Consider the following 56519-nt stretch of genomic DNA (forward strand, 5'->3'; position numbering starts at 1 on the left):
GAGCACCAATTTGATTGACTCCCCGGCCGCCGTTAGCTTTATATTAGAACATATCATGAACAAATGAGCCAGCCGCTGGTTCTTATTTTTGAGACCCTCGGCAATCACTCTGAAGGAGCGGCGAGCATGAGCGGCGCACGCATGAGCGCGCTTGCGACCTTGCGCAGCCAGATCGAACGGATCGAGACGGCGGAGGTCGTGCACCATCACGACCGCGTCGCGCTCGGTCACGGCGAGGTCGACCACGCCTTGAAAGGCGGGCTCGCACGCGCGGCGATCCACGAGGTGTTTTGCGAGGGGCGTCAGGGCGCGGCCGCGACGGGCTTTGTCACCGGGCTTGCGGGCCGCGTCACGGCGCGTCGGCCGCTGCTGTGGGTGCGGCAGGATTTTTCGGAACTTGAAACCGGCGCGCTGTCGATGAGCGGGCTCGCCGAGCTCGGCCTCGATCCGCGCCGCGTGGTGATGGTGCGCGCGGCTGACGTGGAGAGCGCATTGCGCACCTCGGCCGATGCGCTCGCCTGCGATGCGCTCGGCGCCGTCGTGCTCGAGCTCTGGGGCGAGACCAGGCAGTTCGATCTCGTGGCGAGCCGCAAGCTGACGCTGGCCGCACAGTCGTCCGGCGTCACCGGCCTCTTGTTGCGGATGGCGGCGCAGCCATTGCCCTCGACTGCGGAGACGCGATGGATGCTGCGCGCCGCGCATTCGCCGCCGGGTTCAGCATGGAATGCCTGGGGCGCGCCGCGCTTCGATGTCGAGCTGTTGCGTAACCGTCATGGCCCGTGTGGCCGGTGGATCATGGAATGGAAGTGTGATGAGTGCCAGTTCTCTGAACCGTCGGCGTATCCTCAGCCTGTGGCTGCCGCGCCTGCCCATCGACCGGATCCAGCGATTTTTCGGCGCGTTGGGTAAAGCCAATGATCCCAGCATTGTCGTCATCAAGGACAACAACGCGCTGGTGATCCATGCGCTGGACGAAGCCGCCGAGCGGCTCGGTCTGTACATCGGCCAGCCGCTGGCGAATGCGCGAGCGATGTGTCCGGACTTGAAAGTGTTCGACGCCGATGTCGTGGCCGACGCGAAGACGCTGAGCGACATCGCCGATTGGTGCGACCGCTTCACGCCGCTAGTGGCGCTCGATCCGCCGCACGGGCTGTTCCTCGACATCAGCGGCTGTGCGCATCTGTTCGGCGGCGAGGCTGCATTGTTGCAGACGCTGGTTCGGGCGCTGGCGCGCCAGGGCTTTGCTGTCAGTGCGGCCGTTGCCGGCACCTCGGTCTGCGCGCGCACGCTGACGCGGCAGACGCCTGGCGTTATTGTTGCCGATGGCGGGGAGGCGGCGGCGATCGACCGGTTTCCGGTGTCCGCGCTTGGTGCGGACGAGACGATCACCACCGGCCTGCGCCGCGCCGGCCTGAAGACGATCGGCGATGTCGCCTCGCGCAACCCGAGCGAAATCACGGCGCGGTTCGGCGCGCGGTTCTCCATGCTGCTCGCGCATGCGCTAGGGCGGGGCGATGCGCCGATCAGCCCGCGAAAACCGTTGCCCGACTACATCGTGGAAAAACGCTTTGCCGAGCCGATCGCGACCGACACCATGATCGCGATGACGCTGTCGCGGCTGGCGGACACGCTGATCGCCTCCATGGAGAAGCAGGGCAAGGGCGCGCGGCGGCTTGAGGCCGCGTTCTTCCGCACCGACGGCGTGGTGCGCGCGATCATGGTCGAGACCGGGCGTCCCGTGACGCGAAGTGCTGTCATCGACCGGCTGTTCCGCGAGCGTCTCGATGCGCTTGCCGATCCTCTCGATCCCGGCTTCGGCTTCGACATGGTGCGGTTGTCGGCGAGCCGCACCGAGATCGTGGTGCAGGAGCAGCGCGATCTCGACGCTCATGTCCATGACAATGACGAGCTCGCCGCGCTGATCGACCGCATCGCCGCGCGTATCGGGGGAAAACGCGTCGTCGTGCACCTGCCGCAGGACACCCATATCCCTGAAAGTGCGGTGCTGGCCGCGTCCGCGCAGCATCATCTAGCCGTCGCCATGCAGGCCGAATGGCCGGCGCGCGCCGAGCGCGAACCGCCGCTGCGGCCCCTGCGGCTGTTCGACAAGCCGGAGCCGGTCACAGTGCCGTTCGCGACCGTGCCCGACGGCCCGCCGCATCAATTCACCTGGCGGCGGGCAAAACATGCGGTGGTGCGGGTGGAAGGACCTGAGCGCATCGCCATGGAATGGTGGCGGCAGGACGGCAAGCAGCTGACGCGGGATTATTTCCGCATCGAGGATGCCGAGGGCCTGCGCTTCTGGATTTTTCGCGATGGTCTTTACGAGGGGGAGGTGTTCGACGCCGACGGCAAGCCCGCTTCTCCCGGCTGGTACGTGCACGGTCTCTTCGCATGACGACATCAGCTTATGCCGAGATCGGCATCACCACCAATTTCTCGTTCCTGCGCGGCGGCTCGGATCCGCGCGCCTATGTGCATCAGGCCAGCAAGCTTGGCATCCCCGTGATCGGCATTGCCGATCACAACACGCTGGCCGGCGTGGTGCGGGCCTGGAAGGAGCTCGACAATGATAAGGTGTTACGTAAGCCAAAGCTGCTGATCGGTGCGCGCATCGTCTTCGTCGACGGCACGCCCGACATTTTTGTCTACCCGCGCGATCGCGCCGCCTATGGCCGGCTGTGTCAGCTTTTGACCCGGGGCAAACGCGGCGACGACATCACGCGGATCGAAAAGGGCGAGTGCCATCTCATCTTCGATGATCTGCTAGAGTTTTCTGAAGGCCAGCTCCTGGTCCTGACGCTGCCGCATCGGTTTGATGATGCGCAAGCGATGGATGTCCTTTCAAAACTCAAAGCCAGCCGCACCGAAGGCGTGTGGCTGGCCGCGAGCCTGGTCTATCGCGGCGATGACCGCCGTCGCCTGGCGCGGCTCGACGATCTCGCCACCAAAGCAGGAGTGCCGCTGCTTGCGACTAACGAGGTGCTCTATCACGATCCCGGCCGCCGTCCGCTTCAGGACGTGCTGACCTGCATCCGGGAAAAGACCACGATCGAGGCGGTCGGACGCAAGCTGGAAGCCAATGCCGAGCGCTTTCTGAAGACGCCCCGCGAAATGGCGCGGTTGTTTCGCGATTTCCCCGAGGCTGTCGCGGAGACCATGCGTTTTGCCGACAGAATCGACTTCACGCTCGACCAGCTCAAATATCAGTATCCGGACGAGCCGGTGCCGCCGGGCAAGACCGCGCAGGGACATCTTGAGGATCTGACCTGGGCGGGCGTCGACACATATTTCGGCGGCAACATCGACGACAAGCTGCGCGCCACCCTGAAGAAGGAGCTCGCGCTGATCGCCGAGCTGAAATACGCGCATTACTTCCTCACCGTGCACGACATCGTCCACTACGCGCGCAGCCAGAACATTCTGTGCCAGGGGCGGGGATCGGCGGCGAATTCGGCCGTGTGCTACGTGCTCGGCATCACCTCGGTCGATCCGACCAAGGTCGATCTGCTGTTCGAGCGCTTCATCTCCAAGGAGCGGCTGGAGCCGCCCGACATCGACGTCGATTTCGAGCATTCGCGGCGCGAGGAGGTGATGCAATATGTCTATCGCCGCTACGGCCGCCACCGCGCCGCGATCATCGCCACCATCATCCATTATCGTCCGCGCAGCGCCATCCGCGACGTCGGCAAGGCGCTGGGCCTGACCGAGGACGTCACCGCCGCGCTCGCCGACACGGTCTGGGGCAGCTGGGGCAAGGGCCTCAACGATATGCAGGTCAGGCAGGCGGGTCTCGATCCCAGCAATCCCATGATCAACCTTGCGGTCGAGCTTGCGACCGAGTTGATCGATTTTCCGCGCCATCTCTCCCAGCATGTCGGCGGCTATGTGCTGACGCAGGACCGGCTCGACACCTATGTGCCGATCGGCAATGCCGCGATGGACGACCGCACCTTCATCGAATGGGACAAGGACGACGTCGACGCCCTCAACATGATGAAGGTCGACGTGCTCGCGTTGGGCATGCTGACTTGCATCCGCAAGTGTTTTGATCTGATAGCCGATCATAAGGGTGAGCGTTACGAGCTTGCGGATATCAAGGGAGAGGATGACGACGAAGTTTATCAAATGCTGCAGCGGGGAGAGTCGCTCGGCGTATTCCAGGTCGAGAGCCGTGCGCAGATGAACATGCTGCCGCGCCTGAAGCCGCGGACGTTCTACGATCTCGTCATCGAAGTCGCGATCGTGCGCCCGGGTCCGATCCAAGGCGACATGGTGCATCCGTATCTGCGCCGGCGAAACGGTCTGGAAAAGGTGAGTTACCCCTCTCCGTCGCCGGACCATGGCGACAAGGATGAGCTTTACAAGGTGCTGCACAAAACGTTGGGCGTACCTCTGTTCCAGGAACAGGCGATGCGCATCGCGATCGAGGCAGCCAAATTCACCTCCGAGGAAGCCAACGGCCTGCGCCGCTCGATGGCGACTTTCCGCAACGTCGGCACCATCGGCCAATACGAGGAGAAGCTGATCGGCAACATGGTCGCGCGCGGCTACGATCCCAACTTCGCCAGAAGCTGCTTTGACCAGATCAAGGGCTTTGGCTCTTACGGTTTTCCGGAGAGTCATGCTGCGAGCTTTGCCCAGCTCGTCTACATCTCCTCATGGCTGAAATATCATCATCCCGACGCCTTCTGCTGCGGCCTGCTGAATTCGCAGCCGATGGGTTTTTACGCCCCGGCGCAGATCGTCGGCGATGCCCGCAAGAACGGTGTCGAGGTGCGTGAGATCGACGTGTCCTACAGTTTCGCGCAGAACACGCTGGAGAATACTTACGACAGGTATTGCGCGGTGCGTCTCGGTTTCCGTCAGATCGACGGCTTTCACTGGCTAGATCCGAACGAAGAGCTCCTCAAAAAGCAGCAGGCAAAGCGGCGAGGTGAAGAATATGTCAGCCCGGAAGACTGGGCCGACCGCATCATCGCCGCCCGCAATCGCCGCTCTTTCACCTCGCTCGAAGACTTCGCCCGCGACACCGCTCTGCCCAAGCGCGCGCTCATCCTGCTGGCGGATGCGGACGCGTTCCGCTCGCTCGGGCTCGACCGCCGCGAGGCGTTGTGGCAGGTGCGACGGCTGCCCGACGATGTGGCGCTGCCGCTGTTCGAAGCGGCGACTGCACGCGAGCAGCCGGACGAGCAGGCCAAGCCGTTGCCGGTGATGCCGCGTTCCGAACAGGTCGTCGCCGACTACCAGACCATCCGGCTGTCACTGAAAGGCCATCCGATGGAGTTCTTGCGCGAGACGTTTTCGCGCGAGCGGATCGTCGCCTGCAAGGAGATCAATCATGAGAACGAGCGACGCCGCGTCCGCTGCGCCGGCGTGGTGCTGGTGCGGCAGCGGCCTGGCAGCGCCAGCGGCGTCGTGTTCATGACGCTGGAGGACGAAACCGGCATCGCCAATGTCGTGGTGTGGCCCAAGATCATGGAGCAGTACCGCAAAGAGGTGATGGGCGCGCGCCTCATCGAGGTCCAGGGCTATATCCAGAGCAGCCCCGAGAAGGTGACGCATCTGATTGCCCAGCGCATGATCGACCGCTCGCACGATCTGGTCGGCCTCGCCAATGACGCCCTGAGCCGCAAGCCTCGGATGCCGGCAGGCGCCACTGTGATCGAGCCGCTCAATGACGACCGCCGCGACCACGCGGACATGCCGGCGCAAAAAATCCGCCACCCCCGCAACGTCCGCATCCTGCCGCCGTCGCGGGATTTTCATTGAGGCTAGTTCAACGCGCGCAATCTCTCACCGTCACCCCCGCGCAACGGCGAAGCCGTTGTCGCTGGAGGTGGCCGCTTCTTCAGCGGCCCTCGAAGGGCGACGGCCCGGCTGCATCCGGGCCGTGCATCCTTCGAGGCTCTTCTTGCGATGCGTTGCATCGCAAGCTTTGCACCTCAGGATGACGGAACTGATCAAAAATTCACCCGGTTCGAAATCGCGCCATCCACGACGAGATTGGCGCCGGTCGTGAACGACGACGCCGGGCTCGCCAGAAACACCGCGGCGTTCGCAATCTCCTGCGGGGTGGCCATGCGCCCCGTCGGATTGCGGCTCATCGCATCCTCGTAGCGCTTGGGCATGTTCTGCTCGATCATGTTCCAGACGCCGCCCTTGAAATAGACGGTACCGGGCGAGACCACGTTGACGCGGATCTTCTTCTTTGCGTATTGCCGCGCCAGTCCCTTGGCCATGTGGATCAGCGCCGCCTTGATCGGGCCGTAGGAGCTGGCGACATCGGCCTGCGCCGCCGAGATCGAAGAGATGATGACGAAGGCGGCATCGCCGCTCGTCTCGCCGCTTGTCTCGAGGAACGGCCGCGCGGCGTCGAACGCATGCACGGCGCCGAGCACGTCGAGCCGGAAATTCTGCTCCCACGATGCCGGATCGTGACCTTGCGCCATGGCGCCGGCATTGGCGAACAGCAGGTCGATGCCGCCGAGCTCCTTTGCCGCGCCCTCGACCCACGCCTTCAGCGCCGCGCCGTCGGTGACGTCGACCGTGCCGCCGGTGGCGCGGATGCCGCTCGCCTTCAGTTCAGTCACGGTGGCCGCGACCTGCTCCGCATTGCGCGCGCAGACCGCGACATTGCTGCCTTCACCGGCCAGCGTCGCCGCAATCGCTCGCCCGATGCCGCGCGTGCCGCCGAGCACGATGGCGTTTTTTCCTTTGAGACCGAGATCCATTGTTTGGTTTTCCTTGTTGTTGGTCGCAGAGAGTGTAGCCACGTACGTGGCATGGTCGCAAATGCCATTCTCTGACCGTCACCCTGAGGTGCCGGAGCGTAGCGGAGGCCTCGAAGGGCGACAGCCCGGTTGCCACCGCGGCCGTTCATCCTTCGCGGCTCGACTTGCGATGCGTTGCATCGCAAGCCTCGCGCCTCAGGATGACGGGACCGGCAGCGAAGGATTCAAAAACAATTCCCCCCTCACTCCGGCGAAGCCCCCACCGGCGGGCCGCCGGGCGGGCGGTGCAGGAAGGTCAGCGAGGCGTAAGCGCCGACCCAGGAACCGATCGCGGCGAACGCGACATAGAAGGCGTTCTCGGTGTAGCTGATCACCGCATAGGAGGAGAGCAGATACCAGATCGCGCTCCAGCTCGCGGCCGGCACGCGCTTGCGTGCGACCACAGCGGAGGTGAACATCACATAGACTGCGTCAGTGGCCGCTGTCGCGACCAACACGGCGCCTGCGGTGAGGGGATCGATGGCGGCCATTGCGTTCCCTTGTGTGCTAATGGAAGGTCGTAAAAAATTACGGGAGAGAAGCGGACATGCAAAGCCCCTCCGACATTCTCAAAGACATCTGGACTTCCGCCGGCGGCGATGCGGCCGCGCTCGACCGCGTGCGGCTGACCGGCGAGGAGCCGCAGATCCCCTCCTCGTTCCGTGTCGCCGTCGCCGGGCAGACGACGATCGCCGCCGCGGGGCTTGCCGCCGCTGAAATCTGGCGGCAACGCAGCGGCGAGGCGCAGGACGTGACCGTCGACATGCGCCACGCCGTCGTCGAATGCCGTTCCGAGCGTTATCTGCGCCTCGACGACACGCCGCCGCCTCCGGCCTGGGACGCCATCGCTGGCGTCTACAAGACCGGCGACAGCCGCTTCGTCCGCTGCCACACCAACTTTCCGCATCACCGCGACGCCGTCTGCAAGGTGCTTGGCTGCGTGCCCGAGCGTGACAAGGTGCAGGCTGCCCTGATGCAATGGAAGGGCGAGGATTTCGAAACCGCGACTTATGCCGCAGGCGGGGTCGTCGCTCTGATGCGCTCTTCCGACGAATGGTCGGTGCTGCCGCAAGCGCGCGCACTCGCCGAGCTGCCGCTGATCTCGATCGAGAAGATCGGCGACGCCGCGCCAAAGCCGTGGTCTAAAAAGCTGCCGCCTGAAGGCGATCGCCCCCTCTCTGGTCTTCGCGTGCTCGATCTCTCCCGCGTCATCGCCGGTCCCGTCGCCGGCCGCACGCTCGCTGCGCATGGCGCCGATGTGCTGCTGGTCTCGGGGCCGGAGCTGCCCGCCATTCCCTGGCTCACCATCGACACCGGCCGTGGCAAGCTCACCACCTTCATCGACCTGAAGAGCGAGGCGGGCAGGGCGCAGATGCGCACGCTGTTGAAGGACGCCGATATTGTCTCGCAAGGCTATCGCCCGCGCGCGCTCGCCACCCTTGGTTTCTCGCCGGAGCAGGCCGCAGAGATCAATCCCGGCATCGTCTACGTCACCCTTTCGGCTTACGGCCATGCCGGCCCATGGGCCGAGCGGCGCGGCTTCGATTCGCTGGTGCAGACCACGACCGGCTTCAACGACGCGGAAGGCAAGGCCGCCGGCGTCAACGGTCCCAAGGAACTGCCGGCACAGATGCTCGACCATGCCACCGGCTATCTGATGGCGTTCGGCGCGATGATGGCGAGGGCGCGTCAGGCCCGTGAAGGCGGCAGCTGGCATGTGCGCGTGTCGCTGGCGCAGACCGGACGCTGGCTGTGGAATCTCGGCCGGCTCGAAGGCGGTCTCAACACGCCGGATCTTACGGGCGAGGCCGCACATGCAGCGTTCATGGAAACCGTGTCATCTGGCTTCGGCACGTTGACGGCGGTGCGCCATTCGGCGGTGTTGTCGCGGACACCGGCGCGATGGAGCCGACCAGCCATGCCGCTCGGCAGCCATCCGCCGCAATGGCCGGCGAAGCTGGCGTGAAGCTGATATGTCGCAGAATTTTAACGCAAACCGAAGGACGGCCAACGTTTTTTAGGTTGTTTGAAATCCCAATTCGGCACTATTAGCGCGACCGATGAGGCAGTCGTCTGCCGAGATCGTCGCAGACATGACTGGGCCTCATGGTAGCTGAAAATACCAAGCGATTTCATGTGCTTACAAAACAACGGGTGATCACATCCGTAGTTTTACTGGCGCTTGCAGGGGCCGGCGCCTATGGCTTTCTCCACACGGGCGGCAAGGAGAAGAACCACTCCGAAGTCTCCAGCCAGTCACGCAGGAACGCCCAGAATTTCACGCCGACGCCGTCGGAATGGGCGACGCTGACGATCGAGCCGGTCAATGCCAAGGCCTTCCGCGCCGAGTACGTCACCGAAGGCAAGGTCGCGGTCGATGAAGACCGTTCGACGCCGGTGTTCTCGCCCTATGCGGGCCGGGTGACCAAGCTGCTCGCCAAGCCCGGCGAGAGCGTGACCCAAGGGCAACCGCTGTTCACAATCGAGGCCGCCGACACCGTCCAGGCCCAGAACGATTTCATCGCGGCGATGACGTCGCAGAACAAGGCAAAGTCGGCACTCGAGCTTGCCGACATCCAGTACCGGCGCGCCAAGGATCTCTACGAAGGCCGCGCCATTCCGCTCAAGGATTATCAGCAGGCGGAAGCGACCCAGGTCCAGGCGCAGAACGACATGCGCTCGTCGGTGACGGCCCTGGAGGCCGCAAACAACAAGCTGCGCATCCTCGGTTTCACCGACGAGACGATCAAGGCGTTCCAGACCAAGAGCACCATCAATCCAGAGATCACGATCTATGCGCCGATTTCGGGCACGGTCGTGCAGCGCAAGATCGGTCCCGGGCAATATGTCAGCGCCGGCGCCAGCGATCCGGTCTTCGTGATCGGCGATCTCTCAACGGTCTGGCTCACCGCTTTCGTGCGCGAAAGCGACGCCGCCTCCGTCAGTGTCGGGCAGGACGTCAGCGTCAACGTGATGGCGCTGCCGGGCCGCCCCTTGACCGCCAAGATCAACTATATCGCCGCCGCGATCGATCCGAATACCCGCCGCCTGCTGGTTCGCGCCACCATCGACAACAAGGACGGCCTGCTCAAGCCGGAAATGTTCGCCAACGTCACGATCTATTCGGCCGGCGACCGTGCGGCGCCTGCGGTGCCGAAGCAGGCGCTGATCTACGAAGGCGACCAGGTCCGCATCTGGGTCGCGCGTGAGGACAAGTCGATCGAGCTGCGCCAGATCAAGATCGGCCTCATCAACGGCAACCTCGTCGAGGTGACCAGCAACCTGAAGCCCGGCGAACAGATCGTCGTCAAAGGCAGCCTGTTCATCGACCGCGCGGCGTCCGGTAGCTGACGGCCCAAGAAACTGCGAAAAACCTGAATGGACCGTCTCGTCGCCCTTGCCGTCAACCGGCGCTTCCTGATGGTCGGCATGTTCGTCGCCGTGTTCATCGGCGGCCTGATCGCGTTCAACCAGCTCAACATCGAGGCCTATCCCGATCCGACCCCGCCGATGGTCGACATCGTCACGCAGAGCCCGGGCCTGTCGGCGGAAGAGATCGAGCGCTACATCACGATCCCGATCGAGACGCAGGTCGCGGGCCTGAAGAACCTCACGACCATCCGCACCATCTCGCTCTACGGCCTCTCCGACGTCAAACTGCAGTTCTCCTTCGCCTACACCTATGACGAGGCGTTGCAGCAGGTCCTGAACCGCCTGGCGCAGCTCGCTCCGCTGCCAGGCAACGTGCAGCCGCAGATCTCGCCGCTGAGCCCGATCGGCGAAATCTTCCGCTATCGGCTGGTCGGCCCGCCGAACTACAGCGTGCTCGACCTCAAGACCATCCAGGACTGGATCCTGCAGCGCCGCTTCCGTTCCGTGCCCGGCGTGATCGACGTCACCGGGTGGGGCGGCAAGAGCAAGACCTATGAGCTCCAGGTCGACAACAACAAGCTGGTCGCCAACGGCCTGACGCTGCCGCAACTGCTCCAGGCGGTCAGCAATTCCAACGTCAATGTCGGCGGCAACACCGTCAATATCGGCCAGCAATCGGCGGTGGTGCGCGGCGTCGGCCTGATCAAGTCGATTGACGACCTCGCCAACACCATGATCGCCCAGACCAACGGCAATCCGGTGCTGGTCAAGGACGTCGCCACCGTCACCGTCGGCCAGAAGCCACGTCTCGGCATCGCCGGCATCGACGATTCCGACGATATCGTGCAGGGCATCGTGCTGATGCGCCGCGGCGAGCAGAGCTCGCCAACCATCAAGCGCGTCCACCAGCTCGTTCAAACCATCAACGAGTCCAGTATCCTGCCGCCCGGCGTGCGCATCGAGCGCATCTATGATCGCGGCGACCTGATCGAGCTCACCACCCACACCGTGCTGCACAACATGGTGGTCGGCATCCTCCTAATCGTGCTGTTGCAGTGGATCTTCCTCGGCGATCTGCGCAGCGCGCTGATCGTCGGCGCCACGATTCCGTTCGCGCTGTTCTTCGCCGTGATCATTCTGGTGCTGCGCGGGGAGTCGGCCAACCTGCTGTCGGTCGGTGCCATCGATTTCGGCCTGATCGTGGATGCCACTGTCATCATGGTGGAGGCGATCTTCCGTCGCCTGACGCAGACCACGCCGCCGACGGAATCCGAGCAGATGTCGCCCGAGACGCTGTTCGGCATGAAGAGCCATGCCATCCTCAGCGCCGCGGCCGACGTCTCGCGCTCGATCTTCTTTGCCGCCGCGATCATCATCGCGGCCTTCCTGCCGCTGTTCACGCTGTCCGGCGTCGAAGGCAACATTTTCGGACCGATGGCGCGCACCTATGCCTATGCGCTCGCCGGCGGCCTGCTGGCGACCTTCACCGTCACGCCTGCGCTGTCCGCGATCATCCTGCCGGCGCATGTCGAGGAGACCGAGACCAGGGTGATGCAGCTCCTGCATCGGATCTATATGCCGGTTCTGAATTGGGCTGTTGCCAATCGCAGCATCATGCTCGGCGCCGCGGTTGGTCTCGTGCTGATGACGGTGGCGCTCGGCCGGCTGCTCGGCCTCGAATTCCTGCCCAAGCTCGAAGAGGGCAATCTCTGGATCCGTGCCACGCTGCCGCCGACCATCTCGCTCCAGGAGGGCAACTCCTATGTCAACGAGATGCGCAAGCTGATCCGCGCCCGGCCCGAGGTCGAATCCGTGGTGTCGCAGCACGGCCGTCCCGACGACGGCACCGACGCCGCAGGTTTCTTCAATGCCGAGTTCTTTGCGCCGCTCAAGCCCGCGAGCCAGTGGCCCGGCACGCATGACAAGGAGGAACTGACCGCGGAGCTGCTCAAGCAGCTCGACGATCGCTTCCCCGGCGTCGAGTTCAACTTCTCGCAATATCTCCAGGACAACGTCTCCGAAGCCGTCTCCGGCGTGAAGGGCGAGAACTCGATCAAGCTGTTCGGCAGCGATCTCCAGGCGCTGACCGACACCGCCAACAAGATCAAGTCGGTGCTCGCGACCGTGCAGGGCGTCACCGACCTTGCGGTCTTTACCTCGCTCGGGCAGCCGACCGTGCAGATCGACATCGACCGCGCCAAGGCCGCGCGCTACGGGCTCGCCCCCGGCGACATCAACGCCACCATCAAGGTCGCGATCGGCGGCGACACCGCGGGCGATATCTACGAGCCGGGCTCCGACCGCCACTTCCCGATCATCGTTCGCCTGGCGCCGGAATATCGCCGCAGCGCCGAGGCGATCCAGAACATCCGGATCGGTGCGCCCGGGCCGAACGGCTCCGTCACCCAGATCCCGCTCAGCGAAGTTGCCACGATCAGTCTCGTCTCCGGCGCCGCCTACATCTATCGCGAGCAGCAGGAGCGCTATCTGCCGATCAAGTTCTCGGTGCGCGAGCGCGATCTCGGCAGCGCCATCCGCGAGGCGCAGCAGAAGATCGCCGACCAGGTTCAGCTGCCGCCCGGCACGCACATGGAATGGGTCGGCGAGTTCGGCAATCTCCAGGACGCGATCCGGCGGCTGTCGATCGTGGTGCCGATCTCGCTGGCGCTGATCGGCATCCTGCTCTGGTTCAATTTCGGCTCGATGACCGACACGCTGCTCGCCATGAGCGTGATCCCGATGGCGATCTTCGGTGGCGTGCTCGGCCTGCTGATCACCGGCACCGCCTTCAGCGTCTCGGCAGCGATCGGGTTCATCGCGCTGTTCGGCATCGCGGTGATGGACGGCATCATCATCCTCTCGCAGTTCAACCAGCTGATTGATGAAGGCATGGACCGCCTCAGCGCGGTGATCCGCACCGGCGAATTGCAGCTCCGGCCCGTGTTGATGACCTGCGTTGTCGCCGGCGTCGGCCTGCTGCCGGCCGCGCTGTCGGCGGGCATCGGCTCGCAGGTGCAGAAGCCGCTCGCGGTCGTCGTCGTCACCGGCATGATGCTGGCGCCGATCGTGATCCTGGTGACGCTGCCGGTGTTGATCTCCTTCTTCTCCCGCCGCGCGCGCTGACGCGCGAGCTAGCCCAACGCGCGCTGCGCGATCCGCAGCAGCATCGCTGTGCCGAGCCCGAGCAGAATCAGGCTCGCGAACCTGCTGCTTAGTGACAGCATCCGCGGCGTCAGCCGTGACCGCGCGGTGGCGACGATCGTGCTGAGGATCATCCACCAGACCGCAGAGCCGACGAAGACGCCCGCGATCAACGGTGCGGCTGCGGCCTGCGTCGAGAACGCGTGCAGCGCTGCGAGAAACAGGATGACTGTCAAAGGATTGGTCAGCCCGAGTGCGATGGCGCTGAGATAGGCGCGCGCGAGATGCACTCGGTCGATCTCACCGGCGTCCTGGAGCACGATGGAGCACCGGTGCGCGCGAAGCGCGAACCAGAGCAGCGTGAGCGCCGAGACGATGCCGAAGACAACGGCATTCGCCTCGACCCAGGGCTGCGCAAGCGCGCCCAATCCCAGGATTGCGAAGGCGCTGTAGGTGAGATGCACGGTCGCCGCGCCGAAGCCGGTCGCGAGGCCCGTGGCCATGCCCGACGCCAATGTGCGCTGAATGCACAACATGCCCATTGGCCCAATTGGAGCAGCGACGGTGAAACCAATTCCAACGCCGGAGAAAAGCGCGGCAACATAGTGTGAGAAAGGCATGCATCCGCACGAACAAATGAAATCTGTGCGTGTGCGTACCTGCGAAATTGAATCGTCGCCTCAACCGGAAGGCTGAAAAACAGATGCGAGCGCAAACACGATCGTGTGAGTCAGTGTCGTTGTGCTCTCGCGACAACAGTTTCGTGACTCAACGTGGAACCATTTCGCATTTTGTTTGAACCTAATCGGATTTGCCGCGACTCAGAAGCCGTAGAGTCGCTCAGGATTGTCGACCAGGATCTTCTTGCGTACATCCGCATCCGGCGCCCACACCGGAAGCTGGTCGAGCAGGCGGCCATCGTCGATCTGGTGGAATGGTGCAAGGTCAGTAGTCTTGCGGCCCTCGACTCGCGCCGAATCCGGGTGCGGCCAGTCGGTGCCCCAGACGATGCGGTCCGGGTTCGCGGCGATCAGTGCGTGCGCATAGGGCGCCATGTCCTGAAAATCGGGCGCGAGGTGCGACGAGCGATAGGCGCCCGAGATCTTCACATAGGCTTTGCCGGATTTGACCAGCGCGACGAGGTCCGCAAATCCCGGCTGCTCCAGTCCGAGCGAGGCCTCGAGGCCGCCGAAATGGTCGAACACCGCGGGCACCGGTGAGGCCAGCACGAGATTCTTGATGGCCGAGATCATCGCCAGCGTGGTGTAGAGCTGCACATGCCAGCCGCGCGCCTTCATGCGCGCGATGGCGGCGGTGAAGCGGGCGCGGCCGACATCGGGATTGTTGACGCCGTCGGTTGCAAGATTGATGCGGATGCCGCGAAAGCCGTCCGCGTGCATCGTGTCGAGCTGAGCTTCCGTGGTCTTGTCGTCGATCACGGCGACCCCGCGCGCGGTCGCGCCGCGCGCCTTCATCCCGAACAGGCTGGAGGAATTGTCGGTCCCGTAGACGCTCGGCGTGACGATCACCACACGCTCGATATGCAGCGCCTTGTGCAGCGCCGCCATTTCCTCCGGGCTTGCAGGTCCCGGTGTATAGACGCGCCCCGCAAAGAACGGAAATGTCCCGATATCGCCATGAATATGCGTGTGACAGTCGCACGCATGGGCCGATACGTCGAAATTGATCGGCGTCGCGGGTTGCGCTGCGCGCGCGTAGATCTTGTCGGTCATGGCTGCTCCGGCGGCGGGGAAGACGCGCGCACGATATCACATCAGCCAGGCAGTCCCGCCACGTCGGTGCATAGCTGCTCGACCAGCTCCGCAACCGGCCGCGCGCCGTCGACTCGGACGATGGGGCAGGGCAGGCCGGCAACCCAGGCTTCATGCTTTGCGAGACTGCGGCCTTCGCGGTCGCCGGCCTCGTAATGCGACGCCCATTCGACGAAGGCTTCGGTCTCCTCATGACGCCAGCCGCCGGGCACGACAGCATCGGCACCGAAATGCGCGGCTTCGCGGGCACGCAGCCGCTGCAAGCGAAGCTCGCGCGGCGTGGTCACGAAGACAACGAGATCGAATAGCGGGACGAGCTCGTCTCCCCAGCCGGTGACGGTTCCGCTCAGCACCCAATCGAGACGCGGCAGAAATAGCTCGCGCATCAGGCGCAGGCGATCTGCGGCAGGGCGTGTCGTCTGGTAGGGGGGAACAGTCGGCAGCCAGAAATAATCGTCGCTGTCGTGATGCGGCAGCGCCAGCCGGCCCGCAAGCGCGCGGCCGAGCGTCGTCACGCCGGAGCCCGAAGCTCCCATCAGATGGATACGGCGGCTCTGCATAGGTGTCGGCCGGAAGCTTCGAAGTTACTGCCCCGACGGCGTGCGCAGGCCGTGCCAGGCGTCGCGGACCTGGTGGTAGTGCACCTCGGGTAGATAGTCGGGCGTATTCAGGCTCAGCGTCTTGACGTCGAGATGGCCGACGGCGCTGAGCAGGGTGTAGGAGGCGATGACGCGGTCGCGCAGCGCGCTGATCAGGCGAGCCCTGGCCTGGATCAGATCGGCTTGCGAGTTCAGCACATCGACAGTGGTGCGCTGTCCGCCGGCGGCTTCGCGCTGCACGCCCTGGAGCGCGACGGTCGCGGCCTTCACCTCGGACTCCGAGGCGGAGACTGCGATCTTGGCGCCCTCATTGGCGACCCAGGCGCTGACAGCTGCGGTGCGCGCCTGGTTGCGCACTTGATCGAGCACCAGCCGGCTCTGCGCCGTGACTTCCTTGGCCTGCCGGGTCTGCGAGGCGGCCTGACCGCCGTCATAGATCGGCGCGGTGACGTTGGCGACGATCGAGGCCTGGTCGGTGGCGAAGGTGCTTAGCGACGGGTCGCTGTCGCGGCTGCGGCTGACGCTGCCCTGGAGGCTCGCGCTCGGCAGCAGCGCGCCTTCGGCGACGCGGATATTGGTCGAGGCGACGTCGACATCGAAGCCAGCGGCCATCACCGCCGGGTGCTCGCGGATCGACATCGCGATCGAATCCTCGCGGCTCTTCGGCAGATAGCGATCGACCACTTCGGCGGGGCGAAGCGCCGAAGGCGCATTGCCGATCACCTGGGAATAGGTCGCCTGGCTCACCGCAAGCGCGACCTCGGCGGCATTGAGATCGGCAAGGCCGCGGCTGAGACGCGCCTCGGCCTGGGCGCTGTCGGTCGGGGTGACGTCGCCGGCATTGAGGCGGCGTTGGGTGATGGAGAGCGTCTCGCGCAGGAAGGCGACGTTGGAGCGTTGCGCCTCGACCAGCGACTGGTTTGCCAGCACGTTGGTGTAGGCGGTGACGGCGTCGAGCAGCACGCCCTGGCCGACATTGCGCAGCGCCTCGCGGCCGGACTGCACCTGGAGTTCCGCGACCCGCACGCTGTTGGCGGTGCGGAAGCCGTTGAACAGGGTCTGCGACACCGTGACCCCGATGGTCCAGGGTTTTAGCGTCGCGGTCTGGATGGTGTTGTCCGGAAGCAGGTTGCGCACGGCCTGCAGGCCGGCGCTGAGGCTCGCCACGATCTGCGGCCGGTAGCCGGCCAGCGCCTGCGGCACGTTCTCGTCGGTGGCGCGCTGCCTTGCGCGCTCGGCGTTGAGTTGAGGGTTGGTCTGGTAGGCCTTGACCAGCGCCTCCGGCAGGGCCTCCGCGTAGGCCGCAGTGGGCAGGGCGCAACAGAGCACCACGGTGGTCCATGTCGCCAGGACAGGACCCGCGCCCGATCGACGCCGCGTCTTCACGCGGCCAGCTCTGGCGCCACGCCCAATCATGTAATTCCGAAAAACCCCGGCTGACCGCCCCCGCCGACGGCGGCTTTCTTAACTGTTTACCCACCGCCGGTCCCGCAGGCAAACTGCCGCGGAGGAAACCCCCACGAAATCCGTGCTTGTTGCAGGTGCGTCACACAGTGATTCCGCCTCGAATGCGCTAAATGCGTTATAGGGGACCGGTGGCGCCTTCCAATTCCGTCGGGCGCCTTTGCAATGAGGTCCGGACCCACGGATGATGCCGAAATTCTTCTCCGATCCCGATGCGCTCGCGGAGGAGATCATCCGTGACGTTGGAAGCGATCTGGTGGTCGGTCTGCCGCTCGGCCTCGGCAAGGCCAATCACGTCGTCAACGCCCTCTACGCGCGGGCCTGCGCCGATCCTCATATCAAGCTGACATTGCTGTCGGCGCTGACACTGGAAAAGCCGAGGCCGAAGGCCCTGATCGAACGCCGGTTCATCACGCCCGTGATCGACCGCCTGTTCGGATTGTATCCCGATCTGGCCTACGCCGATGCGCTGCGCGAAACTCGGCTGCCGCCCAACGTCAACGTGGTCGAATTCTTCTTTCTTGCGGGACGCTGGTTGCACGTGCCGGCCGCGCAGCAGAATTACATCTCGGCCAACTACACCCATGCGGCGAGCTATCTGCTGGCCCGCGGGATGAACGTGGTGACACAGCTGGTCGCCAAGCGCGTCGTCGACGGCGTGCCGCGCTACAGCCTGTCCTGCAACACCGATACGACACTGGATGTGCTGCGCGAGCGTCGCGCCGGACGGGCCTCGTTCAAGCTGGTCGCGCAGGTCAATTCCGAGCTCCCATTTATGCCGGGCTTGGGCGATCTTGCGGCCGAGGAATTCAGCGCAGTGCTGGACAGCACGGCGACCGATTTTCCCCTGTTTGCGCCGCCGTCGGAGCCGATCTCCGATACCAAATACGCCATTGGCCTGAACGCGGCGTCGACCGTAGCCGACGGCGGCACGCTTCAGATCGGCATCGGGCAGATCGGCGATGCGCTCGCGCAGGGGCTGATTCTGCGCCATCGCGACAGCGCAGCGTTTCACGATCTCGTCACGCGGCTGTCTCCGGCGCGACCGACCGTTGCGCAGGAAGCCGGCGCCTTCGAGGTCGGCCTCTATGGCGTCAGCGAGATGGTGACCGAGGCGTTCATCGGCCTGATCGATGCCGGCATCCTTATGCGCGCCGTCGACGGCGTGGTGCTGCACGGCGCGTTCTTTCTTGGTCCAAAGTCGTTCTATCGCGCGCTGCGCGAGATGCCGCCGGACCAGATCGCGCGTATCCGGATGATGCCGGTGTCGTTCACCAACGAGCTCTACGGCGAAGAGGATCGGAAGCGTCGCGACCGCGTCGATGCACGCTTCATCAACAACACGATGATGGCGACGCTGCTGGGCGCGGCGGTCTCCGACGGCCTCGACGACGGCCAGGTCGTGAGCGGCGTCGGCGGGCAATACAATTTCGTGGCACAGGCCTTCGCGCTTCACGACGCGCGATCTGTCTTGACGCTCGAGGCCACGCGCCCGGCCGGTGGTGCACTGAAATCCAACATTCTCTGGCGCTACGGACACGAGACCATCCCGCGCCATCTGCGCGATGTCTTCATCACCGAATACGGCGTCGCCGATCTCAGGGGAAAGTCGGATGCCGACGTGATTGCGGGAATGCTCGGGATCGCTGATTCCCGCTTCCAGGACGAATTGGCGCGTGTTGCGAAGGACGCCGGCAAATTGCCGCGTGGCTATGAAATCCCTGCTGCCCACCGCGAGAACCATCCCGAGCGGATCGCGGCAGCGCTCAAGCCCGCACGCGACGCCGGGCTATTGCCGTCGTTCCCGTTCGGCTCTGATTTCACCGAGGTGGAGCAGCGGCTCATTCCGGCGCTGGAGATCCTGCAAGGCGCGCAACATTCGTCGCGCGCGCTGGCGGGCCTGCTGTGGCAGGGATTGATGCGAAAGCCTGATACGGACGACGAGGCGTGCCTCGCACGCCTCGGCCTCGATCGCCCAAAGACCTGGCCGGAGCGCTTCTATCGCGCGCTCGTGAATGCGGCTTTGGAGCGCAGCAGAGACGCCTAGCTCCACTGTCGTCCCGGCGAAGGCCGGGACGACCGGAGAGAATGTTAGCGGTTCTTGTTCACCGGCTTGCGCTTCTCGATGAACGCCGCCATGCCCTCGGAGCGGTCTTCGAGCGCGAAGGTCGAGTGGAACAAATTGCGCTCGACACTCATGCCTTCGGCCAGCGTGGTCTCGAAGGCGCGATTGACCGCTTCCTTGGCCATCGCCACCGCAGGCCGCGACATCGAAGCGATCTTCTCGGCAGCCGCCATGGTCTCGTCCATCAGCTTGTCGGCAGGCACGATGCGGCTGACGAGGCCGCTGCGCTCGGCCTCAGCTGCATCCATCATGCGGCCGGTGAGGCAGAGATCCATCGCCTTGGACTTGCCGATGGCGCGGGTCAGGCGCTGGGTGCCGCCGATGCCGGGGATGGTGCCGAGCGTGATCTCGGGCTGGCCGAATTTGGCGGTGTCGGCGGCGATGATGAAGTCGCACATCATGGCGAGTTCGCAGCCGCCACCGAGCGCGTAGCCGGCGACTGCGGCAATGGTCGGCTTGCGGCAGCGCGCAACACGGTCGCCGCCGATCGCAGCAAAATCCTCGGAGAACATGTCGATGAAGCCTTTCGGCTGCATCTCCTTGATGTCGGCGCCGGCGGCAAAGGCCTTCTCGCTGCCGGTCACGACGATGCACCCGATGGCGTCATCGGCTTCGAGATCGTCGACGGCGGCGGCAATCTCGCGAAAGACGCCGAAGGAGAGTGCGTTGAGCATTTTCGGCCGGTTCAGCTTGATGATGCCGACCGCGCCTTTGCTTTCGACGATAATGTGTTCGAACGTGCTCATGCTCCACCCACGCGTTTGATTAGGCGGGCAATGTGCCTGCTGGCGCGGGTGCCTTCAAGGGGCCAAAAGCCGCCAGGACGCGCACGCAGCGCGCCCCGGAATGAGCCAATAGGCCAAAGATCTAGGCCATGAACATGCGTGCGGCGGAGGCCAGCGTCAGCAGCGTGCCGACGCCAATGAAGATCTTGCCGATCAGGGAGCTCTGGTCCCAGGCCGAGCCCGGCTGGCTGCTTGCCATCACCGGCGCCGGACGCGGCTGTGCGTCGGTTGCGGCGACCACCGCTTTCTGCACGGCCGGATTGTCCTGTTGCAGGGCGCGATCGAGGTCGTTCAGCTGGTCGGGTGGGACGACCTGGTTCTCGGCGCCGGGCGCGGCGGGACCGTCAGCCGCAGCCTGCACATTGTCGTTGGCGCGGCCGGTCATCGCCGAGGCTGCGGCCGAAGGCGGCGTGGTGTCGCTGGCGGCGAGCTGCGCGTTGGCATTGGCGACTTCCGGCGGCATCTGGTTCGAGGCCGGGACGTCGGTGCTGGCCTCTTTGCCAGTCTTGTTACCAGTCTTGGCCACGTCGGCCTGCGGCGTCGCATCCGCCTTGTCGGCCTTGTCGTCGGATTTCTGCGCCGTCTTGTCGCCGGTGCGGCTGTGAGACACGTGGCGCCGCTGCTTGCTCGGCTTGACCGTGTCGGCCTGGTTGCTCGCGCCGTCCGGCTTGGAGCTTGCTGCAGAGCTCGGCGCTGCCTGCGCCGCGGCACTAAGCAGCAGCGAAAGTCCGGCCACAGCAATCAATGCCGCGCGCACGCTGGCTTTCATCATGTTGACGATCTCCCCAATTGGCCCGTCCCGGGAGCGAACAGAGACCCCGGCCCATGACCACAGCGCGGCAAAAAATGGGAATCTTCGGGCCACACCGGGCAAAACCGGGGCAAACCCGTCGGGTGCAGCGGCGGGCCGGGTGCGGCAGGGACCGATCGGTGTTATGAGCCCTGACGGGGATTTCTGCGGCTGCTTCGGGGGCAGGGCCCGCTGATCACGATTTCGTGATTGCGCGGGTCCCGACGTAACAAATTGAAAGAGCGGCCGAATTGCAATGGTGAGGGGCGCGCGTGCGCGGACGTGAGGACGAATGGACCGGCCTGATGCGGTCGGCCATGGCAGGCGATGATGCGGCGTATCATCGCCTGTTGAAGGCGGTCACGCCGGTGCTGCGCGCTGCTGCGAGGCGCGGCCTGGCGAGGGCCGGGCAGCCTCCCGATCAGGCCGAGGATATCGTGCAGGAGATTTTGTTGGCGGTGCATCTGAAGCGGCACACCTGGGACAGCGAAGCGCCCTTCGCCCCATGGCTGTTCGCGATCGCGCGCAACAAGCTGATCGATGCGCTCCGGCGTCGCGGCCGGCGTGTCTTCGTCAACATCGACGATTTTGTCGAAACGCTGCCCGGCGAGACACCGCAGGAAACGGCCTCGGCAGGCGAGGTCACCGCGCAGCTCAACACCCTGCCGCAGCGCCAGCGCGACGTGTTGCAGTCGATCGCAGTCGACAGCGCCTCGATCAAGGATACGGCGACAAAGTTCTCGATGAGCGAGGGTGCCGTGCGGGTCGCACTGCATCGGGGTCTTGCGGCCCTGACTGCCAAACTACGGGACCACTAGTCATGGACACCGATCAACTCATTCGCACGCTCACGGCCGACAATGCCCACCGCGGCCCGCGCGTCGGTGCCTTGTTGACGATGGGTCTCCTCGTTGCAGCGCCGTTGTCCATCCTGATTTTCGCGACGTTCCTGGGCGTGCGGCCGGACGTGATGACGGCGATGCACAATCCGTTCTTCGACATGAAGTTCGCGGTCACGCTGTCGCTGGCGATTCCTGCGATCATCATCAGCCTTCACCTGTCGCGGCCCGAGGCCCTGATGCGCGGCTGGGGCTGGCTCCTGCTGCTCCCCGTCGGATTGCTGGCGGTCGCGATCGGCAGCGAAGCGATGATGGCGCCGGCTATGCCGATGACGATGCGGCTCGTCGGCAAGAACTCGCGGTGGTGCATGTTGGCGATCCCCGCGATGTCGCTGCCGCTGCTCGCGGGTGCATTGTTCGGCCTGCGCCACGGCGCGCCGTCACGGCCGGCGCTTGCGGGTGCGCTCGCCGGCCTGCTGTCGGCCGGGCTCGCCGCCACGCTCTACGCCTCGCACTGCACCGACGACTCGCCGCTGTTCGTCGCGACCTGGTACACGATCGCGACCGCGGTCGTGACCGCGATCGGCGCGGCGGTCGGGTCGAGGGTTTTGAGGTACTAAGCCGCGGACGTCGTGCTTTGCATGCGGTGGAAGCGCAGCACCTGCTGCGCCGTCGAGCTGCGCAGGGTCTCGTAGGTATCGCGCAGCGTCAGCATGTCGGTCTTCGAGCCACCCGAAAGCTTTTCGCGCATGGCGATGATGGCGCGCACGCTCGACCATTGCATGCCGGCGGCCTTGGCGAGGATCATCACGCCCTCGGTCCGGCTCTCGATCATCATGTTCTCGGCGGTCTCGACCGCGACGCCGGCGAGCGCCGCGAGCCCTGCATTGGTCTCGTCGAACTTGCCCTGTTCGGCGAAGGTCGTGACCTGGAATTCGTTGAGACGACCGTCGTCGTGGAGTGATTTCACCAGTGCGCGCGCCATTTCGGTTTGCCGGGTCATGGCGGCGGCGCGGACCCGCTGCGCCGCTTCCTGGACCACGCTCGACACTTCGTCCGCGAGTTCCGGATGTGCGGCCTCCAGCTTCCTGCGCACGCTCAGTGAGGCCTTGGCAACCAGCTTCAGATAATGATGGCGCGGCAGGTCGGGCCGCAGGCCGATGCAGGCGGCAAGATCGTCGTCGCGTTCGGCGCGGGTGACGAGATCGGTGAGGCTGCCTTCGGAGAGCTGTGCGCCCGGATTGCTGACGGTCGACTGCACCACGTCTTCGTTGCCGCGGCTCACCAGCACGTCGGTCAGCGCCTCCGACAGCACCCGCCGCAGCGAGATCGCCTTGAGATGGGCCTGGCCCTTGCTGCGCGCGATCTCGATCAGGGTCGTTTCGTCCAGCCGCTCCGACTTCGTCAGTACGGGACCGGCGACCTCGATGACCTCATCGAGTGCGAGCGTACGGATGATTTTGGGCGGCGCGGCGGCGATCGGTGCGAGGCGCTCGGCGAGCAGCGCCTTCGCCGAGGTCTCGATCTGCTCGATCAGGCACTGGAACACGTCGTCGAACACGCGGACATGGTCGTCGGAATAATCCACTGCGTTGTTGACGAAGAGGTCGGTGACGCGGCGCAGCGTCTCGACCCGTTGCGCGACGGTGCCGTGCGCGAGCGCCGACTGCAATTCCTCGAGCAAATTCTCGGATGGCTTGACGGATTTGGTTCTCATGGCCCTGTCCTGGAGCGTTCGATCCGGCGGCGTCTTCTCACGCGCCGGCAGCAAATGGATTGGTCAACTGGTTGCAATACGGTTGCGCCCTTGCGCCTTGGCGGAATAGAGCGCGCTGTCGGCGCGTGCGAGAAGCGTGTCGGCAGTATCATTGTCGCGCTGCGTCACGACGCCGGCGGAAATCGTAACCCGCATACCGGGCGAGAATGCGCTCCAGTCGAGCTCGGCGACGATGCTGCGCAGTCGATCGAGCATGCGTGAAGCGGCCTCGATTGCGGTGCCGGGCAGCAGCAGCAGAAATTCCTCGCCGCCATAGCGGCCGAAACGATCGTCGGGCCGGATGTTGGCGAAGATGGTGATGGCGAAGGTCCGCAACACCTCGTCGCCGACGGGATGGCCATGAGCGTCGTTGATGCGCTTGAACCAGTCGAGGTCGATCAGCGCGATGGCGCAAGGTGCGGCCGCCTGCCGCGACTCTTCCATCTCTGCGTCGAGAAGCCGCATGATGCAGCGGCGATTGTAGGAGCCGGTCAGCTCGTCGAGCTCGGCGAGCTCCTCGATGCGCTGATAGGCGTCTTTCAGCTCGATGCTCCGCCGGTACAGGATTTTGCGCAGGGTGGCGCCGAACAGGCCGAGGAAGGCGCATTGGCCGATCACCAGCACGAAGCACAGCATCGAGGCGGTTCGCTGCAGCCGCGTCGCAACCGGCATGCCGATCGGCAGGTCCGAGCCGAGGAACACGGCCGCGAGTGCGCAGGTCGCGAACGCCCAGGTCAGCATCGCCTGGGCCGAGGTCATGCGCAACGTGCCGAACGCGAAGATCAGGAACAACACGCTGATGAAGGCGATGCCGATCGTCGGTACCGACACCAGGAATATGAATTGCAGCGCCATATGCGCCGAGATCTGGAACACCGTGAGATAATGGTCGGTGTGCTGGTCGCCGACGCCGGCCTCGGACATCACGACGAAGATGCCGATGATCGAGAGGCCGCCGACCCAGAACAGCGACGGAACGTTCATGTGAACGGCGCCGTCGTAGGCGTAGAGCAGCAGCACGAAGCCACCGAGCGAATAGCTCGCGACCTGGCCGATATACATCTGTCGACGCTGCCGCGTCCGCCGCGCCAGCACCTCCGGTGCGGCCGCCTCGGATGCGAGGACGAGATCCGCGACCCCTGCGGCATTCCTCTCCGGAAAGGACGTCGCGGCCGTGCTCATGGTCCCGCCAATGGTGGATGTCAGCCGAAAAAATCTACGTGGCAAGCCTTTAGGTTTGGTATCCTTTCGCATCGAATCCGGGGGACGTGGCACGGGTGAGGGGTTCGTGCAGCGCGGAATTTTGCAGCCGGTTGGGCATCGCGGGCGATATCACGGACCAAAGCCGGCCCCGTGCGACATAAGGTGCACAGGGCCGTGTTATGGACCGGGCCGTACGGGTCGGCTCACGGCAAGTCCGCAAGAGAGTGCTTCCGTACTATGTTACCGTTTTGGAAAGACGCGGCCGATCGCCACGGGTGGGATAAGGAAATTGCGTGTATGTGGGGTAGATCACACAGATCCCCGTATGACTGCGGTAGGTTGAAGAATTTCACCCCTCCCGTCGAACCGTCCCCCGCATCGCCCCGACCAACTTTGCGAGACGGCCTTTGAGCGTGACACAGGCGGCTACGGACGAGGTCCTTATCGCCAGGATCGCCCAAGGCGACCGGCTCGCCATGCAGGTGCTGTACGGGCGGCACCATGTCAGGGTCTACAGGTTCGGGCTGAGGCTCGTGCGGGACGAGCAGACGGCGGAAGACCTCATCAGCGAGGTATTTCTCGACGTCTGGCGTCAAGCCGGCAAGTTCGAGGGCCGATCCGCCGTTTCCACCTGGCTGCTGGCAATCACCCGATTCAAGGCCCTGTCTGCGCTTCGGCGCCGAAAGGATTTTGAACTGGACGACGAGGCCGCCAATGCGATCGAGGATTCGTCCGACAATCCAGAAACGGCGGTTCAGAAGAAGAATACCAGTGACGCGTTGCGGGAGTGTCTGACGGGCCTCTCGCCGGACCATCGGGAAATCGTCGATCTCGTCTACTACCACGAGAAGTCCGTGGAAGAGGTGGCTGAGATCGTCGGGATCCCGGAGAACACTGTGAAGACGCGCTTGTTCTATGCGCGCAAGAAATTGGCCGAACTGCTCAAGGCAGCCGGCATTGAGCGAGGCTGGCCATGATGGCGTTGAGCAAGAAGATGCTGGAGCAAGAGCCCGGTGAGATCGAGATGCTGCTGCCGTGGCATGCCGCCGGCACGCTGAACGCGCGCGATGCCCGCCGCGTCGAGGAAGCGCTCGCCAGCGATCCGGCGCTCGCCAAGCAATATGCGGCGATCCGCGGCGAGTACGAAGAAACCATTCATTTGAACGAAAGCCTGGGCGCTCCGTCGGCGCACGCGATGCAGAAGCTGTTTGCCGCGATCGACGCCGAGCCGGCGGGGGCGCCCGGTTCGCGGCCGCTGTCGGCGCGCGTTGCCACCTTCTTTGCCAGCCTGTCGCCGCGCACGCTCGCCTGGTCGGCGAGCCTGGGCGCCATCGCACTGCTGCTCCAGGCCGGCATCATCGGCGCCGTGCTGATGAAGACCCAGACCTCGACCTTCCAGACCGCGTCGCTCTCGACCGGCGCGCCGATCACGCGCGAGCTCGGGGCGGCAGCACCTTCGCGGGCGCTGGTGCGCTTCACGCCCGAGGCGCGCGTCGCCGACATCACCGCGCTACTCGACAGCTATCAGGCCTCGATCATCGGCGATGCCAGGGGCGGCATGTTCCGCCTGCAGTTCGACAAGGCGATGAGCCAGGACGAGCTTACTGCGCTGCTCGGCAGGATGCAGCGCGAGAAGTTCGTCAACCTCGCCGTGGCGGCGCCTTAGACGCGTCGCTGCACCAATGACGCGCAAGTCTGAGAGTCAGTTGCGAGCCGGGGCCCATGCTTCGTCGGTCGGAGCGGCACTTCTGCTCGCCGCCTGCCTCGGGATTGAGGTGGCGCACGCCCAGGCGATCATGCGCACACCGACCATCAGCGTTCCGTCGCGGACGCCGACCATCAGTCCCAGCATTGCCGCCAGGGCGGTGAGCGTCGATCATGGTCCTCGGGTCACTCCCGCCATCCCGCATATCTCGACGGCACGGATCGGTTCGACGCCGGTGCTGCCCTATGCGCGCTACTCGCCGAACCTCTATCCGGCCTGCACAGCTGCTAATCGCGACGCCGACGGCGAGTGCCTGGCACAAGCCAACGGAAGCGGCGACGGCTCCGGCAAATCGGCCAGGAAGAGCGCGGCTAAGGGGCGGGGCAGTAATACGCCGGTCGCCGTCAATCTGCGCAGCTTCGCCAACGAATTCGTGGCCGAGATCGACAGCGCATTGTCGCTGACCGAGGCCGATGAGCTCGCGCGGCGCCACGGTTTGACGCGCGTCTCTTCGGAAAACTTTCCGCTGATCGGGGCCACGATCGGCCTGTTCCGCATCGCCGACGGCCGGCCGTATGAGACGGTGCGGCGCGAATTTGCCGCCGACGGCAGCGTGCGCTCGCTCCAGCCGAACTTCCGCTACGTGCTCCAGGACCAGAAGCCGGCGGTGCCGACCGAGGGTGATCCTGCCCAATATGCGCTGTCGAAGCTGCGCCTGCCGCAGGCGCACACGCTGGCGCACGGCGCCAATGTCACGGTCGCCGTGATCGATTCCGGCATCGACGCCAGGCACCCCGAGCTCGCCAACTCCATCGCCGACAATTTCGACGCGCTCGGCAGCGGCGAGGGCCCCCATATCCACGGCACCGGCATTGCGGGGGTTATCGTGGCCCATGCGAAGCTGATGGGCAGCGCGCCGGAAGCGCGCATCATCGCTATCAGAGCCTTCGGCGGCAGCACCAGCAGCGCCGAGAGCTCGTCCTACATCATCCTGCGCTCGCTCAATTACGCAGCCGAGCACGGCGCCCAGATCGTCAATATGAGCTTTGCCGGTCCGAAGGACGCGGTGATCGAGCGGGCGATCGCGGCGACCGCGGCGCGCGGCCTGGTGCTGATCGCGGCCGCCGGCAATGCCGGCGCCAAATCGCCGCCGCTTTATCCCGCCGCAAATCCCAACGTGATCGCGGTCAGTGCGACCGACCAGCAGGACAGACTGTTCACCGCGTCCAACCGCGGCAATTACATTGCGCTGGCCGCACCCGGCGTCGACATCTTCCTGCCGGCCCCGGATGGCAAATACCAGATGACGTCGGGCACGTCGTTCTCAGCGGCCTATGTCTCCGGCGTCGCGGCATTGCTGCTCGAGCGCAACTATTCGCTGAAGCCGGAAGCGCTGCGCACGACGCTGGCGAAGACCGCGCGTGATCTCGGTTCACCCGGGCGTGATGATCTCTTCGGCGACGGCGAGCCCGATGCGTTTGCCGCGGTCATGGCCGTTCCGGTCGACAGCGCGACGCCGGTCGCGGCTGCGTCCGGTACAACTAAACGTGAAGATGTCGAGAAGCGCCGCGACGACCCTGCCATCCGCGCGATCGAGCAGCCATCGCTGTCGAGCGCGGACGATAAATCCACGGTTTCTCAGGCGGATAGGCCGCCGGCGCGATAGCGCCTGCGACAACATTGCGCGTCGGCCAAAGGTTAAAAAATCGAACGCCGCTTTGAACGTTCAGCCTGCTGCCACGACCAATTGATGTGGGAGCGGTCATCCCTCCCCATCAGTCATATCAGGCGCGAGCGCCCATCCACCCCAAGCGCCCATATGGCTCGACCCGTCCGGTTGTCCCCCCGGACGGGTCTTTTCTTTTTGGGGGCCAATTTCTTGAAGCGTGAAGCGAGATCAGCTTGCGGTTGAGCCCGCCGGCGCGATCGTCGTGATGGCTCGGCGCCGGCGCGCGGCAAGTCCGCTATGCTTGCGCGAAGCTTGACTCGAAAAGCCCTGAAAACTCCGCACGACTACGGTTTTTCGTGGCGACGGCCGTGTCGTTGCTGGACAAGTCAAAACTTTTCCACAAAATATTCATGTCACTCCTAAATTGATTCGCGTGCGTTGCGTCGCGTCCGTATTTTCTCCTAACGGGCTGATTTATGACTCATCGCCAATGCGCGGCTGGAAGCCGCGAGCTTGCGGCACGCTGGTGTGCGCTTGCCGAACAGCGGCTGGAACATCTCTCCGAAATGTTCGAGACCGGACGCTGGCGCCGCTATCACTCCGAACTCGCATTCCTCGAAAACATCCAGGAAGCCAAGCGCGCGGTCCAGACCTGGCGCGCTCTTGCGAACGGCGGGGACGTCGCCGCGGCTGCCGCGAGCGTGACTTCCGCATTCGGCTGGTCGCCCGCGACCATGCCGCGCGTGTTTCCGCGCGAGCAGGCCCAGATCACGCAGCCCCAGACCATGCAGCCGAAGGCCGTGCATATCGCGCCCGAGACCGCCGTTCCGGTTGCGCTCGAGCCTACGCTGGACGTGCTCGCCGAAATCCTCGAGGCACCGATTGCGCCGGTCGCCCCAATTGCGCCGGTCGCTCCGCCAGCACCGGTCGTTCGGACGGCGCCGGCGGCTCCGCCTGCGCCGGTCGCTCGCAGGGCGCCGGCCGCTCCGACCGCGCCAGTGGCGTCGATCGCTTCGTTCCTGCAGACCTTCTCGCCGCCCGCCGCCGAAATCGTCGCGGCCCCCGAGCGCGTGGTCGAATTCACCTTCAGCCTCGACGGCATCGAGGCGAAGTACCCTCTGCTGCGGAATACATTCTAACGCCAGGGCGGGCTTCCCGCCTACTGCCGCACCGCATTGCCGCCGACCACCACCTGCGCAAAGCGTTGCGCGCCGTCCGCTGAGAGGTCTGCCGTCACGGCCCGCGCGTGATCGAGGCCCACCACGGCGCCGCGCGGGGTTTCCGAGAGAATATTGTTGTTGACGAGCGCGGTGCCCGCGCCCGGCGCCACGGAGACGCCGACTCCGGCCAGCGCCTTGCGGATCACGTTGCCCGAGATCACGACGTCGCGCAGATATTTGCCCCAGCCAGCGACGATGCCGTAGGACGGCGCGTTCTCGATCACATTGCCGGTCACCGAGGTGTCGGCCTCGATGTAGATGCCGACGCCGGCATCGTCATCGGGCGCGGTGCCGATCGGCCGCTTCGGGATCAGGTTGCGGATGATATTGCCCTGAACCACCGCGATGCGGCCGCCTTCGTTGAAATTGCAGACAGAGACGCCGATAGCGGCGCCATCCACGGTGTTGTTGGCGATCACCGCGGCCTCGAACGCGAATTCGGAATAGAGCGCGACCTCGCGCACGTCGCTGACGCTGTTGCCTGATATGTGGATATTCGAGGCCGAGTTGCCGCGCACCGCGGAGTAGTCGCAGTTCTTGATGCGATTGCCGCGCACGATTACGTTGCCGGCGCGGAAGGCGTTGATGGCGTTGCCGTACTGGCCGGAGCCGCCGGGGCCGGCCTTGATGTCCTCGATGCGGTTGTCCGCGACCAGCGTGCCGTCATCGCCGATCGCGGTGCGCAGGATCTCGATGCCGTTGTCATTGGTGCCGACAATGGTGTTGCGGGATACGCTGAGCCCCTTGGCGTCGAACGAGACCACTGCCGTCACGGCGATGTTGGTGAAGATGTTGCCGGAGATGTCGCCGGACACCTGCTCCAGCCAGATGCCGCTGCCGCCGGAGCCGGTGATCTCGCAATCGGTGATGCGGACGTCGCGGCCGCCGAGGATATGGATCAGCCCGCGCCGCGTCGGCAGCGGAATGCCGCCGCCGTCGAAGGTCAGGCCGGTCAGCCCAATCGAGTCCGATCCGTCGCTCTGGATCGCCGACGCCCCGCCGGTGAAGATAAGCTTGGTCGCGCCGCGCACGCCGATCAGTTGCGCGCCATTTGGCAGCCGCAGCAGTCCTGTTCGGTAGAGTCCGGGCGGAAGCGCAAGCGGCATCTGTGCGCGCGAGGCTTCGTCGATCGCGCGCTGGAGCGCGCGCGTCTGATCCTCGGTCGCGCTGGGCCGCACGCCATATTGGGTCGCATCGCGGCCAAGCAGTGACGTCAGCGGCGCGGCGCGCGCGGCATCAACAGGCATGGCGAGCGCACCGGCGATGCCGGCGGTCGAAGCTCCAATGAGATGACGGCGATTGATGTCCATGACGCGTCCTTCGGCGGACGCGGGAGGTGTCCGCGAGAGTTAGGTAGCGCAGAAATGGGGCAGGGCGGATGCAGCCGTTGGGATAGTTCGCAGTAGGGTTAAATGTTTACCGCAACGGAGGTGCCGTAGGGTGGGCAAAGCGAAGCGTGCCCACCATTCTCGCTGCGAATGCCGATGCATGGTGGGCACGGCGCAAGGGCGCCTTTGCCCACCCTACGAAACCTGAGTGTTCCGCCGCTTCCTTGCCAAACCCACCATCTCCATCAGCATCGCTTCCCCGGCATCCACCAATTCGTCCAGTGTAATCCGCGGCGCGCCCTTGCGCCGAACGGCGCCGCTCCGCGCGAGCAGGGGAATGTGGATGAACGCCGCGAGCCCCGGCCCGCCCGCTCTGACATTCTCGATCGCGCGCCAGCTCAGATAATTACAGAGATAGGCGCCGGCATCGCGCGAGGGCCGCGCATCGATGCCGGTGAGGCGCGCGGCGCGTAACAGTCTTGCCGTGTGCGGGCCGAACATCATGGCGTCCGCGTGACCGGCGATGCCGCGCTTGCTCGAGCGGGTGTTGGCGGCATCGGGCCACAGCATGGTGACGGCGTTACGCGCGCGGCTCTCGATGCGCAAATACGGCGTGCGCGCGGCGAGGCCGAACATCAGCATCGCATCCGGCTTCACTGACGCCAGCACCTCCGGCAATTGCCGGTCGACCGCGGCGTAAGTCACCGGAAAGATATGGCGCGATAGCGCGACATCATCGAGCGCCGGCCGGCGCAGTTGCGCCAGCCGCGCCACCAGCGGCTGGGTCGGATTATGCGGCGCGCCGGGAAACGGACCGAAGCCGGTGAGGAGAATGCGGAGCTTGTCGCTCATTGCAGCAACTCCAATACCTGCTCGGCGGCGAGCGCCGGGGTGAGATGGCCGTCCGCCACCTCCATTTCGATCTTCCTGACCTTGCTTCGCACCGATGCCTCGCTGCGCAGCCGCGCCAGCATGCGCTGCTCAAGCATCGACCACATCCATTTCACCTGCTGGTCGCGCCGGCGCGCGGCGAACTCGCCGGACGCGTTCATTGCCGTGCGGTGTTCGAGGATCTTCTGCCAGAGTTCGGCGATGCCGGTGCCGGCCAGCGCCGAATAGGTGACGACCGGTGGGTGCCAATGTTCGGACCTCGGCGCCAGAATATGCAGCGCGCCACGATAGTCGGCCGCGGTGATGTTGGCGCGCTTGAGATTGTCGCCGTCGGCCTTGTTGATCGCGATCATATCGGCGAGCTCGACGAGGCCCTTCTTGATGCCCTGCAGCTCGTCGCCGCCGCCCGGCAGCATCAGCGCGAGGAAGAAATCGGTCATGTCGCAAACCGCGGTCTCGGACTGGCCGATGCCGACGGTCTCGACCAGCACGACGTCGAAACCGGCCGCCTCGCACAGCAGCATCGCCTCGCGCGTCTTGGCGGCGACGCCGCCGAGAGTGCCTGACGACGGCGACGGGCGGATGAAGGCAGCGTCGGACGCCGACAGCTGTGCCATCCGCGTCTTGTCGCCGAGGATCGAGCCGCCGCTGCGCGCCGAGGACGGATCGACCGCGAGCACCGCGACCTTGTTGCCCTGCTCGATCAGATAGGTCCCGAGCGCATCGATAGTGGTGGATTTGCCGACGCCGGGCGAGCCGGTGATGCCGACGCGAACCGCCTTGCCCGTATCGGGCAGCAGCATCTGCACCAGTTCGCGCGCCTGCGCCTGATGATCGCCACGACGGCTCTCAACGAGCGTAATGGCGCGCGCCAGCGCCGCGCGATGGCCGGCGCGGAGGTCGCGAGCAAGGGTGGTGATATCAAGCGAAGTCTTCTTCTCAACCATGCCCTGCTTTACAACGGCGGGCGCAGGCAGGCGAGGGCCCCTCACGCCTTGGCAAAGCCGGCCGCCTTCATGGCCTGACCCATCTGGCTATCCGCCTGGTTCATGAAGGTCCCGAACTGGCCGGCATCACGCCAGACGGTGCCGAAACCGCGTGCGGTCATGAAGTCCTTGAATGCGGCGGAATCGTACACCTTCTTCAAGGCCCCGGTCAGCGTGGCGGCGATGTCCGGGGGCAAGCCCTTGGGGCCGCCGATGCCGCGCCATGAGCAGGTGGAATAATCGACGCCGAGCGTCTCCTTCAGCGTCGGGACGTCGGGGAAGATCGAATTGCGCGCATGCGCCATGATCGCGAGGCTCCGGGCCTGGCCGGCCTCGATGGTGGCGCGCGCCTCCGGCACCGAGCAGGTGGTGAGATCAAGGCTACCCGCGACGAGATCCTGCATTGCCGGTGCTGCGCCATTCGACGCCGACCACGCAACCTGGTTGGCCGGCAATCCCATCGCCTGCATCCAGCCGACGAGGGCGAGATGCCAGATGCCGCCCTGTCCGGTGCCTGAAGCCTTGAACCGTCCCGGAGGCGCCAGCTTGATGGCGTCCATGAGCTCCTTCACCGTCTTGTGTGGCGAGGACGTCGAGACCTGGATGCCCGGCGGGTCTTCGTTCACCAGCGCGAGCGGCGTAAAATTCCGCGGCGTCAGATGCGTCAGGGCTTGCCAATGCAGCATCGCGATTTCCACGGTCAGCGTGCCGATCGTGTAGCCGTCCGGCGCTGCGGCTGCGATCTCGGCATGGCCGACGACGCCGGATCCACCGGTGCGGTTGACGACGTTGAACGGCTGGCCGAGCTCCCTCTCCAGGAGCGTCGCGACGATGCGCGCGGTGGCATCCGTGCCGCCGCCCGCACCCCATGGCACGATCAAGGTCACCGGCCGCGCCGGATAGGCTTGCGCGCGCGCAGGTGAGAGCAGGGCGGAGGTGGCGGCAGCCACAGCAGAGGCCGCGAAAATGCGGCGCGTGATTCCTGGCATCAATGATCCCGGCGGCCCTCGGAAATCGGGCTCGTGTCAAAGCACTATGCTACGCGGCTTTGCATGGATGTCGCAAGCGGCCGCGCAACGGCGCCGTGAGCAACGGTTCCGTTGGAACCTATTGCTGCTCCTCAGCGTCGCCCTTTGGCCGCGCGCCGCCGAAGATGCGCGCGCCCTCCGGCGTGAGATAGGGCTTCAACGTCTCCCACGGAACGAATGCGACATATTGGCCCTCGGCGTAGGGGCCGACCGCATACGGCGGGTAGTGGAAGGTGAGGCCGGAGCTCTTGCCTGATTCGGTCGACGGCGCGAGCGTTGCGGCGCCGATCTTGAGCAGGCTCGGCTCCACGCCCTTGAACCATTCCTGGGTTGCGGTCTCGCTGGTGTCGCGCTTCTTCTTCTCGATTTTGAGCGAGGCGATCACGGCCTTCACCATCGCCTTCATGGTCGCGCCATTGTCGGCGGTCTCGGTGAAGAACGGGCGAATCGAGATGCGCTTGCTCTCGGACTTGTCCCACAGGACCGTGTTCACGTCCGAATTGGGATGGGCGCCATGGGTGTCCATGTAGTCGTCACGCAGGACGCTCACATAGCGGTCGGCAACGACGGAGCGGATCGAATATTTACGCTCAAAATCCCAGCCGCCGTCCTTGAAGAATTGCGGATCCTGCTTGCGCGAAGCGGCAGCGTCGGCTGCGTTCTTGTCGAGCCATTTCTTGCCCTCGGAGAGGCAATCCGCCGCCAAGGCCGGATCGGCCTTGATCTTGTCGTCGAGGAAGACACGCGCCTCGATGTTTCTGTTCTTGACGACGGCGTCGGGCTTGGGGTCGGCGGCGTGAGCAGCTATAGCGCACGTTGCGAGAAGCGCCATCGCGACGCTCAAACTGGTGGTGAATTTCAACGGGAGTGTTCCTGCGTGAGCGTCAAAATACTTCGAGAATGTCGTCTGCGATGCGCTGAGCCGAGCGGGGAGATATGGACCGGTGGACGGTTGCCTGCGCCTGCAAGCCGGTCGCGTCCTCGATGATCTGCTCGACGTCGATCAGGTTGAGCAGCGAGAAAGAGGCCTCCTGTTCGATCTCGACGAGAATGTCGATATCGCTATCAGGGCGGTAATCGTCGCCGCTCCGCAAGCCGAGGATGGCGAGCTTCGACACGCCCTTGCCTTTGATGGCATCCGCGTTCTTGCGTATCGCGGCGATGATTTCGTCACGTGTCATGGACACAGCCCGGCCGGTTACGGCGCCAGTCTATCACCTACTCCGCCGCCTCGCTATGCCCGAGCCGGGCATTCAGTTTGCGGATCAGCTCCTCGGCCGCTTCCGCGATCACGGTGCCGGGCGGGAAGATCGCTTCGGCGCCGGCCGCATAGAGCGCGTCGTAATCCTGCGGCGGCACGACACCGCCGACGATGATCATGATGTCCTCGCGGCCCTGCTTCTTCAGCGCAGCCTTCAGCTCAGGCACCGCGGTGAGATGGGCGGCGGCGAGCGAGGAGACACCGAGGATGTGGACGTCGTTCTCGACCGCCTGTCGTGCGGCTTCGTCCGCGGTGGCGAACAGCGGCCCGATGTCGACGTCGAAGCCGATGTCGGCAAACGCCGAGGCGATCACTTTCTGACCGCGGTCGTGGCCGTCCTGGCCGATCTTGGCGACCAGGATGCGCGGGCGGCGGCCTTCGGCTTCCTCGAACGCGTCGATCAGCGCCTGAACCTTCTCGACCTGGTTGCCCATGCTGGACGCCTCCCGCTTGTAGACGCCGGTGATGGATTTGATCTCGGCGCGGTGCCGGCCGAACACTTTCTCCATTGCGTCAGAGATTTCGCCGACGGTTGCCTTGGCGCGCGCCGCGTCGATGGCGAGCGCGAGCAGATTGCCGTTGCCTTCGCCGGCCGAGCGCGTCAGCGCGGCGAGTGCGGCATCGACGTCCTTCTGGCTGCGCTCGGATTTCAGCCGTGTCAGCTTGTCGATCTGCAAACGTCGGACATTGGTGTTGTCGACCTTGAGGATGTCGATCGCGGCCTCGTCGGTCGGCTTGTACTTGTTGACGCCGATCACCGCCTGCTTGCCGGCATCGATGCGCGCCTGGGTCTTGGCCGAGGCTTCCTCGATGCGCAATTTCGGCACACCGGCTTCGATCGCCTTGGCCATGCCGCCGAGCTCCTCGACCTCCTGGATATGGCCCCACGCCTTGGCGGCGAGGTCGCGCGTGAGCCGCTCGACATAATACGAGCCGCCCCAGGGATCGATGATGCGCGTGGTGCCGCTCTCCTGCTGCAGGAACAGCTGCGTGTTGCGGGCGATGCGCGCCGAGAAATCGGTCGGCAGCGCCAAGGCCTCGTCGAGCGCGTTGGTGTGCAGCGACTGGGTGTGGCCTTGCGTCGCTGCCATCGCCTCCACGGTCGTGCGCATCACATTGTTGAACACGTCCTGCGCGGTCAGCGACCAGCCCGAGGTCTGGCTATGTGTGCGCAGCGACAGCGAACGCGGATCCCTAGGATTGAACGGCTTGAGCAGCTTCGCCCAGAGCAGGCGCGCCGCGCGCAGCTTGGCCACTTCCATGAAGAAGTTCATGCCGATCGCCCAGAAGAACGACAGGCGCGGCGCGAAGCGGTCGACATCCAGGCCCGCGGCAAGTCCGGCGCGAAGATATTCGACGCCGTCTGCGAGCGTATAGGCAAGCTCCAAGTCCTGCGTCGCGCCGGCCTCCTGCATGTGATAGCCGGAAATGGAAATGGAATTGTATTTCGGCATCTTTTGCGAGGTGTAGGCGAAGATGTCCGAGATGATCCGCATCGAGGGCGCGGGCGGATAAATGTACGTGTTGCGCACCATGAACTCTTTCAGAATGTCGTTCTGAATGGTGCCCGACAGCTTCTCCGGCGTGACGCCCTGTTCGCCGGCGGCCGCGACATAGAGCGCGAGGATCGGCAGCACCGCGCCGTTCATGGTCATGGACACGCTCATCTGGTCGAGCGGAATGCCCGCAAACAGCGTGCGCATGTCGTAGATGGAATCGATGGCGACACCGGCCATGCCGACGTCGCCGCCCACGCGCGGATGGTCACTGTCATAGCCGCGATGGGTGGCGAGATCGAAGGCGACCGAGAGGCCCTTCTGTCCGGCCGCCAGGTTGCGGCGGTAGAACGCGTTGGAATCCTCCGCCGTGGAGAAGCCGGCATATTGCCTGACGGTCCAGGGCTGGTTGACATACATGGTCGGGTAGGGGCCGCGCAGGAACGGCGCGATGCCCGGATAGGTATCGAGGAAATCGAGTCCGGCCAGATCAGCCTCGCCGTAGGCCGGCTTCACCAGAATGCCCTCGGGCGTCAGCCACGGCTCCGCGCTGCCTGACGGCGCGGCGCTTGCGGTGCGCTCGAAGGCAATGTCTGCAAAGTTTGGAATGCGGCTCATGGCTTCAACCATATCAGGGCGTTCAATCATGATCCGGATGCTGATGGCTGACGATGGTCGCCATCTTTTCCGGTCCGTAATTCTGCTGCGTGGTCTGGCTTGGCAGGTTGGAGATGCCGACCACCCAGCCGAGGCGGGATTCAGTTCCGTATTGCCGCGTCGGCACCAGCCTGTCCGGCCGGTCGAACGCGCCAGTCATGATCTCGATCCGGTCGCCGTCGATGCGGCCGAAGCTGAGCGGCGTGCCGCAGGCGGCGCAATAGCCGCGGTCGGCGATCGAGGACGAGCGGAAGAACGAGGGCTTGCCCTTGGTCCAGGCGAAATCTGTGCGGTTGATGTCGGCGAAGGAGGCGAACGGTGCGCCGCTGGCCTTCTGGCACATCCGGCAGTGGCAGATCGAAACCCGGTTGGGTGTGGCCGAAATCGCAAAGCGGATCGCTCCGCATTGGCAGCCGCCGGTGAGAACGGGTTTGCTGGCCTCGGTCATGCCTGTTCCATCCGTCGATAGGCGTCCTGCAACGTCGCAAGCGCATCGGCCCCGGCGAAGACGAAGCCCGTGACGCCGGCTGCCCGCAGGGCCGCCTCGGCCTCAGCCGGACGGCCTGCCAGATAGATATGTCGGCTGCCTGCGGTTTGCAGGGCCTGCGCAGCGGCCTCCGCCTGGCCGGCATAGACCTTGTCGCTGGAGCAGAGGCAGGCGAGTTCCGCGCCGGAGGCCTTGAAGGCGGCTACGAGCTTGGCCGGATCGGTAAAGCCTTCGCTGTCGATGGCCTCGATACCGCCGGTCTCGAAGAAGCTTTTTGCGAAGGTCGCGCGCGCCGTGAAATCGGCGGGCGTCCCGAGGTTGGCCAGGAACACTTTTGGCCGCGCACCGCTCGCCTTCAACGCCGCATCGGATCTGTCGCGCAGGGCCTCGAACGGTTGCGCGAGCCGGATCGGGGTGAGCGCGTCGAACTTGAACTTCTGCTCGCCATAAGGTGCGAGCGCGATGGGTGTTGCTATCAGCACCGTCGTCTCGCGCTCGTGCAAGTTCGGAAACTCGCTGGCACCGGTCAGCACGTCACGGCGCTTGGCGATATTGGCGTCGCGCGCTTTTCGCGCGGCGGCGACTTTGCTCTGGAACAGGCCCTGTTGAAGCGCAGCAAAGGCGCCGCCGGCTTTCTCGCTCTCCTGGAACAGTGCCCAGGCCGCGTCGCAGAGCTGCGTGGTCAGCGTTTCGATGCCACCGGATCCTGCCGCGGGATCGCTGACCTTGGCGAGGTTGCACTCTTCGAGCAGCAGGGCTTGCGTGTTGCGCGCGACGCGCCGCGCGAACGGGTCGGGCAGCCCAAGCGCGAGCGTGTGCGGCAGCACCGTGATCGCATTGGCGCCGGCGAGCCCTGCGGCAAACGTCGCCATGGTTGCACGCAGCATGTTCACGTAGGGGTCGCGCTGCGTCAGCATGCGCCAGGCCGTATCGGCGGCAACGAACAGCGGTTTTGGCGTCAGCCCGCACGCTGTCTCGATGCGCGCCCACAACAACCTTAGCGCGCGGAACTTTGCCATGGTCAAAAACTGATCGGCATCGGCCGCAAGTCGCGCATACACCATGCTCTGCGCCTGCTCGAGCGGAACGCCGGCGCTCTCGATCGCGCGCAAATAGGCGACGCCGCAGGCGAGCACGAAGGCAAGCTCCTGCATCTCGGAGCCGCCGGCATCGTGGATCACGCGTCCATCAGCCGAGGCGAACGGTCCCTTGAAGCCCAGCGCTGCAAGGCCCTTGATGCCACCGGTGACGGCGGGAACAATCTCGTCCCAGCTATAAGGGCTGTTTCCCCACACCGCACAGGCCGCAAGCGGATCGAGCCCGAAGCGGATGTCGCAGGCCGCAGGATCGATGCCCTTGCTCTTCACATATTCTGCGACATGGATCGCAGCCATCCGCGATTGCGGACCGACCTGGAGCTCGATGCCAATGCCGGCATCAAGATGAATGTCCTTCAAGACTTTCGCGACCGCATCGGCCGTCGGTTCCAGGCCGAAACCGTGACTGCCATTGCCGCCGGCGAACACCAGCGAAAGTCCCGTGGCGCCGTTCTCCAGATCCGTCAGCGCTTGCGCATTCGCGGCCGCAGCATCCGGATGGTCGATCCGCTGCATGATCTGCCAGGGTGCCGCCGCCGGCCGTCCCAGCACGGGCGCAACGCCCCTGGCGCGCGGATAGAGCGGCTCGATCTTCAAGCCGTCATAGGTCTTGCCCACCAGCTTCTCGAACGGCGCGCCCTTCAGCACACCGTCGACCAGCTTGCGCCAGTCCGCGTCCGTCGCCTTGGGAAAATCGGCCGCCAGCGGCAGATTGTCAGTCACGGAGGTCATACGGCCAAGGGCTCCCAAACGTCTTGTTATTCGCAGGCGAAATTGCCACGGCCGGCCCTCCCTGCAAACGGTTGTTTTTGGTTAACCGGTATCCGAAAGCCGCTCAATGCCTTGCGTCGAGACGCTGGCGAGGCCGTCACGCACACGGATGCCCGAGATCACGCGGTCGGGCGCGATTTCGGCCAGCGGCACCAGCACGAAGGCGCGCTCGAACAGCCGCGGATGCGGCAGGGTCAGGTCGGGCTTCTGAAACGACACATCGTCATAGGCGATCATGTCGAGATCGAGCGTGCGCGGACCCCAGCGGCGGTCCTTGTCGCGCGTGCGGCCGAATTTCTGCTCGACCTTCTGCATGACGAACAATAGCGCGTGCGGATCGAGGTCGGTCTCGATCTCGACGCAGGCATTGATGAAGGGATCCTGGTCCTCGTCGCCCCAGGGCGGCGTCCTGTAGTCCGACGAACGCGCGATCACCGCGGCTTGCGCCATGCCGCAGATATGGGCGATCGCCTTAGCGAATGTCGCGCGGACATCGCCGACATTGCCACCGAGTGCGATCAGCACGCTCGCCATGTCAGGGGTGCCGCGAGCGGGTCAGCATGATGCCGACATCATCGAAGATCGCGGCGATCGGCGCATGCGGCTTGTGCACGGTGATCTTCACAGCACGGATGCGCGGAAAGTGCGACAGGATCGCGTCCGCGACCGCGCCCGCCGCGCGCTCCAGCAGCTTGTAATTGGTGTTCTTGAACGCCGCCGTCGTGGTCGCCACCACGTCGGCATAGGAGACGGTATCGGCGAGGCGATCGCTGCGCGAAGGCTCCGACAGGTCGGTGTAGAGCTCGAGGTCGATGACAAAGCGCTGGCCGACTTCGGTTTCGTGATCCATCACGCCATGGCGTGCATGGATCGACAGGCCGGTCACGAAGATCGTATCGGTCATTGCTTGCTCTCGATTGCATTGGCGACCCGCAGGGCCTGCAAGGTCTCGGCGACGTCATGGGTCCGGATGATCTTCGCGCCCTTCTGCGCGGCGATCAGATGCGCGGCGATCGATCCGGGGAGCCGCTCTTTCGGCTCCGACGGCGACACCGAGGCGATGAATCGCTTGCGCGAGGCGCCGACCAGCACCGGCAGGCCGAACACGTCGAGCTCGCGCAGCCGCGCCAGCGCGATCATGCTCTGCTCGGCGGTCTTGCCGAAGCCGATGCCGGGATCCAGCACGATCTTGTCACGTGCGATGCCGGCCTTGGCGGCGATGTCGAGCGAGTGCAGGAAGAACGACTTCATGTCAGCGACGATATCGACGGCGGAATCGACGCTGTCGCGGTTGTGCATGACAATGACGGGTACGCCTCTTGCCGCGACCAGCGGCGCCATATCGGCGTCGCGCTGCAATCCCCAGACGTCGTTGGCGATGGCCGCGCCCTGGTCGAGCGCGAAGGCCACGACCTCCGCCTTCATGCTGTCGATCGACACCGGCACGCCGAGCGCGACGATATCAGATAGCACCGGCCTCAGCCGGGCAACCTCGTCCGCCGCAGTCACCGGCTGGGCGCCCTTGTAGGGCCGGGTGGATTCGGCGCCGATATCGATGATGTCGACACCGGCCTCGATCATCGCCCGCGCCTGTGCCAGCGCCTGGTCCGGCACAATGAAATCGCCGCCGTCGGAAAAGGAATCCGGCGTCACGTTGAGCACGCCCATCACCGCCGGCAGAGGCCGGCCCACGAGCGTCCGCAGCGCATCAGGCCCGGCCGAGCCGGCCGGCGGGACGGATGGGGAGGGCGAGGCATTCATGCGCGTGGCTTTGCGCGGTCGGGGAGGGGGAGTCAAGACGGGAGGAGGGGGCAAATGTGCGTCGCTCTGCGACCGTCACCCTGAGGTGGCCGCTTCTTAGCGGCCCTCGAAGGGCGACGGCCCGTCTCTCCCTGTGGCAGCAGCTCGGCCGTGCATCCTTCGAGGCTCCCCATGGGACGCGTTTGCGTCCCGTGCCTCGCACCTCAGGATGACGGAGTTGCTATCAATAGGTGATCTTCGGCGGCAGCTTCTTGGCCTTGGCGATGATGTCGCCGACCGACTTCTCGGAAGGAAGGATGCGGACGAGCTTTCTGCGATCGTTGGCTTCGCGCATGCTCTGCGCCAACCTTGCCGGATTCCGATAGGCGAGCTCGCGCACGGTGGTAACGCCGGCAGCGCGGACCAGGCCGACCTTGGCCCGGCCCATGCCGGGAATGCGCATGTAGTCGGAGACGTTGGCCCACTCCAGCAGCAGCTGCTCGCTGATGCCGGTCTTGGCCGCGAGCGCCTTGCGGCCCTTGGCGGTGCTCGCGGCTTCCAGCAGCGCGTCGGTGGTGCGGATTCCCTGCGCCTTCAACTTGTTGGCGGCAAAGGCCGGCAGGCCCTCAATCTCGGAGATCGGATATGTCATGATACTCAATATGAAATGCGTCGCTCAGGCGAACTGGCTGAGGCCCGGCGTGCCCGCGATGATCTTGCCCATCTGATCCGCTCCGATTTTGTCTCGACCGAAGCGAAAAAGTTCACGGGCGATGGACTGGATGTCGGACATGCCAAGCCCAAGGCCCATCAAGCGCGTGCCGACGGCCATCAGGCCGCCGCCCATCAGCCGTGAGAGTCCGCCGCCGCTCTTGGACGCTTCGATCGCCCCTTCTGCACCAGGGATCTGGTCGATCAGGGCCTGCACGCTGTCGGAAGGACCTTCGCTGCGGAGGAAACCCAGGATAATGCCGACGGTCTTTTCAGCGACAGCACTATCTATGCTGGCGTTTGTCGCCAGCCGTCCGATCAGCTCGTCCATATGGCCTGCCCCTCAGCCGGATCACATGCCGGAGTATTATATTCGAGGAATGATCTTGAGCCGGTGCGATGTGAAATACAAGCGATGAACGTACGCAACGTTCCGATTCACTCTCGAAGACGCGAAAAGTGTTGCATCGATGCAAGAGCGGAGAAGGAAATCCATGAAAAAATGCCGCGGTGCGAATGCATCGCTCCGGCTTTTGGCACTGCCGCGCGCGTTGTCTCCGACAATGTCGCATGCCGGTGCCGCCTTGAACGGTTTCAATCGGCCTGCGACATGCGTTAAACTACGGAACCGGTTGGCTCGAGTTTCAATACGCGAAACCAACAGACAGAATAGATAGAGAGTGTGATGACCGCGCAGGACAACAAGCTCGGCGATACCGACGACAAGATCTTCGTCGGCAAGGGAGACGAGCAGGCCTGGCTGACGCTGGCGCTCGCCAATCGCCACGGCCTCGTCACCGGCGCGACCGGAACGGGCAAGACGGTCACGCTGCAGGTGATGGCGGAAGGATTTGCGCGCGCCGGTGTTCCGGTGTTCGCCGCCGACATCAAGGGCGACCTCTCCGGCATCTCGGAGGTCGGGGAGGCCAAGGACTTCATCGTCAAGCGCGCCACCGAGATGGGGCTGACATTCCAGCCCGACCAGTTCTCGACGGTGTTCTGGGATGTGTTCGGCGAGCAGGGCCATCCGGTGCGGGCCACCATGACCGAGATGGGGCCGCTGCTGCTGGCGCGCATGCTCGATCTCAACGACGTGCAGGAGGGCGTGCTCAACGTCGCCTTCCGCGTCGCCGACGATAACGGTCTCGCTCTGATCGACATGAAGGATCTGCGGGCATTGCTCGACGCCATCGTGCCCGACAGCGGCAAGAAAGGACCGGACGCGGACGAGGATCCGCTCGCGCCGATCCGGAAGGCGGCGCAAGGGTTCGGCAACGTCACCAAGGCCACCGTCGGCACCATCCAGCGCCAGCTCCTGGTGCTGGAGAACCAGGGTGGCACAAAATTCTTCGGCGAGCCGGCGCTGACCTTGAAGGACTTCATGAAGACCGATCGCGACGGCCGCGGCATGGTCAACATCCTCGTTGCCGACAAGCTGATGCAGAGCCCGCGGCTTTACGCGACATTCCTGCTGTGGATGCTGTCAGAGCTGTTCGAGGAATTGCCCGAGGCCGGCGACCTTCCCAAGCCCAAGCTGGTGTTCTTTTTCGACGAGGCGCATCTGCTGTTCAACGACGCGCCGAAGGCGCTGATGGATAAGATCGAGCAGGTGGTCCGCCTGATCCGTTCCAAGGGCGTCGGCGTCTATTTCGTCACGCAAAACCCCATCGACGTACCCGATCGCGTGCTTGGGCAGATGGGCAACCGGGTGCAGCATGCGTTGCACGCCTTCACGCCGCGCGATCAGAAGGCGGTCGCCGCCGCGGCGCAGACCTTCCGGCCCAACCCGAAGCTCGACACCGCCAAGGTGATCATGGAGCTCGGTAAGGGCGAGGCGCTGGTGTCGTTCCTCGAAGGCAATGGCACGCCGGCGATGGTCGAGCGCGTGCTGATCCGTCCGCCATCGGCCCGCATCGGGCCGATCAGCCCGGAGGAGCGCAAGGCGATCATGGATGCGAGCCCGGTAAAGGGCAAATACGACACCGCGATCGATGCCGAGTCCGCTTATGAGATCCTCCAGAAGCGCATCGCCGGCACCGCGGCGCCGGCCGATGGCCAGGCGGGTGGAGGCGGTGGCGGCATCCTCGGCCAGATCGGCTCGATCGTCGGCACCATCTTCGGCACCAACACCGGACGTAACCGGCTGACGACGGGACAGCGCGTCGCGCGCGACGTCACGCGCACGGTCACCGACAAGGTGGTCGGCGGCGTCGTGGCCGATCTCGGCAAATCGGTCGGCGGCCAGCTCGGCGGCTCGGTCGGCCGCGCGATCGTCCGCGGCGCGCTCGGCGGCTTGCTGCGACGGTAGGCAGAATGCCCGGTTGCGGGCCATTGGTCCCGCAACGTCGCTGCGGCGGCGCGGGAATCGGGGTCTTTGCAAGGCACAAATTCGGGTGAGGGGGGCTCTCCAAGCGTCCGTCGGTCTGCTACGTGCTATTTGTTTCCGACGGGACATCATGTGACTCTATCGAATCCATCAGACAAACCCGGCGCGCTCCGAACTCTCTCGCTGCGCAAGCCGCTCGACCTGCTCTTCTTGTTTTGCTGCCTGATCCTGACCGCCGATGTCCTCGGCCCGGAGATCTTCGGCCATGGCAAAACCAAGGACTATGCGCTGTGGTACTGGGCCGGGCAGCAGGTGCTGCACGGCGGCGCGCTCTATCCCAGCGGAATGGATCACCCGTTCGAGTTCATCTATCCGCCGCTGCCGGCGATCCTGCTGGCGATCCCGAGCTGGTTCGGCAAGATCCCGCTCTACATCGTGCTGTCGATCCTCAATGGGGTAGCATGGTGGTACACGAGCATTCTCTCCAATGCCATGACCGGCTCGGGTCGCGAGCCGGGCCCGTGGCTCGAGGCACTGCCGGCGATCGTCACCGTCTCCTTCGTGTTCGACATGTTCGACCTTGGTCAGCCGAACCTCGTTCTGCTGGCGATGATGCTCTACGGCTTCTGGAGCCTTCAGCATCGGCGATCCTGGCTCGCGGGCTTCATGTTCGCGCTTGCCACCGCCATCAAGGTGTTTCCGATCGCGGTGCTGCCTTATTTGATCTGGCGTCGGCAATGGGCCGCCGTCGTCAGCATGCTCGCTTTCATCGGCGTCCTGCTCTATCTCGTGCCGGCGCCGATCCGCGGCTTCGAGCGCAACGCCGCCGAGCTCAACACCTGGTACCAGGGCATGGTCGGCTCGAGCTCGGAAAAGGGATTTGGCCAGCGCGACGAGCAGAACTGGTCGTGGGTCAACCAGTCCATCATCGCGGTAACGCACCGGCTGGTCCGGCCGATCAACTACAATCTGGACGATCCCCGCAAGCCGGCACGCACGATGAATGTCATCGACGTCGACTACAAGACGGCGAACTGGATCGTGCTCGCGGTATCGGCATTGCTCGGGCTCGGCTTCATCGCGGTCATGCCGTCACAACGGAAAAGGACGGCGAGATCCGACGCGGAGGAGCTCGGCATCCTGTTCTGCCTGATGACGGTCGCCTCGCCGCTGGCGCGACAGTATTATTTCATGTGGCTGTTCCTGCCGCTGACGGTGCTGATACATCGGACTGCCTTCGACGCGCGGCCGAAGGTGCGGCTGGGAACCGGGCTCGCGCTTGGCGCTGTCGGCATCCTCATGCTGTTGTCGCTGCCGCCGATCCCCCTCGCCATCCAGGCTTGGGGCAACAACCTCCTGGCGACGGCGATCCTCGCAGTTGCGCTTGCCTGGCACATCCGGCATCCGCCGGTTGCGGCTAGCTCCGACGCCGCGGCAGGGCTAAAACCACAACCATCTTGAGGTTAGAAAAGTGGGACATCCGACCATGGCCAATGCGCAGCTTCAATCCGTGCTCGACCACATCGACAAGGACTTTGATAACAGTCTCGAGCGGTTGTTCTCGCTGTTGCGGATCAAGTCGATTTCCGCAGATCCGGCCCATGCCGGGGATTGCAAGGCGGCGGCCGAGCATCTGGCCAAGGACATCGCAAGCCTCGGCGTCGCGACCGAGGTCAGGCCGACCGCCGGCCATCCCGCCGTCGTCGGCAAAGTCAAGGCGGGTGGACGGCCGCATGTGATCTTCTACGGCCATTACGACGTACAGCCGGTCGATCCGCTCGAGCTCTGGCACCGCCCTCCGTTCGAGCCCGCCGTCGTCGATCATGCCGACGGCCGCAAGATCATCGTCGCGCGCGGCGCCGAGGACGACAAGGGCCAGGTGATGACCTTCGTCGAGGCCTGCCGCGCCTGGAAGAAAGTCACGGGCTCGCTGCCGATCGACATCACCTTCCTGATCGAAGGCGAGGAGGAGGTCGGCTCCAAGAACTTCGTGCCGTTCGTCGAGGCCAACAAGGACGAATTCAAAGCCGATTACGTGCTGGTCTGCGACACCGGCATGTGGGACCCGGAGACGCCGGCGATCACCACGGCGCTGCGCGGCCTGCTGTACGAAGAGGTGAAGATCACCGCCGCCAGCCGCGACTTGCATTCCGGCGTGTTCGGCGGCACGGCGATGAATCCGATCCGGGTGCTGACCAGGATTCTCGGCGGCTTGTTCGACGACGACAACCACATCACCATTCCCGGCTTCTATGACGGCGTGAAGGACACGCCGCCGGAGATCCTGGAGCAGTGGAAGAAGCTCAACTTCACGCCGGAATCGTTTCTCAAGCCGGTCGGCCTGTCGATTCCGGCCGGCGAGAAGGGGCGGCTGATGGTCGAGCAGGCCTCCACGCGTCCGACCTGCGACGTCAACGGCATCTGGGGCGGCTATATCGGCGAAGGCTCCAAGACGGTGATTCCGTCGCATGCCTCGGCAAAAGTCTCGTTCCGGCTGGTCCAGGGGCAGGATCCCCAGAAGATCCGCAAGGCCTTCCGCGACTACGTGACCGCCCGGATTCCGGGCGACTGCAAGGTCGAGTTCGGCGACCATTCCGCCGCGCCCGCCGTGGCGCTCGACTGGAACATGAAGCCGCTCTCGGCGGCCAGGCAAGCTCTGACCGAGGAATGGGGCAAGGAGACCGTGCTGATGGGCTCCGGCGCCTCGATCCCGATCGTTGCCGATTTCAAGCGCGCGCTTGGGCTGGATTCGCTGCTCGTCGGCTTTGGCCTCGACGACGACAACATCCACTCGCCAAACGAGAAGTACGATCTGCGCAGCTTCCAGAAGGGCATCCGCTCCTGGGCGCGGATCCTCGCGGCACTGGCGGAAGTGAAGTAGGCACGGAAACTCTATCCTCGTCATTGCGAGCGAAGCGAAGCAATCCAGAATCCCTCCGCGGAAACACTCTGGATTGCTTCGTCGCTTCGCTCCTCGCAATGACAGCGGGGCCCAAATAAAAACGCCGCCCGGAATTGGGCGGCGTTTCATTCCGAAATGTGTAGAGGGTGTTGACGCCTAGTCTACACCAAACTCCGTAAATCTCAAGAGCGGTAGCCCGGGAGCTCGCGGTCGAGCTTGCGCAGCAGCGGCGGCCACACCAGGTTCGTCGCGCGCAGCTCGGCGCGGTCGCGATTGGCGAGCAGCTCGGTGTTCTTCTCGATCGCGATCTCCTCGACCGGATAGACCGGCGTGCCCAGCGCGCGGGTGCGCACCTGCATCGAGCAGGCGCGCTCGAGGTGGTACATGCGCTCGAAGGCGGAAGCGACCGAGCGGCCGACGGTCAGCGTGCCGTGGTTGCGCAGGAGCATGTGGTTGTGGTCGCCGAGGTCCTTCTGCAGCCTCGGCCGCTCGTCGTGATCGAGCGCGATGCCTTCATAGTCGTGATAGGCGAGGTCGTGGGTGACGAGCTGCGCGGTCTGGTTCAGAGGCAGCAGGCCTTCGGCGCAGCTCGACACCGCGGTGCCGTCCAGCGTGTGGAGATGCAGCACGCAGATCGCGTCCTCACGCACCTCGTGGATCGCCGAATGGATGGTGAAGCCGGCCGGGTTGATGCTGTATTCGCTCTCGCTGAGCTGGTTGCCGTGCAGATCGACCTTGACCAGGCTCGAGGCGGTGATCTCGTCGAACATCAGCCCATAGGGGTTGATCAGGAAGTGATGGTCGGGGCCGGGCACGCGCGCGGAAATGTGGGTGTCGACCAGATCGTCCCAGCCGTACAGCGAGACGAGACGATAGCAGGCGGCAAGATTGACCCGTTGCTGCCACTCGGCCTCCGTCATGTTCGACGGCACTTCCTTCAGGCGGGCTTCCGCTGGCGACATGGCAAATCTCTCCGAACCTCGTTGTTGCGGGGAGGGAGCCTAGTCTTGGGTGAAGCCGGCAGCAAGGCGCTCAAATCGCTGCAGCCAAGCGTAGCCCGCATGGAGCGCAGCGTAATGCGGGGGGCCGCGACAAAGGTCCCGGATTTCGCTTCGCTCCATCCGGGCTACAGGCCGGAGAATATGATTACGGCGCCGGGATCGACAGCAGGCTGGAAATGCTGCGGCCGCGGATGTCGTAGACGCGCGCGAACACCACGTCGTCGCGCTTGATCTCGACCATCACGGGGGCGGCCAGGCCCTTGCAGTAGAACTCGCCGAGCGTCATGGCGAAATCGGCCGCGTTGGAATCCCAGCCGATGGTGAAGTCGGGGCCGAGCGCGACCTGCGCCGGGCGCTGCGGACCGCACACCGCGACCTTCCATTTGCGATTGCGCGGCGGCACTTCCTGGCGCTCGACCAGCTGCTCGCGCAGTTCGTCCGAGGCCTGCTTCAGCGCGAGGCCCCAATAGTCCAGCATGAAGCGGTCGTCGGCGGCGCGCACGGTGCCAGCGATGTGGTTGAAGTGGGTGTATTGATAGGGATGCAGCCGGATCATCTCGGCGAGCGGCAGCGCGAGGCCAAAGCAGAACACGGCGAGCACGGCCGGCTGCCAGGCGCGGTGGTTGGTGCGCAGGCGCTCCATGGTCCAGGCGAAGGCGACGCCGCCGAGCACCGCCATCGGCGGGATCACGAACACGAAATGGCGGATGCCGTTGTAGAGTGCCGGACGCTTCACCATCGCGATCGCGAGCGGCAGGGTGGCCGCCAGCGTCAGCATCAGCAGGATAGTCTTGCGGCGCGCCGGAACCTCGCGGCGCGGCAGCATCGCGAAGGTGCTGAACACGGCGCCGGCCATAAACACCAGCATCACCTCGGGCAGCTGCAGCGCGAACAGCGTCGGCAGATAGGACCAGGGCATATCGGGCACGGACACGATCGCCCCGTCGAACATCTCCTTCCAGGGCTTCTCGAAGAAGTGCGAGAAATAGGTCAGGGCCTCGAATGGATTGCCGGGCTCCATGATCGACCACGGCCAGATCAGGCCCATCACGAGATAGCCGAACGCCAGCCCAGGCAGCAGCACATAGACGACATGGGCGAAACGCCTGATAGCCTCGCGCGTGCCCTCGGTGCGCAGCTCTTCCAGGAACAGCGGCGTGAAGCCGACCATCGCATAGACCAGCGCGAGCCCGCCAAGGATGCGGCAGCCGATCGACAGGCCGGCACCGAAGCCGACGATCAGGATCGTGCGCGGCGAGGGTTTTGGATATTCCTCGGCTAGCCGGACCAGGCCGAGCATCAGGATGATCATCGCCACCGCGAAGGGCGCATCCTTCGGGTTCATGAACATGTGGCCGTAGAAGATCGGGCAGAGCGCCAGCAGCAAGAGCGCGGCAAGACCGGCCAGCGGTCCGGCGACGCGGCGGCCGAGCCGCCACGTGACTGCAAGCCCGATTACGCCGACGATCGCGCCGACCAGGCGTCGCGTCTCGAACAGCTCGAGCGGGAGAATCTTGTGCAGAAGGGCTGCGACCATGTCGAAGCCGCCGCCGTACATATACAGGTTGGCGAACGAGAGGGCTGACGTGTCCCTGAAGCCGGAACCGTACATGCGCAGCAGCAGGTCGGCATATTCGGCATGGGTGTAGTCGTCCCAGCCGAGCCCGTAGTCGCGGAAGGTCAGGCCTGCGGTGACGGCGACGGCCGCCAGCACCAGCATGGCAAGGTCGTCGCAAGTCCGTTCAACCGAGCGCCCGAGAGGCGTGTCGATCGCCGAAGTCGTGATGGATGTCATGGCTATTGGTGACCCGGAATCCCCTCTTGGCCCTGCTGGCGCGCGCGGGCCTGTTCCCCGGAATCCCTATAGCGCAGTTCCATTACCAAGTAATTGGGCATTATGGCTAAATTCCTGATGCGACGCAGCAATTTCCAGAAACGCGGGAGCATATGAGAGCTAGCGGACCGTTGCTGAAGGGAATGTGAATAAGTCCCTGATATCCTTCCCTTTAGGAACGGTACGGGCAATTGGTCGTTGGCGAGGAACGCAGTATGACGGTATCGTGGCGTAACGGGTGCCGCGCGCGGATGCGCGGACGGGGATGGATTCGATGAGCTTGGCGTTGTTGATCGCAGGGATTTTCGCCGTGGCGGCGGGCCTCCTTACGGTCGCTTTTGGCTATTCGATCAGGGATTTCAGCCTCGGCAGCACGCTCATAACGAGCGGAACGATCGGCGTCTGCTCCGGAATGTTACTGATCGGCCTCTACATCGTGCTGCTCGAGCTGCAAGGCATCGCCAGTCGGCTGGCCGGGACGGCCGCGCCGTCGGAGGTTCGCGTGAGGCCGGTGCTGCCGCCGGGCCTCGCTGCGCCCAATACACCGGGCGCGGCTCCGCCGGAACTGGCTCCGGCGATGCGAGTCGAGCAGCAGCCATCGCCCGCTGCGCCGCCATGGCACGCCGAAGCGCCGGCGCGCGAACGACCGCGGGCCGAGGCACCGGCCGAGCCGGAAGCGCCTCCGCCCCCGCCCGCGGCTCAGGAGGCGCCCCGTCGGCGCAACCTGTTGTTCGCCTCGAGCTCACGCAAGGAGCGTGAGCGCGCCGAGGCCAAGGGTACCGGCACGGATGGTCTGCCGCCGCAACCACACGCTGAGCCCGCGGAGCCTGCCGCACCCGAAGCTCCGCCGGCGAGCTTCGACGATGCCTGGCCGAAGGCCGACCGTGCGCGGTCGCCGGAGCCGCCCGCGGCGCGTCGCCCGCGGCCGTCGTCGACCTTCGAGCCTGCTGCTCCTCAGCCCGCCGCACCTCCACCTCCGCCCGCGCCGCCGGCGGCCGAACAGCCGCCGGTGACGGTGCTCAAATCCGGCATCGTCGACGGCATGGCCTATTCGCTCTATTCCGACGGCTCGATCGAGGCGCAGATGCCGGAGGGCATGATGCGCTTTGCCTCGATCGACGAACTGCGCGCCCATCTCGACCAGCGCGGCTGAAGACCCGGCGCGTTCAAGTAAAGTCGCGCAATTGTTGTCGCGAGATCAGTAATCGGTTCATGTTGGCCAGTCGTCGTATTTCGGCCAAACGTATTGTTGACAGAGAATACTTCACCGCCGCCAATGCAGTCGCGACGGAGTCGGATTAGAGAGGTCGAGCCCATGTCGGATGTCGGGGCTAAAAATTTCATCGAGCTGACGGCCAACATCGTCTCGGCCTATGTCAGCAACAACCCGACGCCGGCCGCCGAGATTCCGAACCTGATCAGCCAGGTGCATGGCGCGTTGACGCGGGTGTCATCGGGCCGCGTCGAAGCGCCGCTCGAACCGGCAAAGCCGGCGGTCTCGCTGAAGAAGTCGATCGCGCCGGACTATCTGGTGTGCCTGGAGGACGGCAAGCGCTTCAAGTCGTTGAAGCGCCATCTGCGCACCCAGTACAACATGACTCCCGAGCAGTATCGGGAGAAATGGGGCCTGCCGGCCGACTATCCCATGGTCGCGCCGAATTACGCGGTGGCGCGCTCGCAACTGGCGAAGAAGATGGGCTTGGGACAGCAGCAGCGGAAGCGGAAGTAACTCTCTAAGACGCGTCCGCGAGCGCCTCTTTCGCGTCGGTCTTGATGCGTTCGACCATCGAGCGCAGGCCGTTGGAGCGCTGCGGCGTCAGATGGTCGCGGAAGCCGAACTCGTCGAACACGGAAATCGCATCAGTCGCGAGAATCTCCTGCGGCGTGCGGCCCGAATAGAGTGCCAGCACGATCGCGACCAGCCCGCGCACGATGTGCGCGTCGCTATCGCCACGATACTTCAGGATCGGCGCGCCATGGCCGCGATCGACCAGCTTCTGGAGCCAGACCTGGCTGACGCAGCCATTCACCTTGTTCGCGGCCGAATGCTCTTCCTCGGGCATCGGTTCCAGGGTGCGGCCGAGCTCGATGACGTACCGGTAGCGGTCGTCCCAGTCCTCGAGGAGCTCGAAATTGTCCCTGATCTCGTCAATCGCAGTCATTGATGGCCCGTGGTTCGCGCTTACCACCAATATAGGGACGAGGGCTGCCGAAATCGATAGGATTTGGCGCCTAATTCGCCGCTTCCGGACCGCGCCATTCCAGCGCGAGATCGTCCTGGGTCAGTGTGTCGCGCGGCGCTTCGGTCGCGGCCGTATCGCCTTCACCGGCGACCGTGATCGAGCCGGTGTGGTCGGGCGCCTTCTTGTCGGGCTTGTCGTTCTTCTCGTTGGTGATCTGCTCTTTCTTGTCGTTGATGATCTGGTAGATCTTCTTCGCGCCGTCCTGTGCCCGCTGGCCGATGATGGTGGCGGCCTGTCCGCCGACCTCGCAGGCCGCCGGCTGGCGCTTGCAGAACTGGCTCATGTCGGAGACGGCCGCGGTCGCAGCCTGCACCGCGTCGGCAGCGCCGATCTGCGGCAGCTTGTCCGATTCGGGCGTCTTGTCCCGCGGCAGGAGTACCAGCACCAGCCCGAGCCAGAATGTGATGCGGAGCAGAAAGCGCATCTAATCGACCTGTATGTTAGATCCCGCCGCGGCGATCCCCGCAGAGCGTGTCGGACCTAGCAACTCTCGATAAATCGCAAGTGATTGCCTTCCGCTTAATTCGCGGAAAATTTACGCAAAAATCTTCGCGATCGGAGGTCTCGTAAATATTCGATTGATAGCTGCGCCCGTGGTGTTCCGGCCCTCGCGCATCCACCAATTCGAAACCATGAAAGGGACGGCGAAACCCTGTGTTCACCATCCCCGATGATGACATCGCCAAATCGCCTAAAAATCTCCGCGATGACGCGGTGTCGGGCCGCAGGCCGGATCGCCTTAGCACTCGTTTAAGGTCGCTCTGACACGTTGGCTCAACGACAAGGAGGCGTTCCGGCACGTCTTCAAAGACGATTGAGCCGAAGCGCGAGACCCGTGACAGTTTTGAGTATCATCCGCGATTGTCTCGATGCGCTGCTGCATCCCTCCGCGCGTTACGATGCGCTGACGCGTGCGCGCCATCGGGCTTTCATGGCGCCGCGGCTTCTCGGAAGCCTGGCTGCCTTTGCCGCATTTCCGGTCTATCTGGTCCTGCGTGGCGCGCCGAGCGCGATCGAAGTTGCGGCCTTCGCCTGGCTGATCGCGCCGATCATGCTGTCCTGGTTCCTGTCGCGCACCGGCCGCTACGAAGGCGCCCATGTGCTGTCGTCGCTGGCGCTTGCCGGCCTGATCATGGCGATTGCGGCCACGACCGGCGGTATCGAATCATTTGCGGCGATCTGGCTGGTCGTGGTTCCCCTCGAAGCCGCGCTGTCGGCCTCGCGCCGCGTCGCGGCCTTTGCCTCGCTGCTGGCGCTGTCCTGCGCGGGCCTCTTGATTCTGCTGACCCAGCTCGGCTGGTTGCCGTCCGAACATGTCAGCGCGGCACAACGCAGCGTGATGATGGCGTTCGGCGTCGCTTCTGCAACGCTCTATGCCGCCGGCCTCGCCTTCGGCGCCGAGTCGCTCGCACGCACCAGCGTGACGCTGCTGTCGCGCGAGGAGGAGCGCTATCGCCTCCTGGCGCGCAACATGAGCGACGTGATCTCGCGGCATCAGCGCAACGGCGCGGTGCAGTTCATCTCGCAGGCCGCGGAGGCCATGCTCGGCATGCCGGTCGCGCAGCTGCTCGGCCATGGACTGTTCGATCGCGTCCATGTAGCCGATCGTCCGGCCTATCTCACCGCGCTCTCCGATGCTGCGCGCGGCGACGTCCGGAGCGTCGAATTCCGGCTGCGGCGGGAGCCCACCGGTTCCGAGCGCGGCCAAGGCAACTATCAGGTCGATTTCATCTGGGTGGAGATGCGCTGCCGGCCGCTCGATCAGGATTTGGGCCGTGATGTCACGCGCGAGGCCGAAGTCGTCGGCGTGATGCGCGACGTCACCGATCGCAAATTGTCCGAGCAGGCGCTCGATCAGGCCCGAAGTGCTGCGGAAGCGGCCGATGCCGCCAAGACGCGTTTCCTCGCCACCATGAGCCATGAGCTGCGCACGCCGCTCAACGCCATCATCGGCTTCTCCGAGATGATCGCGCAGGAGCAGACCCTGGTGCTGGCAGCCAGCCAGCGCAGGGAATATGCCGAGCTGATCAACGCGTCCGGCCAACATCTGCTGTCGGTCGTCAACGGCATCCTCGACATGTCGAAGATGGAATCGGGCAATTTCGAGATTGCGTCGGAGCCGTTCGCGCCGCGCGCCGCGCTGATGCATTGCTGCAATCTGCTGGCGCTGAAGGCGCGCGAGAACGGCATCGATCTCATCACCGATGCGCCGCAGGATCTGCCTGTCATGACCGGGGATCCGCGCGCCTTCAAGCAGATCGTGCTCAATCTCGTCGCCAACGCCGTCAAGTTCACCGAGCGCGGCGGCCAGGTCACCGTTGCCGCCTCGGCGTCGACATCTCAGATTACGTTGCGCATCAGCGACACCGGGGTCGGCATCGCGCCCGACGATCTCAAGCGCATCGGCGCGCCGTTCTTCCAGTGCGGCAAGACCTATGAGCGCCGTCACGAGGGCACGGGCCTCGGCCTGTCCATCGTGAAGAGCCTCGTGGCGTTGCATCTCGGCGAATTGACGGTACAAAGCAAGCTCGGCGAGGGCACCGCCGTCACGGTCAAGCTGCCGCTGGTCTACACGCCGCCGCAAGCGAAGCCCGCGGAAAGCAAGATCGCGACGTTGACGCCGGTGCTGCGCCAGGAACTTCAAGACCGGACTCAAGACCGACAGACTCAAGAACGACCTCAGGACCAACCTGCTCTGGTGAAGAAAAGTGCCTAGAAAGCCTGCAAAGGACGAAGCTGCTCCGCGCCGCCGTGGCGCCAAGGCCGCGGTCGTGGATGTCGAGACCGAGCGCAATCTCGTCATGCGCGTGCTCTTGCACAGCCCCAAGGACACGCTGGCGGGTCTCGTCGCCGCCGCGGCCATCAGCGCCATCGTTGCGAACGCGCTGTTCCTGCAGACCGGCCGGCATCCGGCGCCGATGTTCGGCACCGTGATCAATCTTCCCGCGCCGTCGTCGATGTCGCTGTCCAATCCCATGCCGCGTCCGCGTCCCGTCGGCGCCGACACGTCGCCGCTCGAGCCGAAAGCAACCGAGTTTCGCGTCGAGCCGAAACCGGCCGAGAAGGCGCCGGAGAAGCCCGCCGAGACGACGGCATCGACGCCGCGTGCGAGCGATCCCATGACCAATCTGGTGATCAAGGCCACGACACCCACGCCGGCACCGTCTGCGGTGGCGGTCGCGCGTCCGCCGGCCCCGATCCCGGTGCAGCAAAGCCCGGCGGCGCGTCGCCTGTCCGGCGTGCAGCGCGCGCTGTCCGAATACGGCTATGGGAATTTGAAGATCACGGGCACGATGAGCGGCGAGACCCAGTCGGCGATCCAGACGTTCGAGCGCCAGCACAAGATGCCCGTCACCGGCCAGGTGTCGGACCGCCTGCTGCGCGAGCTCGCCGCCGCAATTGGCCATCCGGTTGAATAGTCGCCACGTCAGCGAGGCTGGTGCTGATCCAGGCGCTGGCCTATCGTGCTTCTCATGCGCCTGAAATCAAACATATGGGTCGCGGCCTATCTGCGCCGGTGCCAGACCGAGGGCGTGTTCGGCGCGGTGCGCCGTCGCGGCGCCGAGGAGGCGGGCGCGGTATTCGTGAAGGTATCGCTGCTCGACGGCAACGCGATGCTCTACGTGCCGGCGCCGCAGACCGTCTATGACGATGGCCGGCCGGTCGATCGCTTCTTCGTGCCGCTCGCGCCTCAGCCGATGCCGGAGCAGGCCGTGGAGGAGCGACTGACCAAGGAGATCCGCTTCGATCCGGACGCCTGGGTTGTCGAGACCGAGGACCGCGCGGGGCGGCATTTTCTGGAACTGGCGAAAGCCTGACGAGGGCATGGACTCGCTGCATAAGTAGCAGCCTCGTCGACAGGCGGTTTCGCGGTCGGAGGATCAGGAGCAACTGCGCAGGCGCAGCGGCTTCACCGCGCGGGCCGCTGCAGTCCGTTGGCGATAAATGCGGCGCTGCCGTCGGGCGAGTTCAGATACTGAAGGAAGGCGTTGGCGCTCGCCGACTTCTCGGTCGCTGCCGAAACCGCTGCCGTGTAGGTGGTGACGTTTTGCAGCTGCGACGGCAGGGCGCCTGCGAACTCCACTTCCGGGACGGATATGATGTTGGGCACCGTGATGATCGTCAGATCAGCTTCGCCGCGCGCCACGGCTTCGACCGGATTTCCGCTGATCTTTCTGAGCTTCGGCTGCATTTGCGGGCTGATGCCAAGGCGATCGATCACGCTGAGAAAGTATTGTCCGCTGGCGCTGTCGGAAGCGTAAGCGGCGGAGTTGGCTGACAAGAGGGACTGGCGAACCGTATCGGGCGAGCTGACATCGAACTTTGGAAGCCCTTTCCGAACCGCGACGCCCGTCAGGGCCACCGCGAGGTCGGCCCGGGAGTTGCGGACCGCCTTTCCCTCCGTGATGAGATCGTCGATTTGCCCGGGCAGCAGCAGCGCAACGTCAAATGGCGCACCGCCGTCGATTTCCCGTTTCAGTGCGGCGACCGCGCCAAAGCGGATCGTGAGCCTGTGGTGGGTCGATTTCTCGAAATCGGGGACAAGC

At 64.8% G+C, this 56519-nt stretch carries 50 protein-coding genes (1 of these 50 running past the window's edge); 21 read left to right on the forward strand and 29 right to left on the reverse strand.

Translation table 11 applies throughout. From position 1 onward, the window contains the following. Nucleotides 1-126 precede the first annotated feature (126 nt). The 3 genes from ACLFLU_RS14435 to ACLFLU_RS14445 are packed head-to-tail and all read left to right on the forward strand — an operon-like array spanning nt 127 to nt 5772. Nucleotides 127-909 carry an ImuA family protein gene (locus ACLFLU_RS14435; protein WP_426412839.1) on the forward strand — a complete coding sequence of 261 codons (783 nt, stop codon included), beginning with the start codon at nt 127-129 and terminating at the stop codon, nt 907-909. Continuing rightward, entirely contained in the window at nt 812-2398 is a 1587-nt protein-coding gene (locus tag ACLFLU_RS14440; RefSeq protein ID WP_426412840.1) for a Y-family DNA polymerase, read from the forward strand. The genes ACLFLU_RS14435 and ACLFLU_RS14440 overlap by 98 nt, the downstream gene beginning before the upstream one ends. Continuing rightward, nucleotides 2395-5772, forward strand: a complete 3378-nt coding sequence (locus tag ACLFLU_RS14445; protein WP_426412841.1) for an error-prone DNA polymerase — start codon at nt 2395-2397, stop codon at nt 5770-5772. The genes ACLFLU_RS14440 and ACLFLU_RS14445 overlap by 4 nt, the downstream gene beginning before the upstream one ends. A gap of 191 nt (nt 5773-5963) precedes the next feature. On the opposite strand, the gene ACLFLU_RS14450 is transcribed toward ACLFLU_RS14445, so the two are convergent. Continuing rightward, entirely contained in the window at nt 5964-6734 is a 771-nt protein-coding gene (locus ACLFLU_RS14450) for an SDR family NAD(P)-dependent oxidoreductase (RefSeq protein WP_426412842.1), read from the reverse strand. 242 nt (nt 6735-6976) lie between these two features. Next, complete coding sequence (locus ACLFLU_RS14455; protein WP_426412843.1) at nt 6977-7264, reverse strand: hypothetical protein; 288 nt, start codon at nt 7262-7264, stop codon at nt 6977-6979. A 56-nt stretch (nt 7265-7320) separates the two neighbouring features. Here ACLFLU_RS14455 and ACLFLU_RS14460 point away from each other — a divergent pair, with 56 nt between their 5' ends. The 3 genes from ACLFLU_RS14460 to ACLFLU_RS14470 all read left to right on the forward strand — a co-directional run bounded on the left by ACLFLU_RS14460 (nt 7321) and on the right by ACLFLU_RS14470 (nt 13268). Continuing rightward, nucleotides 7321-8739, forward strand: coding sequence for a CoA transferase (locus ACLFLU_RS14460; protein WP_426412844.1), 1419 nt, complete (start codon nt 7321-7323; stop codon nt 8737-8739). 140 nt (nt 8740-8879) lie between these two features. Continuing rightward, a complete protein-coding gene (locus tag ACLFLU_RS14465; RefSeq protein WP_426412845.1) occupies nt 8880-10124 on the forward strand; it encodes an efflux RND transporter periplasmic adaptor subunit in 1245 nt (414 codons plus the stop codon). A gap of 27 nt (nt 10125-10151) precedes the next feature. Then, complete coding sequence (locus tag ACLFLU_RS14470; RefSeq protein ID WP_426412846.1) at nt 10152-13268, forward strand: efflux RND transporter permease subunit; 3117 nt, start codon at nt 10152-10154, stop codon at nt 13266-13268. 8 nt (nt 13269-13276) lie between these two features. Here the strand turns inward: ACLFLU_RS14470 and ACLFLU_RS14475 are convergent, their stop codons facing one another. From ACLFLU_RS14475 to ACLFLU_RS14490, 4 genes are all read right to left on the reverse strand, one after another. After that, nucleotides 13277-13906 (reverse strand): LysE family translocator, encoded by a 630-nt coding sequence (locus tag ACLFLU_RS14475; RefSeq protein WP_426412847.1) that lies wholly within the window; start codon nt 13904-13906, stop codon nt 13277-13279. 201 nt (nt 13907-14107) lie between these two features. Then, on the reverse strand, nt 14108-15019 hold the full coding sequence (locus tag ACLFLU_RS14480; RefSeq protein ID WP_426412848.1) for an amidohydrolase family protein: 912 nt from the start codon (nt 15017-15019) through the stop codon (nt 14108-14110). A gap of 41 nt (nt 15020-15060) precedes the next feature. Further along, nucleotides 15061-15618, reverse strand: coding sequence for a hypothetical protein (locus ACLFLU_RS14485; protein WP_426412849.1), 558 nt, complete (start codon nt 15616-15618; stop codon nt 15061-15063). A 24-nt stretch (nt 15619-15642) separates the two neighbouring features. After that, a complete protein-coding gene (locus ACLFLU_RS14490) occupies nt 15643-17073 on the reverse strand; it encodes a TolC family outer membrane protein (protein ID WP_426412850.1) in 1431 nt (476 codons plus the stop codon). A 235-nt stretch (nt 17074-17308) separates the two neighbouring features. Here ACLFLU_RS14490 and ACLFLU_RS14495 point away from each other — a divergent pair, with 235 nt between their 5' ends. Then, a complete protein-coding gene (locus ACLFLU_RS14495; RefSeq protein ID WP_426413992.1) occupies nt 17309-19168 on the forward strand; it encodes an acetyl-CoA hydrolase/transferase C-terminal domain-containing protein in 1860 nt (619 codons plus the stop codon). Between the two features lie 44 nt (nt 19169-19212). Here the strand turns inward: ACLFLU_RS14495 and ACLFLU_RS14500 are convergent, their stop codons facing one another. Together ACLFLU_RS14500 and ACLFLU_RS14505 are read right to left on the reverse strand one after the other, a co-directional pair. Further along, nucleotides 19213-19992, reverse strand: a complete 780-nt coding sequence (locus ACLFLU_RS14500) for an enoyl-CoA hydratase (RefSeq protein ID WP_234681289.1) — start codon at nt 19990-19992, stop codon at nt 19213-19215. 121 nt (nt 19993-20113) lie between these two features. Next, nucleotides 20114-20803, reverse strand: coding sequence for a hypothetical protein (locus ACLFLU_RS14505; protein WP_426412851.1), 690 nt, complete (start codon nt 20801-20803; stop codon nt 20114-20116). Between the two features lie 290 nt (nt 20804-21093). Here ACLFLU_RS14505 and ACLFLU_RS14510 point away from each other — a divergent pair, with 290 nt between their 5' ends. Continuing rightward, nucleotides 21094-21639, forward strand: a complete 546-nt coding sequence (locus tag ACLFLU_RS14510) for a sigma-70 family RNA polymerase sigma factor (protein ID WP_426412852.1) — start codon at nt 21094-21096, stop codon at nt 21637-21639. Between the two features lie 2 nt (nt 21640-21641). After that, nucleotides 21642-22280: an NrsF family protein gene (locus ACLFLU_RS14515; RefSeq protein WP_426412853.1), complete on the forward strand. Its 639-nt coding sequence runs from the start codon at nt 21642-21644 to the stop codon at nt 22278-22280. On the opposite strand, the gene ACLFLU_RS14520 is transcribed toward ACLFLU_RS14515, so the two are convergent. Together ACLFLU_RS14520 and ACLFLU_RS14525 are read right to left on the reverse strand one after the other, a co-directional pair. Next, nucleotides 22277-23377: a DUF2336 domain-containing protein gene (locus tag ACLFLU_RS14520; RefSeq protein ID WP_426412854.1), complete on the reverse strand. Its 1101-nt coding sequence runs from the start codon at nt 23375-23377 to the stop codon at nt 22277-22279. The genes ACLFLU_RS14515 and ACLFLU_RS14520 overlap by 4 nt on opposite strands. Before the next feature lie 63 nt (nt 23378-23440). Then, on the reverse strand, nt 23441-24598 hold the full coding sequence (locus ACLFLU_RS14525; RefSeq protein WP_426412855.1) for a GGDEF domain-containing protein: 1158 nt from the start codon (nt 24596-24598) through the stop codon (nt 23441-23443). Nucleotides 24599-25026: 428 nt separating this feature from the next. Here ACLFLU_RS14525 and ACLFLU_RS14530 point away from each other — a divergent pair, with 428 nt between their 5' ends. From ACLFLU_RS14530 to ACLFLU_RS14545, 4 genes are all read left to right on the forward strand, one after another. Then, on the forward strand, nt 25027-25596 hold the full coding sequence (locus ACLFLU_RS14530; RefSeq protein ID WP_426412856.1) for a sigma-70 family RNA polymerase sigma factor: 570 nt from the start codon (nt 25027-25029) through the stop codon (nt 25594-25596). Then, entirely contained in the window at nt 25593-26285 is a 693-nt protein-coding gene (locus tag ACLFLU_RS14535) for a hypothetical protein (protein ID WP_426412857.1), read from the forward strand. Before ACLFLU_RS14530 ends, ACLFLU_RS14535 begins: the two co-directional genes overlap by 4 nt. Nucleotides 26286-26301: 16 nt before the next feature. Further along, nucleotides 26302-27990, forward strand: coding sequence for a S8 family serine peptidase (locus ACLFLU_RS14540; protein WP_426412858.1), 1689 nt, complete (start codon nt 26302-26304; stop codon nt 27988-27990). Nucleotides 27991-28469: 479 nt separating this feature from the next. Beyond that, nucleotides 28470-29132, forward strand: coding sequence for a TIGR03809 family protein (locus ACLFLU_RS14545; protein WP_426412859.1), 663 nt, complete (start codon nt 28470-28472; stop codon nt 29130-29132). 20 nt (nt 29133-29152) lie between these two features. On the opposite strand, the gene ACLFLU_RS14550 is transcribed toward ACLFLU_RS14545, so the two are convergent. The 14 genes from ACLFLU_RS14550 to ACLFLU_RS14615 all read right to left on the reverse strand — a co-directional run bounded on the left by ACLFLU_RS14550 (nt 29153) and on the right by ACLFLU_RS14615 (nt 41997). Further along, nucleotides 29153-30523 (reverse strand): TIGR03808 family TAT-translocated repetitive protein, encoded by a 1371-nt coding sequence (locus tag ACLFLU_RS14550; RefSeq protein ID WP_426412860.1) that lies wholly within the window; start codon nt 30521-30523, stop codon nt 29153-29155. 213 nt (nt 30524-30736) lie between these two features. Beyond that, on the reverse strand, nt 30737-31393 hold the full coding sequence (locus ACLFLU_RS14555; protein ID WP_426412861.1) for a pyroglutamyl-peptidase I: 657 nt from the start codon (nt 31391-31393) through the stop codon (nt 30737-30739). Then, a complete protein-coding gene (meaB, locus tag ACLFLU_RS14560; protein ID WP_426412862.1) occupies nt 31390-32379 on the reverse strand; it encodes a methylmalonyl Co-A mutase-associated GTPase MeaB in 990 nt (329 codons plus the stop codon). The genes ACLFLU_RS14555 and meaB overlap by 4 nt, the downstream gene beginning before the upstream one ends. Before the next feature lie 41 nt (nt 32380-32420). Beyond that, the gene (locus ACLFLU_RS14565) at nt 32421-33407 is read right to left on the reverse strand and encodes a tripartite tricarboxylate transporter substrate binding protein (protein ID WP_426412863.1); all 987 of its coding nucleotides are present in this window, start codon (nt 33405-33407) and stop codon (nt 32421-32423) included. Between the two features lie 118 nt (nt 33408-33525). After that, entirely contained in the window at nt 33526-34278 is a 753-nt protein-coding gene (locus ACLFLU_RS14570) for an RsiV family protein (RefSeq protein WP_426413993.1), read from the reverse strand. A gap of 52 nt (nt 34279-34330) precedes the next feature. After that, on the reverse strand, nt 34331-34627 hold the full coding sequence (locus tag ACLFLU_RS14575) for a nucleotidyltransferase family protein (protein WP_426412864.1): 297 nt from the start codon (nt 34625-34627) through the stop codon (nt 34331-34333). Between the two features lie 37 nt (nt 34628-34664). Further along, nucleotides 34665-36821, reverse strand: a complete 2157-nt coding sequence (gene scpA, locus ACLFLU_RS14580; protein ID WP_426412865.1) for a methylmalonyl-CoA mutase — start codon at nt 36819-36821, stop codon at nt 34665-34667. A gap of 22 nt (nt 36822-36843) precedes the next feature. Then, a complete protein-coding gene (locus tag ACLFLU_RS14585) occupies nt 36844-37308 on the reverse strand; it encodes a GFA family protein (RefSeq protein WP_426412866.1) in 465 nt (154 codons plus the stop codon). Continuing rightward, nucleotides 37305-39176, reverse strand: a complete 1872-nt coding sequence (locus ACLFLU_RS14590; RefSeq protein ID WP_426412867.1) for a methylmalonyl-CoA mutase family protein — start codon at nt 39174-39176, stop codon at nt 37305-37307. Before ACLFLU_RS14590 ends, ACLFLU_RS14585 begins: the two co-directional genes overlap by 4 nt. Nucleotides 39177-39257: 81 nt before the next feature. Then, complete coding sequence (folK, locus tag ACLFLU_RS14595; protein ID WP_426412868.1) at nt 39258-39749, reverse strand: 2-amino-4-hydroxy-6-hydroxymethyldihydropteridine diphosphokinase; 492 nt, start codon at nt 39747-39749, stop codon at nt 39258-39260. A gap of 1 nt (nt 39750) precedes the next feature. Then, nucleotides 39751-40119, reverse strand: coding sequence for a dihydroneopterin aldolase (folB, locus tag ACLFLU_RS14600; RefSeq protein WP_027533885.1), 369 nt, complete (start codon nt 40117-40119; stop codon nt 39751-39753). Further along, a complete protein-coding gene (gene folP / locus ACLFLU_RS14605) occupies nt 40116-40976 on the reverse strand; it encodes a dihydropteroate synthase (protein WP_426412869.1) in 861 nt (286 codons plus the stop codon). The genes folB and folP overlap by 4 nt, the downstream gene beginning before the upstream one ends. A 223-nt stretch (nt 40977-41199) precedes the next feature. Further along, a complete protein-coding gene (locus tag ACLFLU_RS14610; protein ID WP_426412870.1) occupies nt 41200-41607 on the reverse strand; it encodes a DUF4332 domain-containing protein in 408 nt (135 codons plus the stop codon). 24 nt (nt 41608-41631) lie between these two features. Further along, nucleotides 41632-41997 carry a DUF2267 domain-containing protein gene (locus tag ACLFLU_RS14615; protein WP_426412871.1) on the reverse strand — a complete coding sequence of 122 codons (366 nt, stop codon included), beginning with the start codon at nt 41995-41997 and terminating at the stop codon, nt 41632-41634. A gap of 354 nt (nt 41998-42351) precedes the next feature. On the opposite strand from ACLFLU_RS14615, the gene ACLFLU_RS14620 reads away from it, so the two are divergent. The 3 genes from ACLFLU_RS14620 (at nt 42352) to ACLFLU_RS14630 (ending at nt 46873) form a co-directional block, all read left to right on the forward strand. Continuing rightward, entirely contained in the window at nt 42352-43974 is a 1623-nt protein-coding gene (locus ACLFLU_RS14620; protein ID WP_426412872.1) for a helicase HerA-like domain-containing protein, read from the forward strand. A 150-nt stretch (nt 43975-44124) separates the two neighbouring features. Beyond that, the gene (locus ACLFLU_RS14625; protein WP_426412873.1) at nt 44125-45453 is read left to right on the forward strand and encodes a glycosyltransferase family 87 protein; all 1329 of its coding nucleotides are present in this window, start codon (nt 44125-44127) and stop codon (nt 45451-45453) included. A 25-nt stretch (nt 45454-45478) separates the two neighbouring features. Next, on the forward strand, nt 45479-46873 hold the full coding sequence (locus ACLFLU_RS14630; protein WP_426412874.1) for a M20/M25/M40 family metallo-hydrolase: 1395 nt from the start codon (nt 45479-45481) through the stop codon (nt 46871-46873). A gap of 203 nt (nt 46874-47076) precedes the next feature. Here ACLFLU_RS14630 and ACLFLU_RS14635 read toward each other — a convergent pair whose 3' ends face one another. Then, entirely contained in the window at nt 47077-47856 is a 780-nt protein-coding gene (locus ACLFLU_RS14635; RefSeq protein ID WP_426412875.1) for a class II aldolase/adducin family protein, read from the reverse strand. Nucleotides 47857-48040: 184 nt separating this feature from the next. Further along, nucleotides 48041-49690 (reverse strand): glycosyltransferase family 39 protein, encoded by a 1650-nt coding sequence (locus tag ACLFLU_RS14640; RefSeq protein WP_426412876.1) that lies wholly within the window; start codon nt 49688-49690, stop codon nt 48041-48043. A 313-nt stretch (nt 49691-50003) separates the two neighbouring features. On the opposite strand from ACLFLU_RS14640, the gene ACLFLU_RS14645 reads away from it, so the two are divergent. Together ACLFLU_RS14645 and ACLFLU_RS14650 are read left to right on the forward strand one after the other, a co-directional pair. Continuing rightward, a complete protein-coding gene (locus ACLFLU_RS14645; RefSeq protein ID WP_426412877.1) occupies nt 50004-50882 on the forward strand; it encodes a DUF308 domain-containing protein in 879 nt (292 codons plus the stop codon). Nucleotides 50883-51044: 162 nt separating this feature from the next. Then, nucleotides 51045-51458 carry a MucR family transcriptional regulator gene (locus tag ACLFLU_RS14650; RefSeq protein ID WP_426412878.1) on the forward strand — a complete coding sequence of 138 codons (414 nt, stop codon included), beginning with the start codon at nt 51045-51047 and terminating at the stop codon, nt 51456-51458. A gap of 4 nt (nt 51459-51462) precedes the next feature. Here ACLFLU_RS14650 and ACLFLU_RS14655 read toward each other — a convergent pair whose 3' ends face one another. Together ACLFLU_RS14655 and ACLFLU_RS14660 are read right to left on the reverse strand one after the other, a co-directional pair. Beyond that, entirely contained in the window at nt 51463-51891 is a 429-nt protein-coding gene (locus tag ACLFLU_RS14655; RefSeq protein WP_426412879.1) for a SufE family protein, read from the reverse strand. Between the two features lie 70 nt (nt 51892-51961). Further along, the gene (locus ACLFLU_RS14660; RefSeq protein ID WP_426412880.1) at nt 51962-52396 is read right to left on the reverse strand and encodes a DUF5330 domain-containing protein; all 435 of its coding nucleotides are present in this window, start codon (nt 52394-52396) and stop codon (nt 51962-51964) included. A 411-nt stretch (nt 52397-52807) separates the two neighbouring features. On the opposite strand from ACLFLU_RS14660, the gene ACLFLU_RS14665 reads away from it, so the two are divergent. The 3 genes from ACLFLU_RS14665 to ACLFLU_RS14675 are packed head-to-tail and all read left to right on the forward strand — an operon-like array spanning nt 52808 to nt 55790. Next, nucleotides 52808-54688, forward strand: a complete 1881-nt coding sequence (locus ACLFLU_RS14665; RefSeq protein ID WP_426412881.1) for a PAS domain-containing sensor histidine kinase — start codon at nt 52808-52810, stop codon at nt 54686-54688. Beyond that, nucleotides 54681-55391: a peptidoglycan-binding protein gene (locus ACLFLU_RS14670; RefSeq protein WP_426412882.1), complete on the forward strand. Its 711-nt coding sequence runs from the start codon at nt 54681-54683 to the stop codon at nt 55389-55391. Before ACLFLU_RS14665 ends, ACLFLU_RS14670 begins: the two co-directional genes overlap by 8 nt. A gap of 54 nt (nt 55392-55445) precedes the next feature. After that, on the forward strand, nt 55446-55790 hold the full coding sequence (locus ACLFLU_RS14675) for a DUF1491 family protein (protein ID WP_426412883.1): 345 nt from the start codon (nt 55446-55448) through the stop codon (nt 55788-55790). A 92-nt stretch (nt 55791-55882) separates the two neighbouring features. On the opposite strand, the gene ACLFLU_RS14680 is transcribed toward ACLFLU_RS14675, so the two are convergent. Continuing rightward, nucleotides 55883-56519, reverse strand: partial view of a molybdate ABC transporter substrate-binding protein gene (locus tag ACLFLU_RS14680; RefSeq protein ID WP_426412884.1) — the 3' portion only. 113 nt of this gene lie beyond the right edge of the window; only the last 637 of its 750 coding nucleotides appear in the window; the start codon falls outside the window, past its right edge — the gene reads right to left on this strand; its stop codon occupies nt 55883-55885.

Source organism: Bradyrhizobium ganzhouense (assembly GCF_049949285.1).
GTDB lineage: Bacteria > Pseudomonadota > Alphaproteobacteria > Rhizobiales > Xanthobacteraceae > Bradyrhizobium > Bradyrhizobium ganzhouense.

Excerpts from the sequence above, each read along its gene's own strand:
- ACLFLU_RS14435 (WP_426412839.1), top strand. The coding sequence starts at position 127 with ATGAGCGGCGCACGCATGAGCGCGCTTGCGACCTTGCGCAGCCAGATC.
- ACLFLU_RS14440 (WP_426412840.1), top strand. The coding sequence starts at position 812 with ATGAGTGCCAGTTCTCTGAACCGTCGGCGTATCCTCAGCCTGTGGCTG.
- ACLFLU_RS14445 (WP_426412841.1), top strand. The coding sequence starts at position 2,395 with ATGACGACATCAGCTTATGCCGAGATCGGCATCACCACCAATTTCTCG.
- ACLFLU_RS14450 (WP_426412842.1), bottom strand. The coding sequence starts at position 6,734 with ATGGATCTCGGTCTCAAAGGAAAAAACGCCATCGTGCTCGGCGGCACG.
- ACLFLU_RS14455 (WP_426412843.1), bottom strand. The coding sequence starts at position 7,264 with ATGGCCGCCATCGATCCCCTCACCGCAGGCGCCGTGTTGGTCGCGACA.
- ACLFLU_RS14460 (WP_426412844.1), top strand. The coding sequence starts at position 7,321 with ATGCAAAGCCCCTCCGACATTCTCAAAGACATCTGGACTTCCGCCGGC.
- ACLFLU_RS14465 (WP_426412845.1), top strand. The coding sequence starts at position 8,880 with ATGGTAGCTGAAAATACCAAGCGATTTCATGTGCTTACAAAACAACGG.
- ACLFLU_RS14470 (WP_426412846.1), top strand. The coding sequence starts at position 10,152 with ATGGACCGTCTCGTCGCCCTTGCCGTCAACCGGCGCTTCCTGATGGTC.
- ACLFLU_RS14475 (WP_426412847.1), bottom strand. The coding sequence starts at position 13,906 with ATGCCTTTCTCACACTATGTTGCCGCGCTTTTCTCCGGCGTTGGAATT.
- ACLFLU_RS14480 (WP_426412848.1), bottom strand. The coding sequence starts at position 15,019 with ATGACCGACAAGATCTACGCGCGCGCAGCGCAACCCGCGACGCCGATC.
- ACLFLU_RS14485 (WP_426412849.1), bottom strand. The coding sequence starts at position 15,618 with ATGCAGAGCCGCCGTATCCATCTGATGGGAGCTTCGGGCTCCGGCGTG.
- ACLFLU_RS14490 (WP_426412850.1), bottom strand. The coding sequence starts at position 17,073 with ATGATTGGGCGTGGCGCCAGAGCTGGCCGCGTGAAGACGCGGCGTCGA.
- ACLFLU_RS14495 (WP_426413992.1), top strand. The coding sequence starts at position 17,309 with ATGCCGAAATTCTTCTCCGATCCCGATGCGCTCGCGGAGGAGATCATC.
- ACLFLU_RS14500 (WP_234681289.1), bottom strand. The coding sequence starts at position 19,992 with ATGAGCACGTTCGAACACATTATCGTCGAAAGCAAAGGCGCGGTCGGC.
- ACLFLU_RS14505 (WP_426412851.1), bottom strand. The coding sequence starts at position 20,803 with ATGATGAAAGCCAGCGTGCGCGCGGCATTGATTGCTGTGGCCGGACTT.
- ACLFLU_RS14515 (WP_426412853.1), top strand. The coding sequence starts at position 21,642 with ATGGACACCGATCAACTCATTCGCACGCTCACGGCCGACAATGCCCAC.
- ACLFLU_RS14520 (WP_426412854.1), bottom strand. The coding sequence starts at position 23,377 with ATGAGAACCAAATCCGTCAAGCCATCCGAGAATTTGCTCGAGGAATTG.
- ACLFLU_RS14525 (WP_426412855.1), bottom strand. The coding sequence starts at position 24,598 with ATGAGCACGGCCGCGACGTCCTTTCCGGAGAGGAATGCCGCAGGGGTC.
- ACLFLU_RS14535 (WP_426412857.1), top strand. The coding sequence starts at position 25,593 with ATGATGGCGTTGAGCAAGAAGATGCTGGAGCAAGAGCCCGGTGAGATC.
- ACLFLU_RS14540 (WP_426412858.1), top strand. The coding sequence starts at position 26,302 with ATGACGCGCAAGTCTGAGAGTCAGTTGCGAGCCGGGGCCCATGCTTCG.
- ACLFLU_RS14545 (WP_426412859.1), top strand. The coding sequence starts at position 28,470 with ATGACTCATCGCCAATGCGCGGCTGGAAGCCGCGAGCTTGCGGCACGC.
- ACLFLU_RS14550 (WP_426412860.1), bottom strand. The coding sequence starts at position 30,523 with ATGGACATCAATCGCCGTCATCTCATTGGAGCTTCGACCGCCGGCATC.
- ACLFLU_RS14555 (WP_426412861.1), bottom strand. The coding sequence starts at position 31,393 with ATGAGCGACAAGCTCCGCATTCTCCTCACCGGCTTCGGTCCGTTTCCC.
- meaB (WP_426412862.1), bottom strand. The coding sequence starts at position 32,379 with ATGGTTGAGAAGAAGACTTCGCTTGATATCACCACCCTTGCTCGCGAC.
- ACLFLU_RS14565 (WP_426412863.1), bottom strand. The coding sequence starts at position 33,407 with ATGCCAGGAATCACGCGCCGCATTTTCGCGGCCTCTGCTGTGGCTGCC.
- ACLFLU_RS14570 (WP_426413993.1), bottom strand. The coding sequence starts at position 34,278 with ATGGCGCTTCTCGCAACGTGCGCTATAGCTGCTCACGCCGCCGACCCC.
- ACLFLU_RS14575 (WP_426412864.1), bottom strand. The coding sequence starts at position 34,627 with ATGACACGTGACGAAATCATCGCCGCGATACGCAAGAACGCGGATGCC.
- scpA (WP_426412865.1), bottom strand. The coding sequence starts at position 36,821 with ATGAGCCGCATTCCAAACTTTGCAGACATTGCCTTCGAGCGCACCGCA.
- ACLFLU_RS14585 (WP_426412866.1), bottom strand. The coding sequence starts at position 37,308 with ATGACCGAGGCCAGCAAACCCGTTCTCACCGGCGGCTGCCAATGCGGA.
- ACLFLU_RS14590 (WP_426412867.1), bottom strand. The coding sequence starts at position 39,176 with ATGACCTCCGTGACTGACAATCTGCCGCTGGCGGCCGATTTTCCCAAG.
- folK (WP_426412868.1), bottom strand. The coding sequence starts at position 39,749 with ATGGCGAGCGTGCTGATCGCACTCGGTGGCAATGTCGGCGATGTCCGC.
- folB (WP_027533885.1), bottom strand. The coding sequence starts at position 40,119 with ATGACCGATACGATCTTCGTGACCGGCCTGTCGATCCATGCACGCCAT.
- folP (WP_426412869.1), bottom strand. The coding sequence starts at position 40,976 with ATGAATGCCTCGCCCTCCCCATCCGTCCCGCCGGCCGGCTCGGCCGGG.
- ACLFLU_RS14610 (WP_426412870.1), bottom strand. The coding sequence starts at position 41,607 with ATGACATATCCGATCTCCGAGATTGAGGGCCTGCCGGCCTTTGCCGCC.
- ACLFLU_RS14615 (WP_426412871.1), bottom strand. The coding sequence starts at position 41,997 with ATGGACGAGCTGATCGGACGGCTGGCGACAAACGCCAGCATAGATAGT.
- ACLFLU_RS14620 (WP_426412872.1), top strand. The coding sequence starts at position 42,352 with ATGACCGCGCAGGACAACAAGCTCGGCGATACCGACGACAAGATCTTC.
- ACLFLU_RS14630 (WP_426412874.1), top strand. The coding sequence starts at position 45,479 with ATGGCCAATGCGCAGCTTCAATCCGTGCTCGACCACATCGACAAGGAC.
- ACLFLU_RS14635 (WP_426412875.1), bottom strand. The coding sequence starts at position 47,856 with ATGTCGCCAGCGGAAGCCCGCCTGAAGGAAGTGCCGTCGAACATGACG.
- ACLFLU_RS14640 (WP_426412876.1), bottom strand. The coding sequence starts at position 49,690 with ATGACATCCATCACGACTTCGGCGATCGACACGCCTCTCGGGCGCTCG.
- ACLFLU_RS14645 (WP_426412877.1), top strand. The coding sequence starts at position 50,004 with ATGAGCTTGGCGTTGTTGATCGCAGGGATTTTCGCCGTGGCGGCGGGC.
- ACLFLU_RS14650 (WP_426412878.1), top strand. The coding sequence starts at position 51,045 with ATGTCGGATGTCGGGGCTAAAAATTTCATCGAGCTGACGGCCAACATC.
- ACLFLU_RS14655 (WP_426412879.1), bottom strand. The coding sequence starts at position 51,891 with ATGACTGCGATTGACGAGATCAGGGACAATTTCGAGCTCCTCGAGGAC.
- ACLFLU_RS14660 (WP_426412880.1), bottom strand. The coding sequence starts at position 52,396 with ATGCGCTTTCTGCTCCGCATCACATTCTGGCTCGGGCTGGTGCTGGTA.
- ACLFLU_RS14675 (WP_426412883.1), top strand. The coding sequence starts at position 55,446 with ATGCGCCTGAAATCAAACATATGGGTCGCGGCCTATCTGCGCCGGTGC.